Origin of the sequence: Collinsella sp. An307 (genome assembly GCF_002161805.1) — a bacterium.
Taxonomy (GTDB): domain Bacteria; phylum Actinomycetota; class Coriobacteriia; order Coriobacteriales; family Coriobacteriaceae; genus Coprousia.
This window is the reverse complement of the sequence record NZ_NFIP01000012.1, coordinates 1-47,179: the sequence shown is the minus strand read 5'-3', so window position 1 is coordinate 47,179 and position 47,179 is coordinate 1. Positions and strand designations below refer to the sequence as shown.

The 47,179-nt window shown below is 63.7% G+C and carries 37 protein-coding genes; 9 read left to right on the top strand and 28 right to left on the bottom strand.

The window, feature by feature from the left end:
- Window positions 1–424: 424 nt before the first annotated feature.
- The 10 genes from B5F89_RS09545 to B5F89_RS09500 form a co-directional block, all read right to left on the bottom strand.
- Window positions 425–568 carry a rubredoxin-like domain-containing protein gene (locus B5F89_RS09545; RefSeq protein WP_019129171.1) on the bottom strand — a complete coding sequence of 48 codons (144 nt, stop codon included), beginning with the start codon at window positions 566–568 and terminating at the stop codon, window positions 425–427.
- Window positions 569–749: 181 nt separating this feature from the next.
- Window positions 750–1,253: a flavin reductase family protein gene (locus B5F89_RS09540; protein ID WP_087431554.1), complete on the bottom strand. Its 504-nt coding sequence runs from the start codon at window positions 1,251–1,253 to the stop codon at window positions 750–752.
- Window positions 1,254–1,329: 76 nt separating this feature from the next.
- Window positions 1,330–2,229, bottom strand: a complete 900-nt coding sequence (locus tag B5F89_RS09535; RefSeq protein WP_087431553.1) for an ankyrin repeat domain-containing protein — start codon at window positions 2,227–2,229, stop codon at window positions 1,330–1,332.
- A gap of 18 nt (window positions 2,230–2,247) precedes the next feature.
- On the bottom strand, window positions 2,248–2,718 hold the full coding sequence (gene smpB / locus B5F89_RS09530; RefSeq protein ID WP_087431552.1) for an SsrA-binding protein SmpB: 471 nt from the start codon (window positions 2,716–2,718) through the stop codon (window positions 2,248–2,250).
- Entirely contained in the window at window positions 2,711–3,646 is a 936-nt protein-coding gene (locus tag B5F89_RS09525) for a hypothetical protein (RefSeq protein ID WP_239286743.1), read from the bottom strand. The genes smpB and B5F89_RS09525 overlap by 8 nt, the downstream gene beginning before the upstream one ends.
- A gap of 30 nt (window positions 3,647–3,676) precedes the next feature.
- The gene (locus B5F89_RS09520) at window positions 3,677–5,749 is read right to left on the bottom strand and encodes an RNB domain-containing ribonuclease (protein WP_239286742.1); all 2,073 of its coding nucleotides are present in this window, start codon (window positions 5,747–5,749) and stop codon (window positions 3,677–3,679) included.
- A gap of 264 nt (window positions 5,750–6,013) precedes the next feature.
- Window positions 6,014–6,964 carry a permease-like cell division protein FtsX gene (ftsX, locus tag B5F89_RS09515; protein ID WP_087431550.1) on the bottom strand — a complete coding sequence of 317 codons (951 nt, stop codon included), beginning with the start codon at window positions 6,962–6,964 and terminating at the stop codon, window positions 6,014–6,016.
- Window positions 6,954–8,105, bottom strand: coding sequence for a cell division ATP-binding protein FtsE (ftsE, locus tag B5F89_RS09510; protein WP_087431549.1), 1,152 nt, complete (start codon window positions 8,103–8,105; stop codon window positions 6,954–6,956). Before ftsE ends, ftsX begins: the two co-directional genes overlap by 11 nt.
- A 486-nt stretch (window positions 8,106–8,591) precedes the next feature.
- Window positions 8,592–9,518, bottom strand: a complete 927-nt coding sequence (locus B5F89_RS09505) for a transketolase family protein (protein WP_087431548.1) — start codon at window positions 9,516–9,518, stop codon at window positions 8,592–8,594.
- Window positions 9,519–9,521: 3 nt separating this feature from the next.
- Window positions 9,522–10,421 (bottom strand): transketolase, encoded by a 900-nt coding sequence (locus tag B5F89_RS09500; protein WP_087431547.1) that lies wholly within the window; start codon window positions 10,419–10,421, stop codon window positions 9,522–9,524.
- 296 nt (window positions 10,422–10,717) lie between these two features.
- On the opposite strand from B5F89_RS09500, the gene B5F89_RS09495 reads away from it, so the two are divergent.
- Window positions 10,718–11,113: a hypothetical protein gene (locus B5F89_RS09495; RefSeq protein ID WP_087431546.1), complete on the top strand. Its 396-nt coding sequence runs from the start codon at window positions 10,718–10,720 to the stop codon at window positions 11,111–11,113.
- Between the two features lie 368 nt (window positions 11,114–11,481).
- Here the strand turns inward: B5F89_RS09495 and B5F89_RS09490 are convergent, their stop codons facing one another.
- Window positions 11,482–12,852: a PQQ-binding-like beta-propeller repeat protein gene (locus tag B5F89_RS09490; RefSeq protein ID WP_158098464.1), complete on the bottom strand. Its 1,371-nt coding sequence runs from the start codon at window positions 12,850–12,852 to the stop codon at window positions 11,482–11,484.
- A 473-nt stretch (window positions 12,853–13,325) separates the two neighbouring features.
- Here B5F89_RS09490 and B5F89_RS09485 point away from each other — a divergent pair, with 473 nt between their 5' ends.
- Window positions 13,326–13,820, top strand: a complete 495-nt coding sequence (locus tag B5F89_RS09485) for a hypothetical protein (RefSeq protein ID WP_143758366.1) — start codon at window positions 13,326–13,328, stop codon at window positions 13,818–13,820.
- 162 nt (window positions 13,821–13,982) lie between these two features.
- Here the strand turns inward: B5F89_RS09485 and B5F89_RS09480 are convergent, their stop codons facing one another.
- From B5F89_RS09480 to rpmE, 9 genes are all read right to left on the bottom strand, one after another.
- Window positions 13,983–14,876, bottom strand: a complete 894-nt coding sequence (locus B5F89_RS09480) for a YitT family protein (protein ID WP_087431543.1) — start codon at window positions 14,874–14,876, stop codon at window positions 13,983–13,985.
- 530 nt (window positions 14,877–15,406) lie between these two features.
- Window positions 15,407–16,543: a peptide chain release factor 2 gene (gene prfB, locus B5F89_RS09475; protein WP_087431542.1), complete on the bottom strand. Its 1,137-nt coding sequence runs from the start codon at window positions 16,541–16,543 to the stop codon at window positions 15,407–15,409.
- Window positions 16,544–16,548: 5 nt separating this feature from the next.
- Window positions 16,549–19,458, bottom strand: a complete 2,910-nt coding sequence (secA, locus tag B5F89_RS09470; protein ID WP_087431541.1) for a preprotein translocase subunit SecA — start codon at window positions 19,456–19,458, stop codon at window positions 16,549–16,551.
- A gap of 196 nt (window positions 19,459–19,654) precedes the next feature.
- On the bottom strand, window positions 19,655–21,085 hold the full coding sequence (locus B5F89_RS09465) for a 6-phospho-beta-glucosidase (RefSeq protein ID WP_087431540.1): 1,431 nt from the start codon (window positions 21,083–21,085) through the stop codon (window positions 19,655–19,657).
- A gap of 208 nt (window positions 21,086–21,293) precedes the next feature.
- A complete protein-coding gene (celB, locus tag B5F89_RS09460) occupies window positions 21,294–22,637 on the bottom strand; it encodes a PTS cellobiose transporter subunit IIC (protein WP_087431539.1) in 1,344 nt (447 codons plus the stop codon).
- A 17-nt stretch (window positions 22,638–22,654) separates the two neighbouring features.
- A complete protein-coding gene (locus B5F89_RS09455; RefSeq protein WP_087431538.1) occupies window positions 22,655–23,209 on the bottom strand; it encodes a hypothetical protein in 555 nt (184 codons plus the stop codon).
- Window positions 23,210–23,257: 48 nt separating this feature from the next.
- Window positions 23,258–23,560: a PTS sugar transporter subunit IIB gene (locus B5F89_RS09450; RefSeq protein WP_087431537.1), complete on the bottom strand. Its 303-nt coding sequence runs from the start codon at window positions 23,558–23,560 to the stop codon at window positions 23,258–23,260.
- 63 nt (window positions 23,561–23,623) lie between these two features.
- Complete coding sequence (locus B5F89_RS09445; RefSeq protein WP_087431536.1) at window positions 23,624–23,953, bottom strand: PTS lactose/cellobiose transporter subunit IIA; 330 nt, start codon at window positions 23,951–23,953, stop codon at window positions 23,624–23,626.
- Between the two features lie 550 nt (window positions 23,954–24,503).
- Window positions 24,504–24,944, bottom strand: coding sequence for a 50S ribosomal protein L31 (gene rpmE / locus B5F89_RS09440; RefSeq protein ID WP_087431535.1), 441 nt, complete (start codon window positions 24,942–24,944; stop codon window positions 24,504–24,506).
- 252 nt (window positions 24,945–25,196) lie between these two features.
- Here rpmE and B5F89_RS09435 point away from each other — a divergent pair, with 252 nt between their 5' ends.
- The 3 genes from B5F89_RS09435 (at window position 25,197) to B5F89_RS09425 (ending at window position 27,826) form a co-directional block, all read left to right on the top strand.
- The gene (locus tag B5F89_RS09435; protein WP_087431534.1) at window positions 25,197–25,484 is read left to right on the top strand and encodes an ACT domain-containing protein; all 288 of its coding nucleotides are present in this window, start codon (window positions 25,197–25,199) and stop codon (window positions 25,482–25,484) included.
- Window positions 25,485–25,555: 71 nt separating this feature from the next.
- Window positions 25,556–26,965: a citrate synthase gene (locus B5F89_RS09430; RefSeq protein ID WP_239286740.1), complete on the top strand. Its 1,410-nt coding sequence runs from the start codon at window positions 25,556–25,558 to the stop codon at window positions 26,963–26,965.
- Window positions 26,966–26,980: 15 nt separating this feature from the next.
- The gene (locus B5F89_RS09425) at window positions 26,981–27,826 is read left to right on the top strand and encodes an HAD hydrolase family protein (RefSeq protein WP_087431533.1); all 846 of its coding nucleotides are present in this window, start codon (window positions 26,981–26,983) and stop codon (window positions 27,824–27,826) included.
- A 57-nt stretch (window positions 27,827–27,883) separates the two neighbouring features.
- Here the strand turns inward: B5F89_RS09425 and B5F89_RS09420 are convergent, their stop codons facing one another.
- The 3 genes from B5F89_RS09420 to B5F89_RS09410 form a co-directional block, all read right to left on the bottom strand.
- Complete coding sequence (locus B5F89_RS09420) at window positions 27,884–29,707, bottom strand: adenine deaminase C-terminal domain-containing protein (RefSeq protein ID WP_087431532.1); 1,824 nt, start codon at window positions 29,705–29,707, stop codon at window positions 27,884–27,886.
- 142 nt (window positions 29,708–29,849) lie between these two features.
- Window positions 29,850–31,154 (bottom strand): hypothetical protein, encoded by a 1,305-nt coding sequence (locus B5F89_RS09415; RefSeq protein ID WP_087431531.1) that lies wholly within the window; start codon window positions 31,152–31,154, stop codon window positions 29,850–29,852.
- A complete protein-coding gene (locus tag B5F89_RS09410) occupies window positions 31,151–32,488 on the bottom strand; it encodes a putative ABC transporter permease (protein ID WP_087431530.1) in 1,338 nt (445 codons plus the stop codon). Before B5F89_RS09410 ends, B5F89_RS09415 begins: the two co-directional genes overlap by 4 nt.
- 284 nt (window positions 32,489–32,772) lie before the next feature.
- Here B5F89_RS09410 and B5F89_RS09405 point away from each other — a divergent pair, with 284 nt between their 5' ends.
- Both B5F89_RS09405 and B5F89_RS09400 read left to right on the top strand, forming a co-directional pair.
- Window positions 32,773–33,180, top strand: coding sequence for a hypothetical protein (locus B5F89_RS09405; RefSeq protein WP_087431529.1), 408 nt, complete (start codon window positions 32,773–32,775; stop codon window positions 33,178–33,180).
- Window positions 33,181–33,447: 267 nt separating this feature from the next.
- Entirely contained in the window at window positions 33,448–34,365 is a 918-nt protein-coding gene (locus B5F89_RS09400) for a LysR family transcriptional regulator (protein WP_158098463.1), read from the top strand.
- Window positions 34,366–34,488: 123 nt separating this feature from the next.
- Here B5F89_RS09400 and B5F89_RS09395 read toward each other — a convergent pair whose 3' ends face one another.
- The gene (locus B5F89_RS09395; RefSeq protein ID WP_204230664.1) at window positions 34,489–37,587 is read right to left on the bottom strand and encodes a mechanosensitive ion channel domain-containing protein; all 3,099 of its coding nucleotides are present in this window, start codon (window positions 37,585–37,587) and stop codon (window positions 34,489–34,491) included.
- Window positions 37,588–37,597: 10 nt separating this feature from the next.
- Window positions 37,598–38,464 carry a transporter substrate-binding domain-containing protein gene (locus B5F89_RS09390; RefSeq protein ID WP_087431526.1) on the bottom strand — a complete coding sequence of 289 codons (867 nt, stop codon included), beginning with the start codon at window positions 38,462–38,464 and terminating at the stop codon, window positions 37,598–37,600.
- 221 nt (window positions 38,465–38,685) lie between these two features.
- Here B5F89_RS09390 and B5F89_RS09385 point away from each other — a divergent pair, with 221 nt between their 5' ends.
- The gene (locus tag B5F89_RS09385) at window positions 38,686–39,087 is read left to right on the top strand and encodes a hypothetical protein (protein ID WP_087431525.1); all 402 of its coding nucleotides are present in this window, start codon (window positions 38,686–38,688) and stop codon (window positions 39,085–39,087) included.
- A gap of 305 nt (window positions 39,088–39,392) precedes the next feature.
- Here the strand turns inward: B5F89_RS09385 and tyrS are convergent, their stop codons facing one another.
- From tyrS to B5F89_RS09370, 3 genes are all read right to left on the bottom strand, one after another.
- Window positions 39,393–40,607 (bottom strand): tyrosine--tRNA ligase, encoded by a 1,215-nt coding sequence (gene tyrS, locus B5F89_RS09380; protein ID WP_204230663.1) that lies wholly within the window; start codon window positions 40,605–40,607, stop codon window positions 39,393–39,395.
- A gap of 84 nt (window positions 40,608–40,691) precedes the next feature.
- Window positions 40,692–42,308, bottom strand: a complete 1,617-nt coding sequence (locus tag B5F89_RS09375) for a hypothetical protein (RefSeq protein WP_087431524.1) — start codon at window positions 42,306–42,308, stop codon at window positions 40,692–40,694.
- On the bottom strand, window positions 42,296–44,410 hold the full coding sequence (locus B5F89_RS09370) for a U32 family peptidase (RefSeq protein ID WP_143758365.1): 2,115 nt from the start codon (window positions 44,408–44,410) through the stop codon (window positions 42,296–42,298). Before B5F89_RS09370 ends, B5F89_RS09375 begins: the two co-directional genes overlap by 13 nt.
- 179 nt (window positions 44,411–44,589) lie before the next feature.
- Here B5F89_RS09370 and B5F89_RS09365 point away from each other — a divergent pair, with 179 nt between their 5' ends.
- Window positions 44,590–46,812: a transglycosylase domain-containing protein gene (locus B5F89_RS09365; RefSeq protein WP_087431522.1), complete on the top strand. Its 2,223-nt coding sequence runs from the start codon at window positions 44,590–44,592 to the stop codon at window positions 46,810–46,812.
- Window positions 46,813–47,179 lie beyond the last annotated feature (367 nt).

The window sequence follows — 47,179 nt, the reverse complement described above, 5'->3', positions numbered from 1 at the left end:
GTTCCGGTCGGAGCGGGCGTCGGCGGCGCTGGGCTGGAGGACGCCGGACGAGAACCGCAGGCTGCTCGGCTACGCGGTGTAGGATGTACAGGAAAACGTCCGCAGTCCCCTTCGCGTGCAATCCGCACGCCCCATGTGCAGTCTGCACGCTCCATGTGCAGTCCGCACGCTTTAAGGGCCTTATGGCGTGCTGGATGCACACAAAGTGTGCTAGATGCACATAGGGTGTGAAATATGCACACAGAGCGTGCGAAATGCACATGAGCGCGCCATGGTAGCGTGATCCATCCAGCGGCATTTGCTGTGCGCGAAAGGCTGGGTGACCAAGCGGGCGCCACCACACACCAAAAAGGCACCCCGGACGCAATGCCAGGGTGCCTTTGGGGGTCACGCTTGTGGTTGCGCGACGATGATGCAGCTGGAATTACTCCTCGACCAGCTCGAACTGATCGGGACCGACGCCGCAGACGGGGCAGACGTAGTCCTCGGGGAGCTCGGGCGTATCGACCTCGACCTCATAGCCACAGACAACGCAGACGAACTTGTAGGTCTTCTTCTCGTCACTCATGACAACCGTCCTTTCACAGGCGATGAATGGTATCGCTAGTATAACCACGCCGCTCTGTTCTCAATCACTCGCATATGGCAAACGGCGGAACTCATAATTGCTACAAATTAAGAACCATTTGCGGAGGGGCGCCGACAGACGCGCACGCCGCAACCGTCGAGCTTGCAGAAGCGGCCCTTCCCTACCCCTGATACGAGCTTGCCTTGGGCGGCGTCTTGCCCTTGAGCACGCTGTGGTAGTAGCTGTAGGTGAGCGGCTCCTCCTCAGAGAGGCGCTCCGCATCCACGACCTCGCCGATAAAGAGGAAATGCGTCCCCACGTCGACTGTATCGACCAAGCGGCAGGCAAAGACCGCGCAGGCGTGCTCGGGCGCATAGGGGCTACCGACCGCCGAGACCTCGCAACCGTACTTCTCGAACTTGTCGTACCCGTCACTCGTGCGGAATCCAAAGTTGCCGATATAGGGCATGTCCGCCGTCTTGTCGACCACGGTGACCGTAAAGGCACCCGCGCGGGCGATGACCCCTGCGGTGACGTTCTCTTTGTTGACGGCGACCGAAATGCGCGGTGGCTCTGCGGTGACCTGCACCGCCGTGTTGATGAGGCAGCCGGCACGCTCGCCATCTGCCTGGGCGGACACCACGTAGAGTCCGTAGCTCATCTTGAAAAACGCGGTCATATCCATGAGGCTCTCCCCTCATCGAAGGGTTGTTGAGACCCTTATACCCGCGCGGAGCCAGGCCCGGCAGATGAGACGGAGATTACGGATTGAGGCGGGACTCGTAGGTAGAGAGAGCCTCGGCAGCAGCGTCTTCAGAAAGGTCCCCGATCGTGCGGTCCCCCACGTAGACCTCAAAAAGCGACCACGCCGTGTCGCCCTCCACACTTACGATGCCCGGGTCCGCCCCCATATCGAGCAGGTAGTCGATTGCTTCCTCCGTCTGAGCAAGGCGAGCGGCGTCGTCCCCCTCATACGCGTCCCAGTAGCCCTCAAAGGCACCCGAGCATGCCCACATAAGAGGCGTCCAGCCCGTGGCGTCGTCACGCACGTTGATATCCGCACCGCGCTCGACAAGGGCTTGCACCGACTCGAGCTCGGCATTGCCCTCCTCGCACACCCAAAGCAGCGGGTACTGCGAGCGATAGGCATCTCCCGCGGCATCGGTGCGGTCGAGCGGCGCGTTTACGTCTATCGATAGGCCGAGCTTATCGAGCATGTCCAGAAGCGGCCCCACGACGCGCGCCGCGCGGTACTCAAACGCGAGCGCAAGCAGGTTCTCGGGCGTGTCGCCCCTATCCTCATCAAAGCGGAAGGTGGTTGCCGAGAGGCAGCGCTTAAGCTCGTCGGGGTTGTCATGGCGCACCGCGTCGCAGGCGTCTACGTAACTTGCCGTGGTGTAGTCCACCGCGGCGGGCACGATAACCTGCGAGAGCGAAAGCGCCAATACCGGCACGCTGATGACGTAGAGCACGATGGGGATGGCGATAAGCGGTCCGAGCTTTTTGCCGGCGGCGCGGCGTCGGGGCGTGCGCACGGCAAACACGATCGTGAGGACGACCGCCACAAGAAAGAGGCCGAGGGCGCCCAGAAAGATGGCGAGAAACGCCGCACCCACTGCAAGCAGGGCGCTCAGCAAAACAAGAACCGAACATCCTCCCATACGGCACGTCCCTTCCCGTTAGCGGCTGCGCTCCTTGAGGGCGCGCGCAATCTCGCGGTCGACGTCGCGGCGCGCCATGTCCTCGCGCTTATCGTAGAGCTTCTTGCCGCGGCCGAGGCCGAGCGTGAGCTTGACGCGGCCGTTGGTATCAAAGTAGAGCTCGAGCGGCACGAGGGCGTAGCCGCGGTTGCGGAGCTTGCCGTCAAGGTAATCGATCTGGCGACGGTGGAGCAAAAGCTTGCGGCGCCGGTCGGGGTCGCGGTTGAAGATGGACCCGTGGCTATAGGGGTGAATGTGCACGCCAACGAGCCAGCACTCCCCCTCGCGGATGAGGGCAAAGGTGTCGGTGATCTGGCAGGCGCGCTCGCGCAGGCTCTTCACCTCGGTGCCCGTCAGCACCACACCGCACTCAAACGTCTCCTCAATGGCGTACTCGTGATGCGCGGAGCGGTTCTTGGCGATGGTCTTGCGCTCGCGGCGGCTAGGCATCCTGGTTCCCCTCCTCCGCAGCGCCAACGGTCGCGGAAACGCCGGCTGCGCCAGCAGGCGCGGCACCCTCGCGCTCCGCGCGGAGCTCGGCATCGGCCTCGCGCACAAGCTGGATGAGGGCCTTGGCAGCAGGTGCACCCACCAGGTCGCGCGCACGGATGGTGAAGCGCGTGGCCTCGTCGGTCTTGCCCTGGGCGGCCGCATCGGTCGCGCACATGATAAGACAGACCGCCATCTCGGCATTGGGCTCAGCGGGAACGCCCGCGCCCTCCAGGGCGCCCGCGGCCTCGGCATCCGTGAGCTCGGCAGCCTCGGGATGCTCTGCAGCCATGCGGTCCGCCGCCTGCGCAACAAGGGCGTCGTCCTCGGCCAGGCGACGCGCGGCGCGCACGCAGCCCTCGGCAGCGGCGGCGTTCTCCTCGTCCATAAAGAAGAGGGCGAGGTTCACGTAGGCGCGTGCAGCCGAGACCGGGTCGCTCGCCCGCTCGATAACCGAGTGCGAGAGCGACGCCCACTCCTGCGCATTGCCGAGCGTGCGGAAGACGCCGGCGAGGTTCAGCCGGTGCACGCAGTTCATGGGGTCCCAGCGGACCGCCTGCATAAGGGCGTCACGCGCGAGGGTGAACTCGTTTTGGCGGATATAGGCAAAGCCGAGGGCGGCGTAGAGGCGGTCGAAGGGCAGCGGCGCCGGCACGAGGCGGCGCGGGTCGCGCTCGACGCGGCGGTACGCAAGCCACTCGAACTCGTCGGCAAAGCTAAAGTACTGCACCTCGTCGGTGGTAACGCAGGCGCTTGCTATGTAATCCTCGGCAGCATCGCGCAGGTCCTGCAGGTACGGCAGAGCGCGGTCGATGTCGCCCTGCGCGAGGAAGTTCTCGGCATGGGCGAGGTCGTCGAGCGTAAAGGGAAGGTCCCTCATCTGGTCCATGTTCGCATGTCCTCCCATTCGGTCAGGCCCCTAGTGTAGCGCACGCACGACGTGCACGAGCTTGAGATCGAGGTGGCCGCGCAGCACGTTGGTGGAAGCGACCTCTACGATGACGCGGTCGCCCACGCGTACCACGCGACCCGTCGAGGCACCGGTGATGGAGAGAGTTCGCTCGTCAAAATCGAACCACTCGTCGCCCACGGAGGAGAGGCGGACGAGCCCCTCTGCATGCGTGTCGTCGAGGCGCACAAAAAGGCCCATCTGGTCCATCCAGACGATGCGCCCCGCGGCGCGCTCGCCCACGCGCGAGGCGTAGTAGGTTGCCACCATGACCTTTTGCGAGGCGTGCGCGGCGGCGTCCGCCATGCGCTCGCGGTCGCTCGCGCCCCGGCATATTTGTGGCAGCACGTGTTCGAGCGCGTCGCGCCCGCTACCGGTAAGATGCGCGGCACGCGAGCGGGCCTCACGAGCGCCGAGCTGCTCCGCTGCCAGAACCTGCTTGAGGACCCGGTGGACGATGAGGTCCGGGTAGCGGCGAATGGGACTTGTGAAGTGGCAGTACGCGGGAGCACCGAGGGCATAGTGCCCCTCGTTAGCGGGCTTGTAGAGGGCGCGCTGCATGGCGCGGAGGAGAAGCGCGTTGGCAATCTCGCCCGCTCCGGTGCGCTCCGCATGCGCAAGCGCGGCCCGCATGGCGGCCTGGTCGCCCGCCTCGATCCGGCGGGCCCCGGCGCGGTCAATCACACCGAGCTCGTTTAAGGTCTCCGCCGCGGCGTGGAGATGGTCGGGCGAAGGCGGCTCGTGCACGCGATAGGCGCACGGCGTATCCAGGACGGCCAGGCGCTCCGCCACGCACTCGTTGGCAAGCAGCATCGCCTCCTCGATGAGCGAGGTCGCAGCGGTGCGCTCGCGCGAGACGAGCGCCTGCGGCACGTCGCCCTCGCCCATGAGCGCATGCACCTCGACGGTGTCGAAGTCGATGGCGCCGCGCGCGAGGCGAATTGCTGTGCGCTTCTGGGCGAGCTCGTGCGCCAAGGCGAGAAACGCGGCAAGGTCCACGCCCTCGGCCGCAGCGCGGGTAATCTGCTCCGACAGCGACAGGCCGCCGTGCGGGCACGGCGGCTCCGGGCGGTGTGCAGCGGCGTCCCGGTCCGTAGCGGCGTCCCGGTCCGTAGCGGCGCCCTGGCCCGCTTCGTCGTCCCGGCTCGCAGCGGCGCCCTCCAACAGCGCATCTGCCTGGTCGTAGGACAAACGGACGCGCGAGCGAATGACGCTCGGATACATGCGCACGCGACGCGGACGCCCCGCTCGGTCGAGCTCCATATCCACCGTGAACGCTAAGCGGTCCTCGCCCGCCACAAGCGAGCAGAGCTCGTTCGAGAGGCGCTCGGGCAGCATCGGCAGCACGCGATCAGCAAGATAGACCGAGGTCCCGCGGCGGCGCGCCTCGAGGTCGATCGAACCGTCCCAGGCAACGTAGTGGGACACGTCGGCAATGTGCACTCCGAGGGCGTAGCCGCCGTCTGTCGTACGCGCGAGCGAGATGGCGTCGTCAAAGTCTCGCGCGTCGACCGGGTCGATGGTGAGGACAAAACGGTCGCGCAAATCGCGGCGCAGCGGATCTGCAAGCGCCGCCTCCACGTCGAGCGCAAGCCCCTCGGCCTCGCGCTCCGCAGCCTCGGGATAGCCTTCCACAAGGTCGTAGCGCGCCATAATGCACTGAACGCCGAGGTCGGGAGCATCCGCGCCGCCGAGCCTCCGCTCGATGGTCACCACGCCGGATTCGTAGCGGGTGGGATAAGAGACAATGCGCGCGAGGACCACGTCGCCCTCCGCAACATGCGCATCTTGCGCAGAGAGGTCGCCGGGCAAGACGAAGAAGTCCGCATGCAGACGCGTGTCGAGCGGGCGGATCGCCCCGAGCGGGCCCGCGGTGGCATAGGTGCCCACCACCGTTACCGCGGCGCGCTCGATCACGCCCTCTACCACGGCACGGCGCTCGCCGCGCTGGCCGCGGTGCAAGCTCACGGCCACCGTGTCGCCGCCCATTACCTCGCGCAGAGAGCGGCCCGCCAATCTGAACGAGCCCTCGGCCGTCTCCACCAGTGCACCGTGCTCGCGCAGGATTACGGTGCCGGTAAGGCTCGGGCGACGAACGCTGCGCGCCGGCCCGCGATGAGATCTATGTCGACGTTGGCGCCCCACGGCGCACCTCCCCTCCAACGGGTCTTATGGGGTAAAGCCAGCAAACAGCCCACTGGCAAAGATGCACATTTTGACCCCGTCCCCAAATGTGCCAAAGCTGCAAAAGGGGCCGGGAGCGCAGCCCCCGACCCCTAAACGTAACCTGTTAGCGTGCGAGCTCTGCTACACCTTGAGGTAGCGGCGCATGGCAATGGCAGAACCAAAGAGGCCAATGACCACGCCCACGAGTGCGAGCGCCGCGTAGGTAACCAGGTAGATGTCGAGCGGGATGGTGATGTTGAAAAGCGAGCCGAGCGCCGCCTGTGCCGTCGGCACAAGAATGTTGCGCATGAGCTCGAGTGCACCCACCGCGAGCAGCGCGCCCAGGATTGCCTGGATGACGCCCTCGGTGATGAAAGGCCCGCGGATGAAGCCGTTCGACGCACCCACGAGACGCATGATGGCAATCTCACGGCGACGTGCGGTGATGGACAGGCGAATCGTGTTGTTGATGAAGATGAACGCGATAAAGGTGAGAAGCGCTACGAGCACCACGGCGGCGATGCGGATGTAGCCCGTCACCTCAAAGAGCACGCTGACCTCCTCCTGGCCCCAGATCACGCCGGCGTTAACGTCGGCATCGACGTCGTCGACCTCGGGGTCGTCGTCATCGACGATTTTGCGGAAGAGCTCGTCGTTCTTGATACGCTCCGCGGTGTCCGCCACCTGCGAGGAGTCCTCCATCTGGATAACAAAGGAGCGCGGCAGCGGGTTCTCGCCGTCGAGCGCACTGATGGTGGCCTCGGCGTGGTCGGACATGGTCGCGCGGTAATCCTCGAGCGCGTCCTCCTTGGTCTTGAAGTCGATGTGGGCGACGTTATCCCACGTCTCGAGCTCGTCACGGAACGCCTGGATGTCCTCGTCAGAAGCCTCGTCGGAAACAAAGGCGGTGATGGTGACCGTCTGCTCGATGTCGCCGATGACCGAGGTGATCATCGCAGAGCCGATGATGAAGAGGCCGATGATGAAAAGCGACAGGAAGATAGTGAAGACCGCACCGAGCGAAGAGGTCCAGTTGCGGAAGAAATGGCTCCCCGCCTCGCGCAGGGAATAGCCGAGATTGCTAGGCGCCATAGTTGCCGTAGCCTCCCCTCTCTTGGTCGCGGACCACGTGGCCCGCCTCGAGCGAAATAACGCGACGGCGCATGGAGTCGACCATTTCGCGGTCGTGCGTCGCCACGATGACCGTGGTGCCCGTGCGGTTAATGCGCTCGAGCAGCTTCATGATGCCGAGCGAGATCGCCGGGTCGAGGTTACCGGTGGGCTCGTCGCAGATGAGCAGCGGCGGGCGGTTGACCATGGCGCGCGCCACGGAGACGCGCTGCTGCTCGCCGCCGGAGAGCTGGTCGGGCATGGAGTCCATCTGGTCGGCGAGGCCCACGAGGCGCAGCACCTCGGGAACCTGCGTGCGGATGACGCCGCGCGGCTTGCCGATGCACTGCAGCACGAAGGCAACGTTCTCGTAGACCGTCTTGCCGGGCAGCAGCTTGAAGTCCTGGAACACCGTGCCGATCTGGCGACGGAAGAACGGAACCCTGCGATTCTTCAGGCGCATGAGGTCCTGACCCGCCACGAGCACGCGGCCCGAGGTGGGCTTGACGTCGCGCGTCATGGTGCGCAGAAGGGTCGTCTTACCGGAGCCGGAGTGACCGACGAGGAAGACGAACTCGCCCGGATAGATCTCGATGTTGACGTCATCGAGCGCGGGCTTGTTGGGCTGCGCGGGATAGACCTTGGTGACGTGCTCAAAAAGGATCACGGGCTCGACACCGGCCTCACGCGCCTGCTTGCGCGCAGACTCCACCGGTGCAAAGACCGTGGTGAAGTTGGGGTCGTCGAGAGCCTCGTTGAGATCGGCGATCTCCTCGGCCTGGTCGGGCGTGATCTCGGGCTCGGGCTCGGCCGTCACCTCGGGGATGGCGGACATCTCAGGCACGTTCAGCGCAGCGGGAATGCTCACGCCGGCGCTGGCGAGAAAAGCCCCCGTGTCATCCGGGCTCGGCGCAGCGGCGCCGCCGACCATGGGGTTAACCGCGGGTTGAGCGGAAAAACCGGAATCGGCCGCATCGGCGGGCGCGGTCGGCGCCCCGGCGGCGGTATCTGCCACGGCGTCGGAATCGGTTGAAAGTGCGAAGTGCGAAGCTGCGACGGGTTCCGCTGACGGCGTGCTGACCTCGTCCTGCCCCTCTTCGGGTTTGCGGAAGTGGTTGGCCACAAGCGCTCCTTCAAGTCGTGCGTTTGAATTACATACGGGACTATTTTACCAGCGCGTTAGCGCCTGCACACAAGCGGCACAGACCGAAAGGCGGCGTCACGCGTCGGTTGAGCGGGTTTGCCCCCGCCGATGCGCCCGCGCCGCAAAATTGTGTGCACTGAAACAGATTGTGTATAGTGAAACTCAGGTATTTCACCGCACCGATTCTAGTGTCACCGTCTCTACCTGCAACTTCGTTATTCCCCATGTCGCATTGCCAAAGTTTAGGTATACACAATTTGGACGAGACGGTCGGGTAGACAGTTTCGGTATACACAATCTCGGCGAGGGTTGCTGACGGGCGCGGACAAGGCAGACGCCTGCAAACAGGCATCTGCGCCGGCGAGGCGATCGTGCCACGCCGGCGCAGATACCGGAAATACGTTTCGTTGGACAACGCACCAGCTCCAGGGGCTGACACCCCGGGAGGCTGAAAATGCGCCGCGTCTACTTACCCAAAAGCTCGCGCACGCGGGCGGCAATCGCCGCGGCGTCGAGGCCGTAGTAGGAAAGAAGCTCGGCGGCGGTGCCCGACTGGCCAAAGCCCGTCATACCCATACGGGTGACCGGCACGGGGCACTTCTCAGAAAGAAGCTCGGCCACGGCGGAACCCATACCGCCATAGATGCTGTGCTCCTCCACGGTGAGAACGCGCCCGCACTTGGAAGCGGAGGCGATAATGGTCTCCTCGTCGAGCGGGCGGATGCTCATAACGTCGACAACCTCAGCATTGATACCCTCAACGGCGAGCTCTTCGGCTGCCTTCAGGGCGTGTGCCACCTCAACGCCGCATGCCATGATGGCGATGTCGGCGCCCTCACGCACCACGTTGGCAAAGGCCACGTCGCAGGTGAAACCGTCCTCGTAAATCTCGGGCAGGGGCTCGCGGCCCAGGCGCACGTAGAAGGGGCCGGGCGTCGTTGCGGCCACGCGAATCGCCGCGCAGGCGCTCGCATAGTCGGCGGGCACGAGCACGCGCATGCCGGGAAGCACGCGCATGAGTGCGATGTCCTCGAGCGCCTGATGGGTGGCGCCGTCGGGACCAACGGTGATGCCGGCGTGCGTGGGGCAGATCTTGACGTCGAGATCCGAGTCGCAGACGGTGTTGCGAATCTGCTCCCAGCAGCGGCCCGTGCCAAAGACGGCAAACGAGCCGGTAAAGACCGTGCGGCCGGTAAGCGCGAGACCGGACGCCACTCCAATCATGTTCTGCTCGGCGATGCCCACATCAACGAGTCGATCGGGATACGCCTTGCCAAAAGCGCCGGTGGTGGTGGAGCCGCAGAGGTCCGCGTCCACGGCCATGATGTCCTGACCCTCGTCAACGAGTTTGATAAGCGTCTCGCCAAAAGCGGCGCGGGTTGCCTTAGCCATGTCTTAGGCCTCCTTCTGCGCTGCAAGGAGCGCCTCGTACGCGGCATCGATCTCGGCGAGGGCAACCTCGGTCTGCTCGGGCGAGGGGGCGTTGCCGTGCCAGCTCACCTGGTCCTCCATGAACGAGACGCCCTTGCCCTTGATGGTCTTGGCGACAATGACAGCGGGTTTGCCGCTCACCGCAACCGCTGCCTCAAGCGCCGCGCGGACAGACGCGATGTCGTGGCCGTCGGCGGCGATGGCCTCCCAACCAAAGGCGCGGAACTTGTCCGCCACGGGCTCGATGTTATTGACATCGGTCACATGGCCGTCGATCTGCAGGTTGTTGAGGTCAACGATAGCAACGAGGTTGTCGAGCTCCTGGTTGCCCGCAAACATCGCGGCCTCCCAGTTCTCGCCCTCCTGCATCTCGCCGTCGCCAAGGAGCACAAAGACGCGGCGCGGCTCGGAGCCGCCACGCTCAGCGTCGAGCTTGAAGCCGAGCGCAATGCCGGAGCCAATCGATAAGCCCTGGCCGAGCGAACCCGTGCAGACCTCCACGCCCGGGCAGGCGTGACGGTCGGGATGGCCCTGCAGGCGGCTGCCCACCTGACGAAGCGTCGTGATCTCGTCGTGCGGAAGGTAGCCGAGTTGGACGAAGAGCGCGTAGAGCGCCGGCGCCGCGTGGCCCTTGGAGAGGATGAAGCGGTCACGCTCGGGGTTCTCGGGGTCGGTCGGATCCATACCGAAGAGACCGGAGTAGAACAGCGTCGCCATAATGTCGGTCGCCGAGAGCGAGCCGCCCGGATGGCCGGAGCCCGCAGCCCCCAGCATCTCGATGATGTCGTGCCGCATGCGGTTGGCGATGAGCGCAATCTCCGCGTCGCTCCGCGCGCTGGCCTGTCTCAGTGCATCTGTTGCCATGAACATCCCTCTCTGGGTTAGGTCTGGGGCAAAAGCCAACTCATCATAGCAGCTCAGACGCCGTGTTTAGTAAACACATCCCATATCGACCAACATTTAATGGTCGCAGCACGCGATATAACGTTTCATCATGCATGGTGCGCAGGCGGTGCAAGAGGCGCGTTCACAGAACCGTCACGGCAACCGTTTGCCGGTGACCCCCCGCACTCGCCGAATTATCCGATGGACCGTTGCATGGCTTCTATCGCGCTGGGTAGGAGCCGGATAAGGTTACGTTGCGACTGTAGGGAGGCACCGTGAAGCTCCCGACCTCACTTGAGCGAAGCGCTCAGGCCTTTGTCATTGCGCTTTCTTGGGGATACGTCTGCCTTGCCGTGCCCTATGCCACCGAGCCGGTGGCGGTGCGGTGGACCGTCTGGTACTTCCAGCCACCAAACGAGGCGTACAGCCTCGAGGCGATTCTGGCCACAAATCTCCTTGGCGCCGCGCTCGTCCTCGCCCTCACCGTCTTGGTGGTCGGTCGACTCCCGGAGCGTGCACGTCAAGTGGTCGGCGCGGTGCTTGCCGTTTTATCGGCCGCCCTATGCGTGTTCTACATTGCTTCCGGCATGTTGCTCGGCCAAATGTGCGCACTGGCCTTTGGCATCGTCCTCGGCCTCTCAGCGGTGTACTGGACGCGCGCCAAACGATAGAAATGCTCGGGGCAGCGGCGCGAGAGACCGGCGGCACAAGAGACGCGTTCACTGAGCCACCACAGCTACGGGCTCGGCTTGTCTTATGCGACCTTGGCCTACGACTTGCGACGAAGCAACGATCCGACAACGACTATCAGCGCGGTAACAACAACCGCACCGATTAGCCAAGCAATAACGCGCGAGATCGTGGGGCCGTTTGGGGCAAAGAGCATCGCCACTACTTCCCCACCGATAAGCCCGCAGACAATCGCGACCACGTCGAACACCTTAAAACGCTTTTCTTTCTCCGTGACAGCTCCAATATACGTCCCGAGGTTTCCCCTTAACCGCGGTACCTCCCCCTTTTTGCAGCCCCTTGCCTTCTCTTAGACCTCATCCGCAGGGCCGATAGCGTACAGCCACCGCTCGCCGTAGGGCCCACCCACAAAGTAGAGCATGCCGTCCGCCGCAAGTAGCTGCTGCTCCCATACGTCGCGGTCACGCCCCTCGGCATCAATTACAAGCTCTGGCTCGCCCGGCACGCCGCCCTCTAGTGCTGCGTAATAGATGCCGGCGCGGCCAAGGTAGTACATCCCCTCGCCCATACGCACGGGCGTCGACTCGATTTCCGGCGCATCATGACGCTCTAGCACCTCAAGCGTCTCAGCATCAAAGACCACACACTCCCCTGCTGACGGGTTGTAATCCCCGTCGAAGCGCTTCGCATCTTCATCCTGCGTTGCCGCGTTCACAATCACACGCCCGTCCGCCAGAAGCGGTCGCGCGCCCGAGGGAACACGTTTGACAGAATCCGTGCAAGCGTCTTGCGCAATCGCTGCCACAAGCGCACCGTTCTCCACGTCCACCTTATAGAGCGTACCAAGCTTGGACTGGAAATAACACGGCAGCCCTCCCTCATCGCTCATGGTAAGGCCCATGTAGATGGGGCTGTCCGTCTCAAGAAAATCGAGCGTCTCGCCCGTCTGCATGCCCAGCAGACCGAGACCAGAGCCATCCGGCATGGGCAGGAGAAGGCCCGCATCCACCGCAACGGGATACCCAAGACCGCCGGCCGTATCCAAGCGGCCCTCGAGCTGGCGGGTCCAGCGCGCCACACCCGTAGACGCCTCAACACAGGCAAGCAACGACATGTTTTCCAACTGATAGCTCGAATAGCCGACAACAATCGCAGTGCTGCCCATCGCCAAGCTCGTACAACGCCAAGGAGCATCGGAAAAGTACAGCGTCTCGCCACCGCCCCATGACGTAATGCCCGGCGAACGTGTCGAGCAGCAAAGCGTCGCCCACAGCTGCGCGCCCGAGGCGACATCGAACGCAACGACATAGCCTCCCGACGTTGCCGCATACATCACATCCTGTGATGCAGCAATGCTCATGATGTCCCCTACGGGATCTTCCTCATCGCTGTCTACGACGGAAAACTGGTGAGCGACCTCCCCGGTTTCCGGAGTGAATCCAAACACCGTACCGCCCGCACCGACATAGACCCTGTCACCGATTGCGAGCATGTTGCTTGCGCTAAAGACAAAATTTGACCGCAGGACCGAAAGCGGTTGCTCCGTATCATCCGTTGTAATGCCCTCGTAGAGCAGTAGCGTATCCCAGGCGACTTGCAGATCCATAGGACCGGCATTCGAATTGCCCTCGGAACCTGCTAGGTCGGCAGATTCGCTGCCGCCGGTCACAGGTGCCGAGCATCCCTGCAGGGCAATTCCGCCGGTCGCCGCCAAACCCATCAGAAACGTCCTTCTCGTTGGCAGCCCCATTCCTTCCTCCCAACCCAGAGGTAGATGCTCGCGCCGGCAAAACGCAGACGTCCGTCGCACGAACATCCCGGCAGTCACTCTCAGTATAATTCGGCTGTTTTTTTTTTGGAAGAACTCTGGGTAAAAACGCGCGCCGCGAATTCGCTACCCTCATTTCAAGATAATCGTATGCGTAAGCACAACTTCAGGCAGTTGTAGAGGACTATGCCCCAACAGGAGCTGTCCCCAATTATTGGACCGGATGGGGCGGCGACCTTGCACCTAGGTTTGCCTCAGCTTTTGCATCGCTTGGCAATCCACCTGATATGGGTGTGTTCCAAAATGCCGCTGATGCCGTTATCGGTGCGGTGCAGGAATCCTCGCGTGCAACTGCCCGGATCTATAGGAGGCCCACCGTGCTTTGGCTCGCATTTCTGCTCTGCGTTGCCTTTTCAGCAATAACAATGCCGTTCCTTAGCGAGGAGCGTCTCCTCGCAGCTGTCCTGGGGTTCGGCGGCATCTTTGTGCTTGGAATCTGCATCAGCGCCGTCATTGATGCGGCGGGTTACTGCGGAACGATGTTCTTCCGCGCGATATCAATCTACATGCCTGGTTGGATTACCGCCTTCATGCTGGCACGCACCATTATCGTAACGGGACGTTCGGTCAATGGCGCCCCTCCGAGCGCGGGGCGCGTAGTGCGTCGCGGGGTCCTGTGGTTAGCTGCGATAGCCGCATTCGGGCTCATCACGTTGCTGAGCGTAGCCTTTGACCCTATGGTCGAGAGCCGGAACTTTGAATACAACGGGCAACGCTACGTGGGAACACTCATCGGACTGAGCACCGACCCCGTCATCTACGAGGACATGGGGCCCATCGTCTGCCGCAAGCTCGACCTCCCCTACGACTCGCCTCTATATCACGAGCTCGCGAGCGCCTATTGGAAGGCGCGATTTTGAACTGGCGGCCGAACGCGTTTCCCCCGCATCTTCGAGCATCGCAGAGAGGAAGAGCCGAGATACCTCTGGGCAGTTCTAAGTGGCTCTCAATAGCTCTAAGCAACCCGAGTGCAACCGACAAATCGTAAGCTAGCTTGGGCGAGCGCGCCATTCATAGGCCGTCTATACGCCCTGGCCCAGTTCGCCAAAGCCCTCGCCGAGCGCCTCGTTCACGTCGGAGATGACCATGATGGCGTTCTTGTCGTGCTCGGCGACGACGGCCTTGAGCATCTGGATCTCGCGCTTGTCAAGGATCACGAAGAGCATGGGGCGCTCCTCGCCCGTCCACTCGCCGCGTGCCTGAATACGGGTGACGCCGCGCTCGAGGCCGTGGAGGATGTCGTGCGCGATCGCCTCGTAGCGCTCGGAGATGATGAAGGCGGCGCGCTGGCTGTTGCCGCCGTCGACCACGCGATCGAGCACAAGGCCGGTCACCACCATGGAGAGCGCCGCGGCGAGGGCGTTGTCCACCGAGAAGACCGGGGCCGATGCCGCACAGATGAGGCAATCGATCACCATGACGGTCGAACCGAGCGGCAGCGAGAACTTGCGAGCGATGATCTGCGCGACGGTATCCGAGCCGCCCGTCGACACGCCGCAACGGAAGGAGAGGCCAAGGCCCAGACCCAAGATGATACCGCCCCAAAGCGCGGGCACCAAAAGCTCGGTGTGCGCGAGCGGCACCACAAAGGGCGCGAAGAGGTCGCAGAAGATACCAAAGAACACAAAGCCCGTTGCCGTCTGAATGGCGTAGAGCGCCCCGCCCGAGCGCACCACCAGAAGCATGATGGCGGCATTCATAACGATGGTCTGGATACCGACGGGCAGGTTTATGCCCTGGCGCGCCGCGAGCTCGTTGATGATGGTCGCGATACCGGTCACGCCACCCGCGGCGAGGCCGTGCGGGATGAGAAACATGTCCGTTGCGAGCGCCGCGATTGCGCAGCCAAATATCACGAGCGGCAGGTCACGCACAAACTGCGAGCGGATGAGATCGGAGATACTGCGGGACACCATGGCCCGTCCTTTCTGCGCACGGTCGCCGCTTGCCGCGGCGCGCCGCCGTACCCTAACAGGCGCATGGTCGTTTAATATGCCGGAGGTATTGTAGCACGGACGCCGCGGCGCCCGTCGCAGTCCCGCAGGGGGGCGCCGTCCCGCAGGGCCGCTGGGATACCGTCCGAGCTTGGGGTAGGACCGACCGGTTCGCCCGTATGGAGGTAAGCGGTGGCTGCTGAATCACGCAAGAACCTCTGTGCCGCCCTAAATGCGATCTCATGCCCGAAATGGGCATCAAATTCAGGAAGGGGCGCGTACAGCCGGAATATCGCATGAAAAACCGCAGCGGAGGGCCGAAATAAAGGGGGCTAAACTCCCCTCTCCGCAATTATGATGCCCACTTTAGACGCGAACTGTCCGGAGCGGCCGTTTTTGCCTACCACACAACCGAGCTGTAGGGTGCGCCAGATCGGTGCAAAGCGAAAAGGCACGGTCTTTTGGACCGTGCCTCCAAAGCTGAACAGCAAAAAGACGTGCCCCGAAAAGCCCTACTCGGCGTTACCGGTGGCCCAGCGGTGGTAGCCAATGATGAACGGGTCGAGGTCGCCCTCGTCAAGCACGCTCTCGACATTGCCCGTCTCCACGCCGGTGCGCAGGTCCTTCACCATCTGGTAGGGATAGAGCACGTAGGAGCGGATCTGGTTGCCAAAGCCAATCTCGGTCTTGGGACCGCGAATCTCATCCAGCTGGTCCTCGCGCTTTTGGAGCTCGAGCTCGTAGAGGCGCGCTTTGAGGATCTGCATGCACGCAGCTTTGTTCTGAATCTGGCTGCGCTCGTTTTGGCAGGTGACCACAATGCCCGTGGGCAGGTGCGTCACGCGCACGGCGGAGTCGGTGGTGTTGACGCCCTGGCCGCCGGGGCCGCTCGCGTGGTACACGTCCACGCGAATGTCGTCGGGCGCGATCTCGATGTCGATGTCGTCCGGCAACACCGGGATGACCTCGACACCGGCGAACGTGGTCTGACGGCGCTTCTTGGCGTCGGTGGGGCTGATGCGCACCAAGCGGTGCACGCCCGCCTCGGCGCGGAGCATGCCAAAGGCGTCCTTGCCCTCGACGGTGATGGTGGCGCGGTCGATGCCGATGACCTCGGCCGCGGGGCAGTCGTTTACCGTGACTTTCCAGCCTCGGCGGGCGCAGTACTTCATGTACATCTTGAAGAGCATGAAGGTCCAGTCCTGCGCCTCAAGACCGCCCTGGCCGGGCTTGATGGTGAGAATCGCGTCACCGTGGTCAAACTCACCGGTGAACCAGCTCGAGAGCTCGAGCTCGTCGATGACGTGTGCGAGCGAGCGGGCAGAGACCGTAGCCTCCGCCTCAAACTCCGCCGCCTCCTCCGGCTCGGACTCGGAGGCAAACTCAAGGGCGGTACGGGCATCGCCGAGGGCGGTGCGGGCACCCTCGACCGCGTTCACGTCGTCGCGCGCGGAGGAGAGCTCGGCCATGAGGGTGCGTGCGCGGTCGCCGTCGTCCCAAAAGCCGGGCGCGGCGCTCTCGCGCTCGAGCTCGGCCACGCGGCCGCGCTTCTCGTCCAGGTGCAGGTACTTCTCGACCTCGTCGAGACGCGCCTCCAGAGCGTCGAGCTCCTCGGGCGTGACGACGGCCTTCTCGCTAGCGTCCGCCATGGCGCCTACCGGTTCCTGCCGTGGCAGTTCTTGAACTTCTTACCGCTGCCGCAGGGGCAGGGGTCGTTGCGCCCGACGTTGGCGTAGGGGTCGCCGCTCTCGGCCTTGACATAGGTCTTGACCGTACCGGCACCGGGCTGCGGCGCGGGCGCGCCACCGGAGGCCGCCGCCATGGCAGCCGCCTGCTGGCGAAGGGTCGAGGACGCCGCCGCCCGCGCGCCGTCCACCTCGGTCGGACCGGAGTAGGTGGCGCCTGTGAGCGCGGGCTCCTCGGGCTGGCGCTCGGCCGCCGCGGGGGCGCGGCGCACCTCGATGCGCAGCACCGTGCGCAGGTAGTCCTCGTACATGGTATCGACGAGCGTGCGGAACGCCGCGAACGCCTCGCCCTTGTACTCCACGAGCGGGTCACGCTGGCCAAAGCCACGAAGGCCGATGCCCTGCTTCAGGTAATCCATCTCCTGCAAGTAGGTCATCCAGCGCGTGTCGATCACGCGGAGCATGACCTGGCGGTTGAGCTTTGCCATGAGCTCGGAGCCCAAGCTCTCGGCGCGCTCGTCGTAGCAACGCTTGACGTAGGCGAGGACCTCGGCCTTGAGCTCGTCAAAGGACTTGTCCGCAAAGTGCGGCACGTCCGCGCGGCCCGTGAGGCCGGCGACCCAGCCGTGCAGACCCTCGAGGTCGCGCTCGCCCTCGCGGGAGTCCGTTGTGCAGAACTCGCCCACGCAGCGCGCCACAGTGTCCTCGATGACCTCGGCGATGTGGTCGGAAAGGTCCTTGCCGTCCAGAATCTTGTTGCGCTCGGCGTAGATGACCTGGCGCTGCTTGTTCATAACGTCGTCGTACTCGAGCACGTTCTTACGCATGGAGAAGTTGATGTTCTCGACCTTGCGCTGGGCGCCCTCGACGGCTTTGGACACGAGCTTGGCCTGGATGGGCATGTCGTCCATCTCGGCCTTCTGCATGAGGCTCGAGATCTTGTCCATACGCTCGCCGCCAAAGAGGCGCATGAGGTCGTCTTCGAGCGACAGGTAGAACTGCGTCTCACCGGGGTCGCCCTGACGGCCGGAGCGGCCGCGGAGCTGGTTGTCGATACGGCGGGACTCGTGGCGCTCGGTGCCGATGACGCAGAGGCCGCCGAGGTCCACCACCTGCTTGTGCTCGTCATCGCACACCTTGCGGGCGCGCTCGAGTTCGGTCGCATACACCTCGGAGATACGCGCGAGCGCGTCCGCCTCGACCTCCACGCCGGCGTCGGCGAGCTGGTCGGGGTCGATCACGCCATGGTCGGAAAGCGCGAGCACGCGGTCGAGCACCGCGGGGTCGACGCCAAAGTCGTAGGCGCGGGTCGCCTCGTCGGCGAGCGCCTCGGGATTGCCGCCGAGCAGGATGTCCGTACCACGGCCGGCCATGTTCGTGGCGATGGTGACCGCGCCCAGGCGGCCGGCCTGCGCCACGATCTGCGCCTCGCGCTCGTGGTACTTGGCGTTTAAGACCTCATGCTCGATACCGCGCTTGTCGAGCAGGCGCGAGAGGCGCTCGGAGCTCTCGATGGACACGGTGCCCACCAGCACCGGCTGGCCCGCGGCGTGGCGCTCGGCCACGTCTTCCACCACCGCGCGGAACTTGGCATCGATGGTGCGGTAGATGAGGTCGTCGTGGTCGACGCGCTGGGACTCCTTGTTGGGCGGAATCACCTGGACCGGCAGCTTGTAGATCTCGCGGAACTCGGCATCCTCGGTCATAGCGGTACCCGTCATGCCCGAGAGCTTGTCGTAGAGGCGGAAGTAGTTCTGCAGGGTGATGGTCGCGAGCGTCTGGTTCTCCTCGCGCACCATAAGGCCGTGCTTGGCCTCGATAGCCTGGTGCAGACCCTCGGAGTAGCGCCTGCCCTCCATGATGCGGCCCGTGAACTCGTCGACGATCTTGACCTCGCCGTTCACGATCACGTACTGCTTGTTCAGGTGGAACATGTACTGGGCCTTGAGCGCCTGCTGGAGATGGTTCGCCATCTGACCGGAAAGGTCGGCGTAGATGTCGTCCACGCCAAGGCGCTTCTCGATCTTCTTCAGGCCCTGCTCGGTCGCGGCGATGGTGTGCTTGGCCTCATCCATCACAAAGTCGCCGTCGGGCTCGGGCGCGGGCTCCATGGAAAGCGGGTCTGCCTGGACCTCCTCGGCGCGCTTGAGGCCGCGCACCGCATGGGCAAAGTCGCGGTAGGTGCTTGCCGAGCGCGTGCCGGCGCCCGAGATGATAAGCGGCGTGCGCGCCTCGTCGATCAGGATCGAGTCGACCTCGTCGACGATGGCGTAGGCGTGTCCGCGCTGCACGCGCTGCTCGGGACGCATGACCATGTTGTCGCGCAGGTAATCGAAGCCAAACTCGGCGTTGGTGCCGTAGGTAACGTCGGCGTCGTAGGCGGGGCGCTTGCTCGTGAGCGGCATGCCGTTTTGCAGCAGGCCCACCGACATGCCGAGGAAGCGGTAGATGCGGCCCATCCACTCGGAGTCGCGCTTGGCGAGGTAGTCGTTTACCGTGACGATGTGCACGCCCTTGCCGGGGATGGCGTTCAGGTAGCCGGCGAGCGTGGAGACGAGCGTCTTACCTTCGCCCGTCTTCATCTCGGCAATCTGTCCCTCGTGCAGGGCGATGGCACCGATGAGCTGCACATCGAAGTGGCGAAGCCCCGTGGTGCGGACACTCGCCTCACGCACTGTGGCAAAGGCCTCGGGCAGAAGCTGGTCGAGCGTCTCGCCCGCCTGGTAGCGCTCGCGGAAGAGCGCCGTCTGGCTCTCGAGCTCCTCGTCGGTCATCGCCTGATACGTGGGCTCCAGCTCGTTGATCTTGTCGACGATCTTGCGGTAACGCTTGATGTCCTTGTCCGAGCCGATGGAGAGCAGCTTGGTCATGAAACCCATGGGCGGTCCTTTTCACGCATACGCCGGCACGCTGAGCGGCCGACGGTCAGATTCACACGCGATTACTCTATCCCTAAAGCGGCTCTCGGTTGCGAAGGTTGCGTGTACGCACGGATAAACCACGCACAAACAAGAAGATGGCCCGGGAGGACCCGAGCCATCTTCGGATTGCTAGAGCGCGGGAGCGTAGGGGCCGCTACGCCAGGTCCTCGCCGTTGGTGGCGATGACCTTCTTGTACCAGTAGAAGCTATCCTTCTTGGAGCGCTCGAGCGTACCCTCGTCGTTGTTGTTCTTGTCGACGTAGATGAAACCGTAGCGCTTGTCCATCTCACCGGTGGAGGCGGACACGAGGTCGATGCAGCCCCACGGGGTGTAGCCGATGAGGTCAACGCCGTCCTCCTCGACCGCAAGCTTCATCTGGGTGATGTGGTCGCGGAAGTAGTCGATACGGTAGTCGTCGTGGATGGAGCCGTCCTCCTCGACCTTGTCGTAAGCGCCCAGACCGTTCTCTACGATGAAGAGCGGCAGGTGATACATGTCGGTGAACCAGTTCATGGAGTAACGCAGGCCAACCGGGTCGATCTGCCAGCCCCAGTCGCTCGCCTTGACGTACTTGTTGCGAATGAGATCGCGCGTCTCGTCGTAGTCGAAGTGCGGGTTCTCGGGGTTCCACTCGGTGCAGAACGACATGTAGTACGAGAAACCGATGTAGTCGACCGTGCCGGCAGCAAGCGCGGCGAGGTCGTCGTCGGTGATGTCGAGGTCAAAGCCGCGGCGCGCCCAGAGCGCCTGAATGCACTCGGGATAGTAGCCGCGCACGTGCACGGTGGTGAAGAAGAAACGGCGCTCCATGGCCTTGTGGGCCATGAGGATGTCCTCGGGCTTGCAGGTGGCCGGATAGATGGGGGTCATGGCGATCATGCAGCCGATCTTGAAATCGGGATTGATCTTCTTGCCCTCCTGGACGGCCAGCGCGCTCGCGACGAGCTCGTAGTGCACCGACTGGTACATGAGCTTCTCGCAGTCCTCGCCCTCCTCGACGATGATGCCGGAGTTGGTGAGCAGCGACCAAGAATCCTTGTAGTTGGTCTGGTTGTTGATCTCATTGAAGGTCATCCAGTAGGTGACCTTGTCCTTATAGCGCTCGAAGCAGACCTTGGCGAAGCGCACGAAGAACTCGATGCACTTGCGGTTGCGCCAGCCGCCGTAGCGCTTGGTGAGCATGAGCGGCATCTCGAAATGCGAGAGCGTGATGACCGGCTGGATGCCATGGGCGATGAGGTCGTCGAAGAGGTCGTCGTAGAACTTCAGGCCCTCCTCGTTGGGCTCGAGCTCGTCGCCCTCGGGGAAGATGCGCGACCAAGCGATGGAGGTGCGGAAGCACTTGAAGCCCATCTCGGCGAAGAGCTCGATGTCGCCGTGGTAGCGATGATAGAAGTCGATGGCCTCGTGGTTGGGGTAGCTCTCGCCGGGCAGGATGTCGCCCGTGTAGCGGCGACGGGTGTGCGGGCCGCCCTTGGTGGCGACGTCCATCACCGACAGGCCCTTGCCGCCCTCGTTATAGCCGCCCTCGAGCTGATGCGCCGCGACGGCGCCGCCCCAGAGAAAGCCCTCTTTAAATGCCATGGAAGTCCTCCTGTGCTCAGGGTGTCGGGCGCGCTCGCGACGGCAGAGCCACGTCTGGCGCACCCTCCACAACCTATGGATTACCCAATGCAAAACGCCCACGGTAGCCTCCCTCAGGTTAGACCTAGGGGGCCACCGTGGGCGTCGTCATCGTGAGGGGCTCAGCATGCGCTGAATCCTACGATGGCCCGTTACGGGACGGAAGCGCTTACGCAGCAGCCTGCTCGGCAGCGAGCTTCTCCTGCTCCTCCTTGTAGAGGTTGTTGTCATAGCGCTTGAAGAACGGGAACCAGATGGCACCGGCAACGAGGATGTTCACGACCGAGATAGCGGCGGAAAGCAAGTGACCACCAGTGCCGAGGAACGCGTTCAGCGGGCCAGGCGTGCACCAAGGCGCAGAGGCGATGATGGGGCTGATGAGGCCGACCTGGAACTCGAAGTAAGCGAGGATGACGCAGACAACGGGAGCCGCGATGAACGGAACGATGACGTTGGGGTTGTAGACGATCGGCAGACCGAAGAGGATGGGCTCATTGATGTTGAAGAGAGCCGGGACGATCTCGGCCTTACCGATGGCCTTCAGCTGCTCGGACTTAGCGATGAAGCAGAGCATGAAGGCGAGGCAGAGCGTAGCGCCCGAACCACCAGCGTAGACGAACGGGTTGAACGGGTCGCCAGCGAGGAACATGTGGCCACCGGCGGCGTTCTCAGCCATGTTCGCAAGAGCAATCGCGGAGTAGAAGGAGCCGATGATGGAGGCACCGTGAATACCCACGACCCAGAGCAGGTGGATGAGGAGCTGGATGACGATGAGGCCAGGCAGCGTGTCGCAGATGTAGGTGATGAAGCCGAAGGGGATGGCGATGATGTCGAAGATGTTGGTGCCGAAGGCGAAGAGCACGCCCTGGATGAGCATGTTCACGATGGCGACGAACGCGACCGGGACGAGCGAGGTGAAGGAGTTCGCAACGCCAGCGGGGACGACATCGGGAAGCTTGATGACGATGTGCTTCTGGACGCAGATGGCGTAGATGCGCACGGAGTAGAACGAGACGATGAACGTCACGAAGAGCGCAGCGGAGCCGAAGCGGCCAAGGGTACCGGCGGCAGTGGCCATACCGTTGAAGACGCCAGCCTCAGGATTGCTCATGAGGGAGATGACGCCGTCGACCATCTCAAGCTGCGGGATGAGCATGAGGTAAGAGAACAGCGCGATCTGCACGGCGTTGATCGGCTTGATGCCAATCTCGTCCTCTTCGGACAGGATGCGCGCATACTCGAACGCAATGGCGATCAGGAAGTAGAGCGAGATGGAGCTGATCGTTGCGTAGTTGGCGAGCATGTAAATGTTCGTGACCTGGTTGAACGACACGTCCCAGATGCCCTCGAGGACCGGGAAGGCCTGGGGCAGGACGTTGATAACCAGGAACATCGAACCGACGATGGTGATACCAACGGTGGACATACCGGCCTGGGTAATGGCGCGGACCATGCGGAACTGGGCCATCGTGGTCATCGGGCCCATGACATACTTCTCAAGGAATTCGAACAATGTAAAGTCACATCCTCTCAGGAAACATTGGATGCCTCTGCAGAGACCCGGGCATAGCGCTCATAGCGCTTGTCGGTATGGTCGCGCATCTTCTTGAGGCGACGCAGGACCAAAAGCTCTGCAGCGATGCTGACAAGGCAAAAGACGGCGCCGTACACCGGAAGCGTCAGGAACGGGAAGAACAACTCCCGTCCCATCACGAGGGTGAACACGGCAACCAGGGCGGTAAGCACGACCGAGACGAGGTAGAGCTTCTCGCCGTACTTGAGTTCCTCGTAATCGCGCGCCACGCTAACCATGCACTCAACAAGAGCGATGCCGGCGGTGAGGGCGTTGAACAGAGGAACGATGCAGCCCCAGGAACCGACCGAGAGGATAAGAATGAACCAAGAAAGATTCAGGAAGAAGATGAACGCCGAGGTGTAGCGCACAAACATGAAACGGGTCACGCGGGCGCCGCGCACCAGCTGCTCATCGTAGTAGAACTTCGTCGTGTGCTCGGGGTGCTCCTTCAGGCGGACATCCTCAAGGGCACGCTGACGACGCTTCTTTCTATCCTGCTTTCTCGACACGTCTTACCTCTCCGTAGCCTTTATCTGCACAAGGTTCAATCGAAGCGCTTACTTGCCGAGAAGGCCGTTCAGCTGCTCGAAGATGGCCGGGCAGTTCTGGCGGCCGTAGTTCGCCATGGGGATGACGTCGACCGGCAGGCCCTGGGCCTTCTTGATGACCTTATCCTTCTGATAGGCGATCTGCGGGCCGATGAGGATGACCTCATAGCCAGCGTCAGCGGGGTTCTTGAGCTCGCTGAAGCTCATGGCGTTGATCTCGAGATCAATGCCATTGGCAGCAGCGTACTCGTCCATCTTCTTCATAAGCATGCTGGTGGACATACCGGCAGCGCAAACGAGCAAAACCTTCATCTTGAATCTCCCTCTTCATTGACGGGGGTGCGGCGCACCCCTTTTGACCGATGGTCAGCTACCTTAGGAAAGCTTTCCCACAGCCTCGTACAGGTTGATGAGCTCCTCTGCCAGGTCCTGGCAAAGCATCGAGGTCATCAGGTGGTCCTGCGAGTGGACGAGCAGCACGTCTACGGGGACGTGGTCGCCGCCAGCCTCGCGGGAGAGCAGCTTCGTCTGCTCGTCATGAGCCTCGAGACCCGCCTTGCGGGACTCCTCGAGGAGCTCACGAGCCTGAGCGATGTCGCCCTCGCGCGCGGTCTTGATAGCCTCCATGGCCATGCTACGAGCCTGACCGGCCGCAGCAACGATCCCGAACGAGATCATCTCCATGCTTGTATCCTCTTCTGCCATTTCTTTCATCTCCTTCCGTTTGCCTCGCCGTCTCCCCTATCCGAAAAGCGGACCGCCGCGCCACCCCCTGGGGTCGGCACCCCACACGGCGCTGAAAAGGCGGCCCTCGCTCAATTCGGCCATCTGCACCTAGCGCAGACCTTACTGAGCGCGTCCGTCTCCGGTGAAAGAAAGTGCTCTTAACCAAAACGGGGAAGTGCCTTGGATCGGAGTCACGCCCTCTCGCCACAGACGTAGTGACATTACGATGTTATGCTGCCATCTTCGCAACGTCTACATATTTCAGACAAGCGGGCCGACTAATCCGTGAACGGCACTTCTTCGAAAAATAATTCGGCGTTTGTTTTATAAGGTCAGGCGCCAATTTGTACGAACGAGTCGCCAAAATGGCTTCCATCCGCCTATCTTTAGTTGACAAACGTTTGTTTTTGATTCTCAAAGTTAGCAAATCAGCAAATGCGCTGGTACGGTCTTTGCCATACCTCTTGATAGCAAAAAGGCCCTGTCGCGCAACACGACAGGGCCTTCACAAATCTATGAACCGCAACGGTTACTCAGCGGCAGCCTCGGTCTCGGCGGCAGCCTCAGCGGGAGCCTCGACGGCCTCCTCGGCAGGAGCCTCAGCGGCCTTCTTGGCGGCCTCGGCAGCGGCCTTCTTCTCAAACTCAGCGGCACGCTTGGCCTTCTCGGCGGCCTTGGCCTCGCGCTCGGCGGCCTTCTTGGCAGCGGCCTCCTCGGCAGCGGCGGCACGGGCGGCCTTCTTGGCAGCCTCGCGCTCGAGAGCGGCCTGAGCGGCACCACCGAACTTGTCGGCGAAGCGCTGAACGCGTCCACCGGTGTCGACGAACTTCTGCTGGCCGGTGTAGAACGGGTGGCACTCGTTGCAGAGCTCGACGCGGATCTCGGGCACGGTGGCACGGGTCACAAAGGTGTTGCCGCAGGAGCAGCGCACCGTGCACTCCATGTACTCGGGATGAATACCAGGCTTCATCAGGGGACTCCTTTCGTGTTTCGGCTTGAAACCGAAACGATAAGGCGCCTTGGTTTCCGACCAAGGCAAAACACAACTTGCCTAGGATACCACACCCGCAGATTGCCTGCCCAAAAGCGTGTTGCGCCATGAGACTTCCATGAACGGACGTGTTTGCGTACACGCGTCGGAAATGTTCGACCGATACAATGGGTAAACTGCTTCGAAATACCGCGCCGCCGCACAGGGCGCCACCGACAGAAAGGACCGCTCATGGCAGAGCTCTCCCCCACCCGCGTCGTCATCACCGTCCTCGGCAAGAACCGCCCGGGCATCCTCGCCGCCATCACCCGCGTGCTCGGCGAGACCAACGTCGACATCCGCGACATCACCCAGAGCGTTATCGAGGACATCTTCACCATGACGATGCTCGCCGACACGAGCTCCTGCTCGCTCGACTTCACCGAGCTCTCGCAGGAACTCGCCGCCGCTGGTGAGAAGATCGGCGTGAGCGTCCAGGTGCAGCGCGAAGACGTTTTCAACTTCATGTACCGCCTCTAAGCGGCACCGCCGGCTGCCGCCGGCTTAGCGGCAACATGCCCGCCTTGCGAACCGATTAGATTGGGGGCACCGTGATCGACCAGTTCTATAACCATATCGCGCCGGCTCAGCGCCATCTCCAGAACTTCGCTAAGTCGAGGCGCATCTCCCCTGCGTCGACGCGCCTCTACACCGGCGCCTCCATGATGCCCTATGACGAGGAGCTCTATCGCGAGCACGACGTCAAGCGCGGCCTGCGCAACGCCGACGGCTCCGGTGTGGTCGCTGGCCTCACGCGCATCGCCGATGTGCACGGTTACCGCAAGGAAAACGGCAAGTTCATCCCCGACGAGGGCAAGCTCACCATTCGCGGCTACGATATCGCCGAGATTATCGACCACGCCCAGGCAGAGGACCGCTTTGGCTACGAGGAGGTCGCCTACCTCCTGCTCACCGGCGAGCTCCCGCGTGCCGACGAGCTCGAGAGCATCGGCGCGCGCATTGGCAGCCTCCGCTTGCTTGAGGACGAGTACATCTCTGAGTTCCCGCTCGCCACAAAGTCAAACAGCATCATGAATGTGCTGCAGCGCGCGGTGCTCATGCTCTACGCCTTTGACGAGACGCCCGACGACATTACCGCCCCGCACGAGGTGGACGTCGCGCTGTCTCTGCTCGCGCGTCTTCCGCGCATCGCCGCCATCGCCCATATCACACACGAGGCGATGGACTCCGGCGTGCGCGTTCAAGTGCCCGAGCCCAACGCCTCCGCTTCGATGGCCGAGGCGATTCTCGAGGTGCTGCGCGGCAGGGATGACTTCACCCACGAGGAGGCCATGCTCCTCGACGTTATGCTCATGCTCCACGCCGAGCACGGCGGCGGTAACAACTCGACCTTCAGCTGTCGCGTGCTGTCGTCTTCCGCGACCGACGCCTACTCCGCCTACGCCGCCGCCATCGGTTCGCTCAAGGGCCCGCGCCACGGCGGCGCCAACGCCAAGGTCACCCAGATGCACGCCGACATTCGCGCGCACGTAACGAACTGGGACGATGACGACGAAGTCGCCGCCTACCTGGCAAAGATCCTGATGGGCGAGGCCTTCGACCACTCCGGTCTCATCTACGGCATGGGGCACGCCATCTACACGCTTTCCGACCCGCGCGCCCAAATCTGCAAGCGCTACGCGCGTTCGCTCGCCGAAGAGAAGGGTCTTGGCGAGGAGTTTGCGCTTATCGAACGTATCGAGCGCATTGCGCCGGCGGTCATGCGCGATGTGCGCGGCATGACCAAACCCATCTGCGCCAACATCGACCTGTACACGGGCTTTATTTACAGCATCCTCGGCGTACCCGAGATTCTCTTCACGCCGCTCTTTGCCGTGGCGCGCATGGCCGGCTGGGCCGCGCACCGCATGGAGGAGCTCTACGGCGCCCACCGCATCATCCGTCCCGCGTACAACGCGGTTCTGGACGATGTTACCTACGTGCCGCTCGCTGAACGCTAAGGCTAAGGCTGCCCGATGATCTTCTTCTCTGACCTGGACGGGACCTTCCTGGACTCAGAAAAGCGCGTAGACGAGCTCTGCTGGCGCGCGCTCGATGCACTTGCCGAACGCGGGTGGGAGTTTGTCCCCTGCTCCGGCAGGCCGCTCGCGGGTATTCCGCGCGAGATTCTCGACCACTCGGCCGTGCACTTTGCGGTGAGCGCCAACGGTGCCACGGTCTCTGAACTCGGGGCGGGTGCGGACCGCCTCTCCGGGGCGCGGACCATCCACTCCGCCCCGCTCACGCGCGAGCACGCACTCGCATGTTGGGAGCTTTCGCGCGGGCGCGACGTCACGTTCGATATCTTTGCGGACGGACACTGCTACCTGCGCCGTGACCTCTTTGAGCGTATCGACGAGTTTGCCGGCGACCCGTATATGGCGCAGTCCATGCGTGACACGCGCACGCCGGTGGACGAGGAGGCGCCCGAGACACTCGCGCGCGTGCAGGACCTCGAGCGCGTTTCCATGTACTGGCACGACACGCGCGACCGTGACGAGCTGCTGCGTGCCCTGCGCAAGGTCGAGGGGATCGACATCACCCGCTCCTACCCCATGAACATCGAGGTCATGGAGACCGGAGCCTCAAAGGGAGGGGCACTGCGCTGGCTTTGCCGGCACTTGGGCGAGCCCGTTGAGGACGCGGTCGCCTTTGGGGACAACCTGAACGACCTCTCCATGGTCCAGGCGGCGGGAACGGGAGTTGTTGTGGCAAATGCTGAGGCCGAGGTCCGCGAGGCGGCGGACGCGGTCTGCGGCAGCAACGACGAGGCAGGCGTAGGGCGCTTCATCATGGATATGCTATTTAGCACGGCGCTGTGACACATCGCTAACAGGACTGCATGCTTCGACCCCGTCCCGAAATAGGCACGCGGGTGGCTACGAGACGTATGCGTAGCGCACCGTGTCAAAGAGGCCTTCAGGGCGGATACGCAGCTCGGGGATAACCGGGAGCGGCAAGAAGATCATGCCCATAATGGGGTCGAGCGGCGGCTCCAGCCCGGCGCGGCGAGCGGCGGTCACAAAGGCGTCGTGAGCCTCGGCGACCTCCTCTGCCGGCCGATCGCTCATGAGGCCGCCGAGCGGCAAGTCGAGCTTGGCCACAACCTCGCCGTCCCGCACGAGCACAAACCCGCCTTGGCCGACGGCGCGCACCGCGGCGAGCATGTCGGCGGGGTTGTCGCCCACTACGCAAACGTTATGGGAGTCGTGCCCCACCGTCGAGGCGATGGCGCCGCCCGTTATAGTGAAGCCGCGCACCCAGCCGCGGCCGATGTGCTTGCCCACAAGGCCCTCTCCCGCAGGCCCCGCACCGTCCGCACCAGCCTTTTGCGCTGCGGCACCGCGGCCGTAGCGCTCAATGAGCATGATGCGGCGGAGTCCGTCGGCTGTCTCGGGACGTGCGGAACCGGTGATAGCCTTGCCGGGGATGGCGTCGATCACGACCTCGCCCGGCTGGAAGGGATAGGAAAAGACGTCGAGCGAGAGCTCGGGCAGACGCACCGAACCGCGGAGCTTCTGCTCCAGCTCGCAGACACGTTCGGTCGCAGGCGCGACCTCGCCAAGATAGCGCCCCTCCTCCGCCACGAGCCGGCCTGAGGTAAAGACCGCATGCGGCGGGCGCGCGAAGGTGAGCTCGTCCCACAAAAGCACATCCGCCCGCTTGCCGGGCGCGATGGCACCGCGGCACTCGCGCGCGGGCGCGTGTCCGTGGTCGAGGCAGAAGCACTCCGCCGGTGAGAGCGTCGCCATCGTAAGCGCCACCACCGGATCGATCCCCGCGGCGACGGCGCGACGGCAGGCGTTATCGATCATGCCCTCCGCAAGCGCGTCCGACGGCGCGCGGTCATCGGTCGCAAAGCAGCACCGGCGGGCACGGGCGGGGTTTTCCGTCACAAGCGGCGCGAGCGCGTCGAGGTCGTGGCTGCAGGTCCCTTCACGCAGCATGATGTACATGCCGCGCGAGAGCTTGTCGAGCGCCTCGGCGGGGCCGGTGCACTCGTGATCGGCGATAATGCCCGCGGCGGCATATGCGTTGAGGTCGCATCCGGTAACAAGCGGCGCATGGCCGTCAACAAGGCCGGAAACCGTGCGGTCAGCGGCGTCGATGCGAGCGAGCGTCTCGGCATCCGCCGCAAAGACACCCGGCATGTTCATCATCTCGCCCAATCCAAAGATGTCACCGGGGTGCGCCGCCATAAATGCCTGCATATCGGCTGCGGTGATGGAGGCACCGGCCTGCTCGTCGGGAAGTGCCGGCACGCACGAGGGCATCATGAACTTGATATCGAGCGGCGCACGACGGGCGTCCTCGATCATGAACTCCAGACCGTCGAGACCGGCGACGTTGGCAATCTCGTGACTGTCGGCAATCGCGGTCGTGGCACCGCGGGCGAGCGCCATCTTGGCGTACTCGGAGGGACGGACGTTGGAGCTCTCTATATGCAGGTGCCCGTCGATAAGGCCGGGCGTGAGGTAGCGGCCTTCGCAGTCGACGACGGCCACGGCGGCGGGATCGGGCACGTCCGCATCGCGGTCATCAAAAAGCACGCCCACGATGACGCCATCCGCCACCGCGACGCGCCCCGACACCACGCGCTGGCCATACACATCGACAATCTGCGCATGGGTAAAGAGCGTGTCCACCTGACGGCGACCCTCGGCTGCATCGATCATGTTCGCAAGTTCTGCCGTACCCGCCATGACGCTCCCTCCGTCGACATCCGTTGTTGCCATGGTACCCAAATGGCACACGGGCACACGCGGTCGCAAGGAGGCAACCCCGCACAGGCGCAGACGGGCGCACGGAGCACACGGTCGAGCACGGGCGCACGGAGCGAGGGTGCTACTCCAGCGTATCGAGCGATTGCATCCAGGCGATGTAGACGCTCGGATAGTGTCCGTAGAGCACCTGCATGGGGTTGATGTCGGCAAGAAGGTCGTGCACGAGCGACGCCACGCCGCCCAGCGAGAACAGATCGTCTACCGTGGGCACCTCGCGCGCAAGGTCAGCAATCAGCTTGTCGACGCGCTCGCGGTCCTCGGGTACATAGGGGCTCTCGACCCCCGTGTTCTCCTTAAACGTCGCGCACATCGCCTCATGCGCCGCGTCAAAGCCCTCGTCGCCATAACCGGGGAGCATGAGGTCGTGGCCATAGCGCGCGTACCCCCACGCTGCAAGCGGCATGCGCGGCACCATGTCACTCGGGTTCAGGATGTTGAAGATGTTATCGAACAGCGGGTCGTCCACATCTTCATAGAGCGTCACCTCGGGCGTGGCGAAGGTATAGCAATAGATGCTCTCGAGCGGGGCGAACGAGCGCAAACTCGTTGTCATCTCGTCGGCGTAGGCGGCGGCGATGTTTGCCGTCGCGGCACCGCGGGAGTGGCCGCAGAACAACAGCGCGATGTCATCGGTGCCGTCAAGCTCGGCCTCGTCGGTAATGCGCGCGGCAAGGTCCTCCACGATCTCGTTGGCGGAGCGCATGAAGCCCTCGTGCTCGACGTTGGCGTAGTTCTTGTCGAAGTCCATGTTGAGGTCGCTCAGCCACTCGGAACCGTAGCTGCCGCGCACGGAGACAAGAAAGAGCGTCTTCTCGCGCCCGTCCTCCGCAACGAGGCGCTTGGTCGCCACCGAGTAGGCCACGACATCGTCGGTACCGGTTAGCGCATCGACGATCTCGTCAAAGATCTCGCTGCGGTATTGGTAGGATGCGGTCGAGATGTCCTCGAACCCGAGCGCGGCAAGCGCCTCCTCCATGTAGGCGCGACCGCCGGAGCCGGCCTGATAGTAGCCCGACTCCGAATTGGCAACGGCGGAGAGCACCGCGCAGGTGGTGGCGAGCTCGTGGTTGTAGACCGTGGGGTCCTGGAAGAACCATGCATCGTCCCACACCACCTCGGTGGAGACGGTCGCAGCGCCTGTTGCCATGGTGGTGAACTCAATATCAGCGGTGAAGGCGCCCGTGCGCGCGGACGAGTCCGCGAGCTCCTGCGGCGCCGAGGGCTCGGAAACCACGCCGAGCCCCAAGCGCTCCTGCTCCTGGCGATGGTGCACCGCGACGGCAAGCGCAATGCCGCATGCGACGAGCACCACGCCAAGCGCGGCAAGAATCCTCAGGCCCCAGCACGGGCGCTTGCGCTCCGTCATGCCGCACCCGCCTCAGACGAGCCAGCGGCAGCGGGCTCTGCCACGGCATCCGCCATGGCAGAGCTGTCCACACGACCGGAGTTCTCGGGCGTGATGGTCATGCTCTCAAAGCGGTGCTGCATGTAGGCGTTATCGAAGTTCTTGGCGTAGAACTCCTCCACGGGCGTGGTGCCCGCGGTGCCCGAGAGTCGCTCAAACCAGCAGTCGAGCGCCTGCAGCGTCATGACGCCGTTCACAAGCATAAGAATCGCGCAGAGCGTGGTGAAGCTGTAGCGGACCTTCCAGGGGATGATGTTGATGAACTTGAGAAGCCACGGCAGGCAGAACTTGATCCACACAAACCCGAGCGCGCCCCACATGCACATAAAGAGTGTTGAGGTGCGCCCCTGGAATATGACCGCCACCGGGTCGGGGAAGAGCCCAAAGATGGTGGAGCCGGAGTAGTCCCAGGCAACCGCGCCAAAGCCGGTCTGCATGAACCAGCTGACCGCCGCCTCAAAGAGGCCGCCGATCACGGCGGAAACCACAAAGATGATGACAGGGTTAGCCTTGTAGAAGCGGTTCAGGGCGACCGTCATGAGCACGGCGCCAAAACCGTAGATGGGCGAGAACGGGCCGAAGAGCATGCCCGCGCGGTCTTGGTACACGCCCGGGTCGACCACGACCATGTGATAGATGGTCTCGATAATGAGGCCGAGCACGCAGCAGACGGTGAAGACCCAGAACAGGTTGAAGAAGTTGAGCTCGATGTAGCCCTTGCCCTCGAGGTCGCGGCCGAGCATGCCGGCGCGCGCCGCCTCGCGGTCAGTAAGGTCGCGCATGACCTGCTTCATATGGCGCTCGTGGCGCAGCTGCGGATCAACCGTGACGGAGAGGGTAAGGACAATCGCAAGCTGGATGGCGTCGGCGATGAGGTTGGTGCCGATACCCTCGAGCATGATACGCAGGATGATCTGGACGAGCGTGGTGGCGATGAGCGCGTGCGACCAGCGCGCGGCGTTACGGCGGCGGTTCTTAAGAAGCGAATGGCCAAAGATGATAAGTGCAATCCCGTTGCCGAGCGACACCACGATAGAGATTGCCACGAGAATCATCGGCGGCGTCGGATCGCTACCGATCGAGATGAGGTCGGGCCGCGCCGACATGGCCCACCAGAGTATGCCAAGGAACAGGAAGACCATCGGCACGGTAACGATGCCGTCTGCCATGCACAAAAAGCCGTAGACCTTCACGATGAGCGGGATCTTGCGCTCGGCGGCGGGAACCTCAGGAGCGCTCGGCGCGCCGTCCTGCTGCATCGCGGTCTCAATCGACGATTTCTCGGATTTGCCCATGGCGCGTCCCTCGCTTCAAACTAACGGGGCAGGCATGCGCCCCCATTCAACACAAGTTTATGAATTATAGCGTATTTCCGCAGGTAATCGATATTGTCTCAGCCAATCTTCCGTAACTCTCAAGAAATGGTTGAAAGCCCGCCCGTCGCTTTGACAGGGTATGCGCCCCTTCCTATACTTTCCCGGTTTGTCACGGGACCGTAGCGGAAGATCACGGAAGATCACCATTGCCGCAGGTCCGCGCGCCGCCAGCCTGCGGCGCTCCTATCGAAAGGAACCACGTTATGTCTAAGAACTGTCGCGGCGTGCAGGGCATTGGCTTTGTCTTTGTGCTGTTTGGCATCATCGCCATGGCCGCTGCCGCCCTCATGTACTTCGGCGCCCCGAGCGTCGAGCTCGACATCGAGGACGGCGTTCAGATCGCCCAGATGTTTGGCATCATCCTCTTTGTCATCGGCCTCGTCCAGTTCATCTTCGGCGTCGTCGGCATGCGCGCCGCCAAGCACGAGAACCTGCTCAAGCCGTTCTCTTGGATGTGCGGCATCGACATCATCCTGAACCTCTCCGTGGTGGGCCTCACCTTCACCTCCGGCGAGGGTGGCGAGATCTGGCCCAACCTCATCTTCGCCGCGGTGGCGCTCTCCGGCCTTATCTTCTCCTACCGCGCTATGCTCGAGAAGGGCGTCGAGTAGACCGCACCATCGGTCCCTGGAATCGCTCGCTAGTATCCAGACTCGCCCGGCACCCCTGCGGTGCCGGGCGTTTTTTGTGCCGCGCGCTTCACGGAAATACCCGCTGCCGCCGTTTGCACGACTCTCAAACGTTGGTTGAAAGCCCGCCTTCGCCCACGGCCGCAGCGCGCACGAAGGCAGTATGCTTGTATCAAACCAGCCACACCGGCCCCGCGCGCCGCACCGGGCGCGGCATCTCTGGGGCCCATTATGCGACGGAGCCTTACGTTGAACATACGCCAGCTGCGTTACTTCTACCTTTCTGCCTGTTCCGGGAGCTTCTCGGGGGCGGCGCGCTCCGAGAACGTATCGGTCCAAGCCGTCTCCAAGGCGCTCATCGAGCTCGAGGACGAACTCGGCAGCCCGCTGTTCGATCGCGGCGGCTCGGGCGCGGTCCTCACGCCGTTCGGCGAGGCCCTGGTGCGCCCCGCCCACGAGGCGATCGCAAGCTTCGACGCCGTCGTACGCGCGGCCGACACCTATCTGGAGCGCGAGGAGGACGCGGCCGCCTCGGGGCTTCGCCTCGCTTTGATCACGCCGCCCTTTGCCAAGGAGAACATGATGCGCAACGCCTTCTCGCGCATCTTCACCCATATGTCGAGCACCAAGGTGACCCTCTTTCGCTCGCTTGGCACCGAAGCCTTCGCCGACCTTAAATCGGGCATGATCGACGCGATGATAACCGTCGGCACCTTCAACGACCCGCGCTGCATCTGCCGGCCGCTCGGCAAGGTGTCCGTGGGCGTGTTCATGGGGAAGGACCATCCCCTGCGCCGCAAGCGCCTGCTCAGCTTTGCGGATCTGGAGCCTTATCCCGTCCTCTACAACCGCAGTATCGACGAGTTCAACGACACCATCCTCGTATCGTGCCGTCGCGCGGGCCTTGCCTCCCCCACCGTCGAGGTGAACACCGACGACGGCGTTGCCGACCTGCTCGAGGACCGCAACGGATACGTGCTCGGCGTGTATTTGAAGGCACTCGACGTCAAGCCGCTCGCCATCATGCACCGCGTCGATCCGGCGGACGCGCCTCGCATCCCCATCTGCGCGGTGGCGCTCAAAGAGCGCGACAACGAGCAGCTCGAGAGCTTCATCCATTTCATCCGCAACGAATTTCCCCTCGTCAAGAAGATGTTCAGCTCCTAAACGCCACCTCAACCGAGGTGGCTGCGTCGCACGCGCCCGTCATGAAAAACCGGCCCGAGGGCATCTCTGTCCCCGGGCCGGTTGCGTTCACAGCCTCCTATTGGTGCTGGCTATGCGCGTCCCTTAGCGGCGCGAATCGTTGGACTCGTCGAAGTCCTCGTCCTCGTCCGCCAGGTCCTTCAGAGCCTCGCGCTGCTCGGCGTTGAACTCCTTCGCCGCAATGCGGTCGGCCATGGTCGCGCGCTTGAACTCGATGGGCTGGTTCACCACGACCTGCGGATAGGGAATCGAGATGTCATACACATCGAAGAGCAGCTTCATCTCGCGCAGAAGGTCGCTCGTAAGACCGCCGCGGTCGCTCTCGGCGCACTCCGCCACGATCTTGATGTTGACCGAGTTGTCCGCGAGCATGGAGACGCCCTTGTAGAACGGGCCCTCGATGATGGCCGGCAGGCGCTTCTTCATCTCGGGGAGCTCGCGCGAGAGAATCGCCTCGACGCGCTCCAGGCTCTCGCCGTACTCGATGCCCACCTCGATGGCGGCGTAGCTGTGCTCCTTGGTCATGTTGACCACGTTGGAGATGCTCGAGTTGCGCAGCACCAGAATGTTGCCGGAGCCGTCGTTGATCTTGGTCGTGCGGACGCCGATCTCCATGACCGTGCCGCGCTGGCCGCCGACCTGGATGATGTCGCCCACACGGAACTCACCCTCGAAGATGATGAAGAGGCCGGAGATGATATCGGTCACGATGTCCTTCGCACCGAGCGAGACGGCAAAGGTGAGCAGTCCTGCCGAGGCGAGGAGCGTGGCCGTGTCCACGCCGATGAGCGCTAAGCACCAGTAGAGCATACCGATGACGCTCGCGTACTTGACCACGCTCGAGATGAGGCGGCACATGGTCACGCCGCGCGCGTCGAGCACGCGCGAGACGAACTGCAGGATCTTCTGGAGCGCGGCGGCCACCGTGGCAAGCACGCAGGCGAACATGATGCTCGCCGTGATAGCGAAGATGTTGAGCCCGTGCTCCCACGTGCCACCCAGGATGTAGGCGAAGAGCGACCGCTTGTCGAAGATGCTGTCCTTGAAGATGACCGCGCCGCACACCACGACCACGGCGACGGCGGCAAACCAGCGCAGCACGCAGCCGACCTTGCGCTCGGGCGAGAGGCCGTCCCAATCGAACGAGCGGCCGAGCCAACGGCTCACGGCGCTGTCGGAGCGTACCCGACGCCCACCGATGTTGACCTCGACGACGCCGGTGTCCTCGTCACCGTCCGATGTAGCGGACGGCGCGGCGGGGCGCCCGGACGGCGCGACGGAGATGAGGGCGAACACCACGATGAGGCACACGAGCGCGATGGCCCCGGTGGCGATGGTGAGCGGCCCGCGCTCGTTCATGAGCGCGCCCTCCCCTGCCACGACGAACACGTAGTAGTCACTCGTCTCGGCGACCGACGCGTAGTAGCGATCGCCGTTCACCGTGATGTAGTCGCTGAAGCCGTCCCGCAGCTGGTTCTCGGTGATGCCGCAGGCGGCGGCGTCCTTGCCGGTGGTGTTCTGGTCGGGATAATAGGCGATGGTGCCGTCTACCTTGGAGACGGCAAAGGCAAAGCCATCGGCTCCCACCTGCACGCCGTCGAGCACGTGGTCGATCTGCACGCTCTCGAGCAGGTTCTCCAAGCGCGTGGGACGAATGCCGAGCTGGACAAAGCCCGTGAGCTGACCGGTGGCGTCATGGGTGGTGACACCGATGTACTGGCGCAGCTCGCCGGAGATCTCGTCGGGCATGGCGTCTTGCACCACATGGTCCACGCCCTGCAGGAGCTTGCGGAACTCGAAGGACTGGTCGGCGGGGTCCTCGGACAGCACGAAGTTAGTGTAGCTCGAGTTGGTCGCCGTCATGACGCCCTGGTCGTTGAAGGTAAAGATGTACTGGATCTGCAGCGCATCCGCCAGCTCGCCGAGTTTCTCGCGCGTGGCGAGCTCGGGGTTCTGGTCGATGATGTAGGCCGCGACCTCGGCCTTGGAGAGATAACGCTCACCGTACTGGTCCTCGAGTTCCGCGGCGCTCGCCTGGCTGCGCTCGATGCTCTCGGCGATGGACTCGGCGCGCTCGGAGAGCGTGAGCGACTGCGAGGAGAGCGCAAAGAGCGTCTGCATGTAGAACGAGATAACGAGGATGCCGAGGAAGCCCACGATTGCGAGCACGAGCGCACGGCCGGCGATCGCGCGGTTCAGGCGCACGGGCCCCACACGACGGCAGTCCTCATCGCGGTGACCGCGGCGCTCGTCATCGCGCAGCACGAAGATACCGTAAAGCGTCACGGCAGCGATGACGACAAAGAACGCAAAGAGGATGACGCCCACGGTGATAGCGCTCGAAGCAGCCATGTCGGCCTCGGGCACGGCGGAGATATAGTACATGTCGCCGATCTTGGTGACGCCGCAGAAGAGCGCCTCGCCGTCGAGCGTCATGTTCGCAAGGGTGCCGTCCTCGAGATTCTCCACGCTGAGGCCAGCATCGATAGCATCGGCCCCCACGAGGCCCTCGTCGGGGTGGTACTCGATCACATAGTCTTTGGCAGAGACCGCAAAGACGTAGCCGTCTTGGCCGAGCGAGATGGAACCGAGCACGCTCGCAAGCGAACCCGTGCTCTCCACGAGGTCGCGGAGCTCGGCGGGGTTCTGCTCGATCACGACCATGGTCTCGTCATCGATACGCGCCGCGTAGTAGCGGTCCAGCCACTCCTCTTCCGGATACTCGATCTCGACCGCCTCGGAAGGCTCGTTGGTGTCAAAGGTGTCGCGCAGACGGTTGAAGCGCATGCGGGTGAAGTCGGCGGGGGTGTCGGTCGCGCGCGCAACGATCTCGCCCGTGCGCGTGACGACCATGACGTTGTCGACCGCGAGCAGCTCACGGTACTCCGCCATCTTGGCATCGGTCGCCTCAAAGCCGGCGTCGTTTTGCGCCATGAAGGCAACGCTCGCCGCCTTCGATTGGTAGATGGCGTCGAACTGGGCCGTGTTCTCCACGGTCTCGGCATCCGCCTGCTCGAGAAGCTCGGGCAGCGATGCCTCCTCGTACTCGATCTCCTCGGCATAGCTCGAGCGCGTAAGTTGGCCCTGCATGCCGGTGAGCAGCACGCCCATGGCGACCATGCTGGCAAGGACAACGGCGATAAGAACGCCGATCCGTACGGTGAGTCCCTTGGACATTCTCATCTTCTGCCCCCTAGTCCCACTTATCGATGAGCGCGTCGATCGTGCCGTCGTCGAGCATGCCCTGGATGGTCTCGGCAACGCGCGGCGAGAGCGCCGACCCCTTCTGGGTGGCGACGCCGTAGGAAACCTCGTCGACGGTAAAGCCGTCGAGCACCGAGCGCTCGTCGTTCATATAGGTCTTGGCGATGGCGCCGTCGAGCACCATGGCATCGACCTCGCCGATCTCGAGCGCGTCGGAGAGCTCCTGATACGAGGGGTACTGGATAAGACGCCATGTGTCGAAGAGCGCGTTGGAGTTGTCCTCGTTCGTCTCGACGGACTCCCCGTTCGAGAAGCCGATCTCGTAGAGCTTGATGGAGAGCAGCGGCGCGGCGTTGGCGCCGCCCATCGTGCCGAACGTGGCGCCCTTGAGGTCGTCGATCGTGGTGATCTGACTGGAGTTCTGGACGACGGCGATCACAGCGTCGTCGTAATAGGCGGGCGAGAAGTCGAAGTTCTCCCGGCGCGTGTCGGCAATGGAGTAGCACGCCACCAGCGCATCGATCTTGCCCTCGAGCAGCAGCTCCTTGCGGTTCTCGGGCAGCACCGTCGTATAGGCGACGTCCCGGTAACCCAGACGCTTCGCGAGCTCCTCGGCGATGTCCACCTCAAGACCGTAGTACTTGCCGGTCCTCTCATTCAGGTACCCAAAGCCCACGACGTCGCCGCGCACACCAACGCGCAGCGTGTCTGTGCTTGCTACCGCCGTAGCCGACGTCGCGCTGCCGGCACTGCCCGCCTGAGACGTGCTCGGGGTGCAGCCGGCGAGGGCGCCGACCGTGAGCGCCGCACTTGAGAGCGCAAGGCCGACGAAGCCCCTCCTCGTGATGTCTTGCATCCTTCCTCCCCTGGAACGAATACGTTTTGTCCAAACTAGTCAAGTATGGTCTGAACTGGGAGGAAATGCATTCGAAACACGATGGGTCAACAAATAGTTGATAGCTGAAAGACCTTTCGCCCTATACTTTAGGGCTGCCCGAAATCGGACAGGCGTTTTCACGCCGGGACAATACCGTTCGAACATCGCTCGGCGCCACGGCGCCATCAAGGAGGTCAACCATGTCCACCAACCGCAAAGCCCTCAAGATCGTGAGCCTGTTGCAAGTTCTCGCCGCTCTTGGTGCGGCTGCCCTGGGCGCCATCGCGCTCTTTGGCGCCGATCTTGCTGAGGCCGAGGCGGGCGTCCTCGGCGTGCTCGTCGTCTACCTCGACGGTGTGCTCTACCTCGTCTGCGCCGTGCTCACCTTCTTCTGCGCGGTCATGGGTATCCACGGGGCCAACCAGCCGAGCCGCCTCGGCAACCACCGCCTTATTGCCATCTTGGTGTTGCTGCTCGCCATTGCCACGGGCGTCTTCGCTGGCATGGGTCAGGAGATCCCCGTTATGGCAGCGGTGGTCGGCGTGCTCGCGCTCATCGCCGCCATCCTCGACGGCATGTGCCGCAAGGAGGCCGACCTCTAAACGGCAGACGCTCCGCTTTTTTATAAGAAACCACGCCCTGTGCACGTGGACCTAACGGGACGCGCACAGGGCGTGGTTTCTTTTGTTTATCGGGACCCGGGGAGAACGAGCTTGAGCGCGTGATGCGCACCGCAACGCCCCGCCGGCCGCCAAGCGCTGGCAAACACGGCGCAGAGGCGCTCTCCCATCAAAGAAACCGTGTTTACCAGCTCCTGGAGCGTCTGGAGAGCTGGTAAACACGGTTTTGGTGAAACGGGTGGATTGCGCGAGCGGGTGCGGGGCGGCGCAGAAGCGCGCAGCCGGTCCTACACCAGGCGCGCGTACTTGCGCTTACCCACCTGCAGGACGCAGCCCTCGTGCAGAAGAGTGGGGTCGACGTTGTAGCTCTTGGGCGCAACCGCCTTCTGGTCGATCTTGACGCCGCCGCCGTCAATCAGACGACGCGCCTCGCCCGCAGAGGGCGCGAGACCGGCGTCCTTAAGCACGGCCGCAAGGTATACGAGGCCCTGGTCGTTCGGCGTAAGGTCAACATGAACCTCGGCGATGTCCTCGGGGAGCTTGTCCTCCTTAAAGACGCGGTCGAACTCCGCCTTCGCGGCCTCGCCCGCGCCCGCCCCGTGGTAGGCGTCGACGATGTTCACCGCAAGGGCACGCTTGAGCTCGTAGGGGTCGGCCGAGCCGTCGGCAAGGGCGGCGTCGATAGCGTCGACCTCGTCGACAGAGAGCGTCGAGGCGAGGCGGTAGTACTTGCCGATCATCTCGTCCGGAATGGACATGATCTTGCCAAAGGCGTCCGCCGGCTCGTCGGTGAGGCCCACGTAGTTGCCGTAGGACTTGGACATCTTACGCACGCCGTCGGTGCCCTCAAGAAGCGGCATGGTGAGCGCGACCTGCGGCTCCATGTCCATCTTCTCCATGAGCTCGCGGCCGGCAAGCAGGTTGAAGAGCTGGTCGGTGCCGCCCATCTCCACGTCGGCCTTGATCTTCACCGAGTCAAACGCCTGCATCACCGGGTAGAGGAACTCGTGCAGGGCAATCGGCGTCTGGCTCTGGTAACGCTTGGTGAAGTCGTCGCGCTCCAAGATGCGCGCCACGGTGAACTTGCTGCAGAGCTCGAGCATGCCTTTCAGGTCGAGCGACAAAATCCAGTCACCGTTGTGGACGATGGTCGTCTTCTCGGGGTCCAGGATCTTCATGGCCTGCGCAACGTAGGTCGCAGCGTTGGCCTCGACCTCTTCCTGCGTGAGCTGCGGGCGCGTGGTGTTCTTGCCCGAGGGGTCGCCGATCATGGCCGTACCGTTGCCAATGATGAGCGTGACCTTGTGGCCGAGGTCCTGGAACTGGCGCATCTTGCGCAGAGGCACCGCGTGGCCCAGGTGCAGGTCGGGCGAGGTGGGGTCGACGCCGAGCTTGATGTTCAAGGGCACGCCGCGCTCGAGCTTCTTCCTAAGGTCCGCCTCGGGTACGATCTGCGCCGCGCCTGAGGTGATGATGCGCATCTGCTCGTCAACAGAGAGCATAGTGTTCCTCCTGCTGTCTAGCACCCTCGCCACGCTGACGCGGCGGTGCTCGGTTTTATTGCATAACTTTTCTAGTGTAGCCGACTAGAGACTTGCATGATACCCCGTTATCGCGTCCTTGCTCCACCACTGCGCAAAGCGATAGTTGATATAGGTATCCATGTTGTCGCGGATGTCCCCCATAAAAAGCACCTTGGGCGCCGTCGTGATGAAGGGAACCTCCACCTCCGCATCGGGTGACTCCTCGATGCGCTCGATACGCTCCCGGATCTGCGCATCGTACTCAACCGCCTCGCCTGTCACGAGCGAGCGTGCGGCAGAGAGCGAGACGAGGTCGTCGATATGGCGTTCGTCGAGGACGAGGGCCGTGACCGAGAGCACAAGCACCACAAGAACCACTGCGGCAAAGCGTCCGTATGCGAGGGACACCGGCGTCGCCGCGGCGCGCGCGAGAGATTCTGTCGGAGCCGCCTCCGCGCCATCGGACGCCTCCCCCGCCCCTGTGCCTTGCTCGCGCCGATGGATCCACCAGCCCGCAAGCCAGGTGGCGCACACCAGCACAAGAATCACAAAGAGGTCGTAGCGGATATTCTGCACACGCCCCGGGCCAACGTAGCCCATGGAGTAGAACGTAGGGGTGAAGCTCGCCGCAAACAGGGCAAACGACCCCATAAGCGCCGCACCCGGATAACGAAACGAGCACGTCGAGCGGCGCGCCGCGCGAACGAGCAAAGGCAGCACGAGAGCTAGCATGAGTAGCAGAAAGCCGTTTGTCCAAAGGACGAGGTACTCCCCCGCCGCAAGCCCGCTCTTGATAAGCGTGGGCACGACGCCGAGCGCATCGCCCGCAAACTGCGTCTCCTGCCGGATGGCGTTTCCCGGTGCCGCCATCGAAGCGGCAAACCCGGCCACAAAGACCGCAAGCGCCGGCAGGAGCAGAAAGCCCCGGCGATTGCCGCGGCGCACCCCCGCCACAACGGCCGCGGCGAGCAGAAGGCCCGCAACCAGTGCGGTCACAAAGTTCCCGCCCGCAATACCAAACGCAAGCGCAACCAAAAGAAGGGAGCGCAACGCCGTTCCCACAGGCGTGTAGGTGCGCACCCGGGTGCCGCCGCGAAGCAAGCGGATACCGAGCCCCACCGCTGCGAGCATGAGCGCGTGGTAGAAGGTGTAGTAGATGGCGGCGTTGTACCACCAGATGCCCTCGACGGGGCTGGGCATGAGCTGCGTCTGCAGCAGAAGAGCGGCTGACGCTGCGGCAACGGCCGCTGAGCGCCCGCCGCCAAGCACATCGTGCACGAGCACCGACGACGCAAAGAACGTCGAGGCCACGAGCGCCACCATAATCGCGACCGCACCGACGCCATAGAGCTCCTCACTCCACACGCCGGGTTGCAGGGCCATGAGAAAGATAGCCGAGTAGGTCCCCTGCCATGAGAAGAACGTATCGGCCACCTCGGCAGCCGCCGCAGCGATGGCACCTGCGACGCCCCTGCCGGCCTCGAGCGCCAGATGCGCGTCGACGCCGTAATGCCAATCGTCCGCATAGCTATGATCAAAGGCGGAAATGGCGACCATGGGCACGAGGGCGAGGGCGAGCAGGCAGACGAGGGCCGCAGCGACCGCCGTCTCGGGATCGATCCGCCGAGCGAGCGAGGAAAGCGCGCGCCGGGGCCCGGCAAGGGCGGCTAGCAGCTGCATCGGTCCTCCCCTCGCGGGCACGGGTCCGACGCCGAACGTGCGGATACCACCCGAGGTGCGTCACCGCTGCAGGAAAGCACGCGCGAGCGGCCGAGTGCATCGGTGCGCACGGCAAAGCGGTCTCCGTTCTTTCCCAAAAGAAAACGCGGCTCGCGGCGGCGGCCGCACGCGGCGCACCGGTGGTCGCACGGCCCCTCGGCCGTAAGGATGCAATGTTCCATAACCATGAGCTCGCGCTCGCCAGGCGCAAGCGTGCCGAGCGGTACCGCGGACATCGTTTCCCCGAGACGGCGTGCATCATCGGCCGGCAGCTCGTCGGGCAGCCAGACGCGCTTGGCTCCCCACGACTGAAGCGTCCGAACCGCTGCGGGGTTCTCCGCATAGAGCGGCGCAGCGGCGTCGAAGGCAACGCCTGCTTCACGGGCGAGGGCGAGCTGCGTGAGGTTCCGGCAGATGACCCGCCGAGCGGTGCTCATAAGGCGGCGGGTGCGCGAGAGGTCAGACGCGCGGCAGCACGCATCGAGCAGCACCGTCAGGCGTGGCAGCAGCGGCTCCCACGCGTGCGCGTCATCCAGAAGGCGCCAGGCCTCGACCGCGACCTCGGCGGCACTCGCAGCTAGCAGTGACGACGCCGCGTCGGGGCTTGCGACAAACACCGGGCTTGAAACGGGGGCGCCGAGCACTTCACATGATTGCGCCGGGTCCGCCCCGGCACGGGGAGGGATTCCGTTTTCTGGCGAGGTAGCAAGCGGCGGCTCGCCGGCACGGGGCGGCAGGCGGCGCGGTCCGTCGCCCGCTGCACAGGAGGCAGCGCCTAGGACCTCGCCCCGCAGCGCATCGACGGCACGCGCGGATGCCTCGAGCACCGCGGCGCTCGCCGTAAGGAAGACGGCGCTTCCCACCTCCACGCGCCGCTTGCAGCGCAGCGTGACGCGCTCACTCGGCTCGCCGGAAACCGTACAGGGGATGAGCGGGAAGCGACGCGGCACGCCCGCGCCGGCGTCCGCCGGAAGAATCGTATGGATCTCGAGCGTGTCGCCCGGGCGCACGGGACCCGTGAGCTCAACGGTCACCTCATGGCGGGCGCGCGCGACGACTACGCCCACCTCGATACCCTGGTTGCAGGAGCGCTCGAAACTCATAAGGTCGCGGCCCGTCCCTGCGGCGTCGCCGCGCAGATAGACGTCGGTGAATCCGCGGTTGAACGAGGTACCCGCGCGCCGCACAAGGGCGTCTGCGTCAAACGGCTCCCCCGCGGCGAGCGCATCGAGCGCCGCGTGGTAGGCGCCCACCACGTTGAAGACGTAATCGGGGTTCTTCATGCGCCCCTCGATCTTGAGGGCGGAGACACCAGCGCGGATGAGCTCGGGTAGCATCCTGAGGCCCAGAAAGTCCTTGGGGCAGAGAAGCTTGTCTCCCGCGGCCTGCGCGCAGTCCTCCCCCGCACCGTCGACGAGGCGCCATGATTGCCGGCAAGGCTGGGTGCAATCGCCCCGCATCGCCGAGCGCCCGCGTGCCGCGGCGGAAAGCGAGCACGCCCCCGAATAGCTAATGCAGATCGCGCCGTGGCAGAACACCTCGCACGCAACGCCCGTGGAGACGATGTCGACAATCTCTGCTACCGAGAGCTCGCGCGCAACCGTGACGCGCGCGCAGCCAAGCTCGCGCGCGGCAAAGGCGACCGCCGGCGCCGCCTGGGCCCCCGCCTGCGTAGAAAGGTGGAGCTCCATGCCGGGGAGCTCCTCAGCGAGCAGGCGCGCAAGGCCGAGGTCCGCAACGATGAGGGCGGAGGCCCCCGCGTCCTGTGCCCGGCGCGCCGCAGCAAGAACGCGGCCCTCCTCGCCCGAGCGCACGAGCGCATTCAGCGTCACGTATACCAAGACGCCATGCGCCGCGCCGTAGGCGCAGGCACGCTCGAGTTCCTCCCAGGTGAGTCCGGGGGCTGCGGCACGCGCATCGAGTCCGGGCTCGGCGAGGCCGGTGTACACGGCATCTGCCCCGGCAGCGATGGCGGCGAGCAGCGCCTCGGCAGAGCCCGCGGGCGCTAGCAGCTCCGGCAGCCGCGTCGGCGCAGTCCCCTTCGCAGCCAAAACCTCGTCCACGGTACGCCCTCCCCTCGTCGTCTTATGCACGCAGTCTGAAAAAATGCCTGCAAGAAGAATACACGAGACCGACCGCAGGTGCGTTGCGCTATTGTGTTCAGTACATATGTATGTCGCAATCCGCTACGGCAAGCGGGCAAGGTGCCCGCGCCATTAGGGGGAAACTCCAGGAGGTCTCTATGGGTCCACGTGAGCGTCATATGAGAACGAGCGCAAAGACGCACCTCGTCCCTGCCATCGTGGCATCGTTCATCGGTTTTCTGCTCATCACCGGCATAGCGTTCGGCGTCGGCATGCTCGGCAACGTGAGTCGCTGGCTGGAGGACCTGCCCGACTACACCAACACCGACCTGTACCTCACGAGCGAGCCGACGACGATTCTCGACGCCCAGGGCAACACCATCGCGAGCCTCTACACGCAGAACCGCACCTCGGTGAACATCGATCAGGTGTCCACCTATGTCCTCGACGGCACCGTGGCCACCGAGGACGAGCGCTTCTACGAGCACAACGGCGTCGACCTCTACGGCATCATGCGCGCCGTGGTGGTGCAGCTCACCGGCGGCCACGAGGGTGCCTCGACCATCACCCAGCAGCTCGTGCGCAACACCATCCTCTCCGACGAGCAGTTTGACGACACGCTCGAGCGCAAGGTCCGCGAGGCCTATCTCGCCCTTAAGATGGAGGAGATCTACTCCAAAGAAGAGATCCTCATGATGTATCTCAACACCATCAACTACGGTCACGGCGCCTACGGCATCCAGGAGGCGGCCGAGACGTATTTCTCCAAGAGCGCCCTCGACCTCACGCTTGCCGAGGCGGCGCTTCTGGTGGGCCTGCCCAACTCGCCGTCGCGCTACGACCCCACCGTCAACCCCGACCTTGCCCTCCAGCGCCGCAACACCGTCCTCGACCGCATGCTCTCCAACGGCAAGATCTCCCAAGAGGAGCACGACGCCGCGCAGGCCGAGCCCATCACCTTGAACGTGACCGAGAACTCCTCCACCGGCGTCGAGGTCCTGGGTCAGCCCTACTTTGTCGACTATGTGCGTTCTCTCTTGAATGAGGAGTTCAGCTACGACGCCATCTTCTCTGGCGGCCTTACCGTCTACACCACCATCGACCCCAACATCCAGGCTGCTGCCGAGACCGCGGTCGTCGACCAGCTCAACCGCTACAACCTCGACGGCCTCGAGGCCGGTATGACCATCATTGAGAATGGCACGGGCTACATCCGCGCCATGGTGGGCGGCAAGGACTACTACGCCGACGAGCATCACACCAACCACGCCATCACCGGCCGCCAGGTGGGCTCCTCGTTCAAGACCTTCACGCTTGCAACCGCCCTTAAGCAGGGCATGAACCCCAACATTCGCATCAACTGCAACTCGCCCTACACGCTTACCGAGGGCCTGGACAAGCCGCATCCCGTCCAGAACTACGGCAATCAGAGCTACGGCACCATCACGCTCGCCCGCGCCACCGAGCTCTCGTCCAACACGGGCTACGTGCAGGTCGCCAAGGCCGTGGGCAACCAGAACATCATCGACACCGCGCATGACCTCGGCATTACCGCCGACATGCAGGACGTCGCCACGCTCACACTCGGCGTCTCCAGCATCTCCACGCTCGAGATGGCCGAGGCCTACTCTACCTTTGCCACGGGCGGCTACCACCGCGATGCCGTTGCCATCACCAAGATCGAGAACCGTGACGGCGAGGTTGTCTACGAGCATCAGGATGCGCCCGAGCAGGTGCTCGACACCAGCGTGACGCAGGTCCTTACCGAGGTCCTCGAGGGCGTTATCAACCACAGCGGCGCCACCGGCACCGCGGCGCGCCTCTCGGTCAACCAGCCGCTCGCCGGCAAGACGGGTACCACCTCCGATACGGCCGACCTTTGGTTCTGCGGTTACACCCCGCAGTACGCCATCGCCGTTTGGACCGGTTACACCTCGGGCTCCATCCCCATCTACGTTGGCGGACGCGAGGCCCTGGGTAACGACTTTACGCTGCCGATGGCGCGCAACACCCTGAACGCCATTCTTGAGGGCGTGCCGCGTGCTGAGTTCCCCACGACCGACCAGCAGATCAACTACAAGGATGACTCTGTGTGGAAGTGCGAGGGCAAGTCGCTCGTAGGCATGCGTTCGAGCGCTACGACGCAGCAGAGTGAGTCTCCGGCAGAGTCCACCGAGCCCGCTGAGTCCCCCGAGTCGCCGGCTTCGCCCGAGCAGCCCGCGACAACCCCGAGCTCACCCACCAGCCCGACCACGCCTACGCCGGAGCCGGAGCCCGTGCCAACCCCGACGCCCGAACCGAAACCCGAGCCTGACCCGGAACCGGAGCAGCCTGAGACGCCGACGCCTGATCCCGCACCGGAAGGGCAATCTCAACCGTAGGCTGCATCGCAGCGCCAGCGATTTCGACATCCACGCAAAAAGGACCCGGTCGTGCCGGGTCCTTTTTGTATCAATTCATGTAGCGAATTCTAGCAACACTTGTTCTTGCAGCAACTGTATGACATTCTCGATACATGATTCCGATTGTTGTCCTTGATGGTCGCATTCGGCACCGCAAGTCGTCCGTTCTAAGCCTTCGAACGCGCATCCAAAGAACAGTGTGTGCATCTGTCACGCTCCGTGTGCACTTGTAACGCCCGGGACTGCGGACGTTTTCCTGTACATCCTACACCGCGTAGCCGAGCAGCCTGCGGTTCTCGTCCGGCGTCCTCCAGCCCAGCGCCGCCGACGCCCGCTCCGACCGGAA

Bases quoted from the DNA above. Each gene is read 5' to 3' on its own strand.
- B5F89_RS09535 (WP_087431553.1), bottom strand. From the start codon at position 2,229: ATGGGAGGATGTTCGGTTCTTGTTTTGCTGAGCGCCCTGCTTGCAGTG.
- B5F89_RS09445 (WP_087431536.1), bottom strand. From the start codon at position 23,953: ATGGCAGAAGAGGATACAAGCATGGAGATGATCTCGTTCGGGATCGTT.
- B5F89_RS09415 (WP_087431531.1), bottom strand. From the start codon at position 31,154: ATGACGGAGCGCAAGCGCCCGTGCTGGGGCCTGAGGATTCTTGCCGCG.
- smpB (WP_087431552.1), bottom strand. From the start codon at position 2,718: ATGCCTAGCCGCCGCGAGCGCAAGACCATCGCCAAGAACCGCTCCGCG.
- B5F89_RS09385 (WP_087431525.1), top strand. From the start codon at position 38,686: ATGTCCACCAACCGCAAAGCCCTCAAGATCGTGAGCCTGTTGCAAGTT.
- B5F89_RS09405 (WP_087431529.1), top strand. From the start codon at position 32,773: ATGTCTAAGAACTGTCGCGGCGTGCAGGGCATTGGCTTTGTCTTTGTG.
- B5F89_RS09420 (WP_087431532.1), bottom strand. From the start codon at position 29,707: ATGGCGGGTACGGCAGAACTTGCGAACATGATCGATGCAGCCGAGGGT.
- B5F89_RS09450 (WP_087431537.1), bottom strand. From the start codon at position 23,560: ATGAAGGTTTTGCTCGTTTGCGCTGCCGGTATGTCCACCAGCATGCTT.
- B5F89_RS09410 (WP_087431530.1), bottom strand. From the start codon at position 32,488: ATGGGCAAATCCGAGAAATCGTCGATTGAGACCGCGATGCAGCAGGAC.
- prfB (WP_087431542.1), bottom strand. From the start codon at position 16,543: ATGGCGGACGCTAGCGAGAAGGCCGTCGTCACGCCCGAGGAGCTCGAC.
- B5F89_RS09545 (WP_019129171.1), bottom strand. From the start codon at position 568: ATGAGTGACGAGAAGAAGACCTACAAGTTCGTCTGCGTTGTCTGTGGC.
- tyrS (WP_204230663.1), bottom strand. From the start codon at position 40,607: ATGCTCTCTGTTGACGAGCAGATGCGCATCATCACCTCAGGCGCGGCG.
- B5F89_RS09425 (WP_087431533.1), top strand. From the start codon at position 26,981: ATGATCTTCTTCTCTGACCTGGACGGGACCTTCCTGGACTCAGAAAAG.
- secA (WP_087431541.1), bottom strand. From the start codon at position 19,458: ATGGGTTTCATGACCAAGCTGCTCTCCATCGGCTCGGACAAGGACATC.
- rpmE (WP_087431535.1), bottom strand. From the start codon at position 24,944: ATGAAGCCTGGTATTCATCCCGAGTACATGGAGTGCACGGTGCGCTGC.
- B5F89_RS09465 (WP_087431540.1), bottom strand. From the start codon at position 21,085: ATGGCATTTAAAGAGGGCTTTCTCTGGGGCGGCGCCGTCGCGGCGCAT.
- B5F89_RS09390 (WP_087431526.1), bottom strand. From the start codon at position 38,464: ATGCAAGACATCACGAGGAGGGGCTTCGTCGGCCTTGCGCTCTCAAGT.
- ftsX (WP_087431550.1), bottom strand. From the start codon at position 6,964: ATGGCGCCTAGCAATCTCGGCTATTCCCTGCGCGAGGCGGGGAGCCAT.
- B5F89_RS09505 (WP_087431548.1), bottom strand. From the start codon at position 9,518: ATGGCTAAGGCAACCCGCGCCGCTTTTGGCGAGACGCTTATCAAACTC.
- B5F89_RS09490 (WP_158098464.1), bottom strand. From the start codon at position 12,852: ATGGGTTTGGCGGCGACCGGCGGAATTGCCCTGCAGGGATGCTCGGCA.
- B5F89_RS09365 (WP_087431522.1), top strand. From the start codon at position 44,590: ATGGGTCCACGTGAGCGTCATATGAGAACGAGCGCAAAGACGCACCTC.
- B5F89_RS09435 (WP_087431534.1), top strand. From the start codon at position 25,197: ATGGCAGAGCTCTCCCCCACCCGCGTCGTCATCACCGTCCTCGGCAAG.
- B5F89_RS09480 (WP_087431543.1), bottom strand. From the start codon at position 14,876: ATGGTGTCCCGCAGTATCTCCGATCTCATCCGCTCGCAGTTTGTGCGT.
- B5F89_RS09395 (WP_204230664.1), bottom strand. From the start codon at position 37,587: ATGAGAATGTCCAAGGGACTCACCGTACGGATCGGCGTTCTTATCGCC.
- B5F89_RS09525 (WP_239286743.1), bottom strand. From the start codon at position 3,646: ATGGACCAGATGAGGGACCTTCCCTTTACGCTCGACGACCTCGCCCAT.
- B5F89_RS09375 (WP_087431524.1), bottom strand. From the start codon at position 42,308: ATGCAGCTGCTAGCCGCCCTTGCCGGGCCCCGGCGCGCGCTTTCCTCG.
- B5F89_RS09500 (WP_087431547.1), bottom strand. From the start codon at position 10,421: ATGGCAACAGATGCACTGAGACAGGCCAGCGCGCGGAGCGACGCGGAG.
- B5F89_RS09540 (WP_087431554.1), bottom strand. From the start codon at position 1,253: ATGGATATGACCGCGTTTTTCAAGATGAGCTACGGACTCTACGTGGTG.
- B5F89_RS09485 (WP_143758366.1), top strand. From the start codon at position 13,326: ATGCCGTTCCTTAGCGAGGAGCGTCTCCTCGCAGCTGTCCTGGGGTTC.